The sequence below is a fragment of the Streptomyces sp. NPDC044033 genome (assembly GCF_056434425.1).
The window spans coordinates 57,025-113,594 of sequence record NZ_JBWKFF010000024.1; the positions used below are offsets into that span (position 1 = coordinate 57,025).

At 71.9% G+C, this 56,570-nt stretch carries 44 protein-coding genes, 1 other RNA gene and 4 pseudogenes (1 of these 49 running past the window's edge); 22 read left to right on the plus strand and 27 right to left on the minus strand.

What is annotated here, in order from left to right; all coding sequences use genetic code 11:
• Positions 1-140: 140 nt before the first annotated feature.
• Positions 141-434 carry a DUF3039 domain-containing protein gene (locus AC07AB_RS32945; RefSeq protein ID WP_078643842.1) on the minus strand — a complete coding sequence of 98 codons (294 nt, stop codon included), beginning with the start codon at positions 432-434 and terminating at the stop codon, positions 141-143.
• 30 nt (positions 435-464) lie between these two features.
• On the minus strand, positions 465-1,058 hold the full coding sequence (locus AC07AB_RS32950) for a YqgE/AlgH family protein (protein WP_478574816.1): 594 nt from the start codon (positions 1,056-1,058) through the stop codon (positions 465-467).
• A 308-nt stretch (positions 1,059-1,366) separates the two neighbouring features.
• On the opposite strand from AC07AB_RS32950, the gene murA reads away from it, so the two are divergent.
• On the plus strand, positions 1,367-2,710 hold the full coding sequence (gene murA, locus AC07AB_RS32955) for a UDP-N-acetylglucosamine 1-carboxyvinyltransferase (protein WP_478574819.1): 1,344 nt from the start codon (positions 1,367-1,369) through the stop codon (positions 2,708-2,710).
• Positions 2,711-2,958: 248 nt separating this feature from the next.
• Here the strand turns inward: murA and AC07AB_RS32960 are convergent, their stop codons facing one another.
• From AC07AB_RS32960 to AC07AB_RS32980, 5 genes are all read right to left on the minus strand, one after another.
• Complete coding sequence (locus AC07AB_RS32960; protein WP_069811080.1) at positions 2,959-3,240, minus strand: HU family DNA-binding protein; 282 nt, start codon at positions 3,238-3,240, stop codon at positions 2,959-2,961.
• A gap of 324 nt (positions 3,241-3,564) precedes the next feature.
• Positions 3,565-4,998 carry an NAD-dependent malic enzyme gene (locus AC07AB_RS32965; RefSeq protein ID WP_478574821.1) on the minus strand — a complete coding sequence of 478 codons (1,434 nt, stop codon included), beginning with the start codon at positions 4,996-4,998 and terminating at the stop codon, positions 3,565-3,567.
• 676 nt (positions 4,999-5,674) lie between these two features.
• Complete coding sequence (locus AC07AB_RS32970; RefSeq protein ID WP_478574824.1) at positions 5,675-8,158, minus strand: HelD family protein; 2,484 nt, start codon at positions 8,156-8,158, stop codon at positions 5,675-5,677.
• A gap of 109 nt (positions 8,159-8,267) precedes the next feature.
• The gene (locus tag AC07AB_RS32975) at positions 8,268-8,990 is read right to left on the minus strand and encodes a zf-HC2 domain-containing protein (protein WP_478574826.1); all 723 of its coding nucleotides are present in this window, start codon (positions 8,988-8,990) and stop codon (positions 8,268-8,270) included.
• Positions 8,987-9,496 (minus strand): sigma-70 family RNA polymerase sigma factor, encoded by a 510-nt coding sequence (locus AC07AB_RS32980; RefSeq protein ID WP_478574973.1) that lies wholly within the window; start codon positions 9,494-9,496, stop codon positions 8,987-8,989. Before AC07AB_RS32980 ends, AC07AB_RS32975 begins: the two co-directional genes overlap by 4 nt.
• A 328-nt stretch (positions 9,497-9,824) precedes the next feature.
• Between AC07AB_RS32980 and AC07AB_RS32985 the strand changes: the two genes are divergently transcribed.
• On the plus strand, positions 9,825-10,016 hold the full coding sequence (locus tag AC07AB_RS32985; RefSeq protein ID WP_478574829.1) for a hypothetical protein: 192 nt from the start codon (positions 9,825-9,827) through the stop codon (positions 10,014-10,016).
• Between the two features lie 152 nt (positions 10,017-10,168).
• Here the strand turns inward: AC07AB_RS32985 and AC07AB_RS32990 are convergent, their stop codons facing one another.
• The 3 genes from AC07AB_RS32990 to AC07AB_RS33000 form a co-directional block, all read right to left on the minus strand.
• Positions 10,169-10,771 (minus strand): CGNR zinc finger domain-containing protein, encoded by a 603-nt coding sequence (locus AC07AB_RS32990; RefSeq protein ID WP_478574832.1) that lies wholly within the window; start codon positions 10,769-10,771, stop codon positions 10,169-10,171.
• A gap of 124 nt (positions 10,772-10,895) precedes the next feature.
• On the minus strand, positions 10,896-12,044 hold the full coding sequence (locus AC07AB_RS32995; RefSeq protein WP_478574835.1) for a uroporphyrinogen-III synthase: 1,149 nt from the start codon (positions 12,042-12,044) through the stop codon (positions 10,896-10,898).
• 114 nt (positions 12,045-12,158) lie between these two features.
• Positions 12,159-12,563, minus strand: coding sequence for an ATP-binding protein (locus AC07AB_RS33000; protein WP_478574838.1), 405 nt, complete (start codon positions 12,561-12,563; stop codon positions 12,159-12,161).
• 112 nt (positions 12,564-12,675) lie between these two features.
• Between AC07AB_RS33000 and AC07AB_RS33005 the strand changes: the two genes are divergently transcribed.
• The 4 genes and pseudogenes from AC07AB_RS33005 to AC07AB_RS33020 all read left to right on the plus strand — a co-directional run bounded on the left by AC07AB_RS33005 (position 12,676) and on the right by AC07AB_RS33020 (position 14,814).
• Complete coding sequence (locus tag AC07AB_RS33005) at positions 12,676-13,500, plus strand: helix-turn-helix domain-containing protein (protein ID WP_478574841.1); 825 nt, start codon at positions 12,676-12,678, stop codon at positions 13,498-13,500.
• A pseudogene (locus tag AC07AB_RS33010) lies at positions 13,497-13,739 on the plus strand (DUF397 domain-containing protein); the annotation flags it as partial. The gene AC07AB_RS33005 and the pseudogene AC07AB_RS33010, both read left to right, overlap by 4 nt.
• A gap of 132 nt (positions 13,740-13,871) precedes the next feature.
• A pseudogene (locus AC07AB_RS33015) lies at positions 13,872-13,982 on the plus strand (DUF397 domain-containing protein); the annotation flags it as partial.
• 142 nt (positions 13,983-14,124) lie between these two features.
• Complete coding sequence (locus tag AC07AB_RS33020) at positions 14,125-14,814, plus strand: antibiotic biosynthesis monooxygenase (RefSeq protein WP_478574844.1); 690 nt, start codon at positions 14,125-14,127, stop codon at positions 14,812-14,814.
• Between the two features lie 101 nt (positions 14,815-14,915).
• Here AC07AB_RS33020 and AC07AB_RS33025 read toward each other — a convergent pair whose 3' ends face one another.
• Positions 14,916-15,431, minus strand: coding sequence for a hypothetical protein (locus tag AC07AB_RS33025; protein WP_478574846.1), 516 nt, complete (start codon positions 15,429-15,431; stop codon positions 14,916-14,918).
• A gap of 103 nt (positions 15,432-15,534) precedes the next feature.
• Between AC07AB_RS33025 and AC07AB_RS33030 the strand changes: the two genes are divergently transcribed.
• A complete protein-coding gene (locus AC07AB_RS33030) occupies positions 15,535-16,263 on the plus strand; it encodes a TetR/AcrR family transcriptional regulator (protein WP_478574849.1) in 729 nt (242 codons plus the stop codon).
• 110 nt (positions 16,264-16,373) lie between these two features.
• On the opposite strand, the pseudogene AC07AB_RS33035 reads toward AC07AB_RS33030, so the two are convergent.
• A pseudogene (locus tag AC07AB_RS33035) lies at positions 16,374-16,567 on the minus strand (NF041680 family putative transposase); the annotation flags it as partial.
• A gap of 515 nt (positions 16,568-17,082) precedes the next feature.
• On the opposite strand from AC07AB_RS33035, the gene AC07AB_RS33040 reads away from it, so the two are divergent.
• The 3 genes from AC07AB_RS33040 to AC07AB_RS33050 all read left to right on the plus strand — a co-directional run bounded on the left by AC07AB_RS33040 (position 17,083) and on the right by AC07AB_RS33050 (position 20,460).
• The gene (locus AC07AB_RS33040) at positions 17,083-17,424 is read left to right on the plus strand and encodes a hypothetical protein (protein WP_478574976.1); all 342 of its coding nucleotides are present in this window, start codon (positions 17,083-17,085) and stop codon (positions 17,422-17,424) included.
• Between the two features lie 88 nt (positions 17,425-17,512).
• The gene (locus AC07AB_RS33045) at positions 17,513-18,199 is read left to right on the plus strand and encodes an ABC transporter ATP-binding protein (RefSeq protein WP_478574852.1); all 687 of its coding nucleotides are present in this window, start codon (positions 17,513-17,515) and stop codon (positions 18,197-18,199) included.
• An 89-nt stretch (positions 18,200-18,288) separates the two neighbouring features.
• Positions 18,289-20,460: an ABC transporter permease gene (locus tag AC07AB_RS33050; RefSeq protein WP_478574855.1), complete on the plus strand. Its 2,172-nt coding sequence runs from the start codon at positions 18,289-18,291 to the stop codon at positions 20,458-20,460.
• 144 nt (positions 20,461-20,604) lie between these two features.
• On the opposite strand, the pseudogene AC07AB_RS33055 reads toward AC07AB_RS33050, so the two are convergent.
• Together AC07AB_RS33055 and AC07AB_RS33060 are read right to left on the minus strand one after the other, a co-directional pair.
• Positions 20,605-20,805, minus strand: a pseudogene (locus tag AC07AB_RS33055) (serine--tRNA ligase); the annotation flags it as partial.
• A gap of 58 nt (positions 20,806-20,863) precedes the next feature.
• On the minus strand, positions 20,864-21,817 hold the full coding sequence (locus AC07AB_RS33060; RefSeq protein ID WP_478574858.1) for an NAD-dependent epimerase/dehydratase family protein: 954 nt from the start codon (positions 21,815-21,817) through the stop codon (positions 20,864-20,866).
• A gap of 235 nt (positions 21,818-22,052) precedes the next feature.
• On the opposite strand from AC07AB_RS33060, the gene AC07AB_RS33065 reads away from it, so the two are divergent.
• From AC07AB_RS33065 to AC07AB_RS33080, 4 genes are all read left to right on the plus strand, one after another.
• Positions 22,053-22,784, plus strand: coding sequence for a TetR/AcrR family transcriptional regulator (locus tag AC07AB_RS33065; RefSeq protein ID WP_478574860.1), 732 nt, complete (start codon positions 22,053-22,055; stop codon positions 22,782-22,784).
• 173 nt (positions 22,785-22,957) lie between these two features.
• Positions 22,958-24,010 (plus strand): NAD(P)-dependent alcohol dehydrogenase, encoded by a 1,053-nt coding sequence (locus AC07AB_RS33070; RefSeq protein WP_478574863.1) that lies wholly within the window; start codon positions 22,958-22,960, stop codon positions 24,008-24,010.
• Positions 24,011-24,177: 167 nt separating this feature from the next.
• Positions 24,178-24,630, plus strand: coding sequence for an Rrf2 family transcriptional regulator (locus AC07AB_RS33075; protein WP_478574865.1), 453 nt, complete (start codon positions 24,178-24,180; stop codon positions 24,628-24,630).
• Positions 24,631-24,636: 6 nt separating this feature from the next.
• A complete protein-coding gene (locus AC07AB_RS33080) occupies positions 24,637-25,386 on the plus strand; it encodes an SDR family oxidoreductase (RefSeq protein WP_478574868.1) in 750 nt (249 codons plus the stop codon).
• A gap of 166 nt (positions 25,387-25,552) precedes the next feature.
• Here the strand turns inward: AC07AB_RS33080 and AC07AB_RS33085 are convergent, their stop codons facing one another.
• Positions 25,553-25,987 carry an ankyrin repeat domain-containing protein gene (locus tag AC07AB_RS33085; protein ID WP_478574871.1) on the minus strand — a complete coding sequence of 145 codons (435 nt, stop codon included), beginning with the start codon at positions 25,985-25,987 and terminating at the stop codon, positions 25,553-25,555.
• A 347-nt stretch (positions 25,988-26,334) separates the two neighbouring features.
• On the opposite strand from AC07AB_RS33085, the gene AC07AB_RS33090 reads away from it, so the two are divergent.
• Positions 26,335-26,772: a glutaredoxin domain-containing protein gene (locus AC07AB_RS33090; RefSeq protein WP_478574873.1), complete on the plus strand. Its 438-nt coding sequence runs from the start codon at positions 26,335-26,337 to the stop codon at positions 26,770-26,772.
• Between the two features lie 118 nt (positions 26,773-26,890).
• On the opposite strand, the gene AC07AB_RS33095 is transcribed toward AC07AB_RS33090, so the two are convergent.
• A complete protein-coding gene (locus AC07AB_RS33095) occupies positions 26,891-28,204 on the minus strand; it encodes a hypothetical protein (protein ID WP_478574876.1) in 1,314 nt (437 codons plus the stop codon).
• 289 nt (positions 28,205-28,493) lie between these two features.
• Here AC07AB_RS33095 and AC07AB_RS33100 point away from each other — a divergent pair, with 289 nt between their 5' ends.
• Complete coding sequence (locus AC07AB_RS33100; RefSeq protein WP_478574879.1) at positions 28,494-29,348, plus strand: alpha/beta fold hydrolase; 855 nt, start codon at positions 28,494-28,496, stop codon at positions 29,346-29,348.
• Between the two features lie 198 nt (positions 29,349-29,546).
• Here the strand turns inward: AC07AB_RS33100 and ssrA are convergent.
• The 5 genes from ssrA to ftsE all read right to left on the minus strand — a co-directional run bounded on the left by ssrA (position 29,547) and on the right by ftsE (position 33,477).
• Positions 29,547-29,917: a transfer-messenger RNA gene (gene ssrA, locus AC07AB_RS33105) on the minus strand.
• A 144-nt stretch (positions 29,918-30,061) separates the two neighbouring features.
• Positions 30,062-30,556: an SsrA-binding protein SmpB gene (gene smpB, locus AC07AB_RS33110; protein ID WP_478574882.1), complete on the minus strand. Its 495-nt coding sequence runs from the start codon at positions 30,554-30,556 to the stop codon at positions 30,062-30,064.
• Between the two features lie 18 nt (positions 30,557-30,574).
• Positions 30,575-31,798 (minus strand): S41 family peptidase, encoded by a 1,224-nt coding sequence (locus tag AC07AB_RS33115; RefSeq protein WP_478574884.1) that lies wholly within the window; start codon positions 31,796-31,798, stop codon positions 30,575-30,577.
• A 68-nt stretch (positions 31,799-31,866) separates the two neighbouring features.
• Complete coding sequence (gene ftsX / locus AC07AB_RS33120; protein ID WP_478574887.1) at positions 31,867-32,778, minus strand: permease-like cell division protein FtsX; 912 nt, start codon at positions 32,776-32,778, stop codon at positions 31,867-31,869.
• Positions 32,779-32,787: 9 nt separating this feature from the next.
• A complete protein-coding gene (gene ftsE / locus AC07AB_RS33125; protein ID WP_478574890.1) occupies positions 32,788-33,477 on the minus strand; it encodes a cell division ATP-binding protein FtsE in 690 nt (229 codons plus the stop codon).
• 299 nt (positions 33,478-33,776) lie between these two features.
• Between ftsE and AC07AB_RS33130 the strand changes: the two genes are divergently transcribed.
• Positions 33,777-33,971 carry a hypothetical protein gene (locus AC07AB_RS33130; RefSeq protein WP_478574893.1) on the plus strand — a complete coding sequence of 65 codons (195 nt, stop codon included), beginning with the start codon at positions 33,777-33,779 and terminating at the stop codon, positions 33,969-33,971.
• A gap of 320 nt (positions 33,972-34,291) precedes the next feature.
• Here the strand turns inward: AC07AB_RS33130 and AC07AB_RS33135 are convergent, their stop codons facing one another.
• The 4 genes from AC07AB_RS33135 to AC07AB_RS33150 form a co-directional block, all read right to left on the minus strand.
• Positions 34,292-35,041, minus strand: a complete 750-nt coding sequence (locus AC07AB_RS33135) for a hypothetical protein (protein WP_478574895.1) — start codon at positions 35,039-35,041, stop codon at positions 34,292-34,294.
• Positions 35,042-35,364: 323 nt separating this feature from the next.
• Positions 35,365-36,471, minus strand: coding sequence for a peptide chain release factor 2 (gene prfB / locus AC07AB_RS33140; protein ID WP_478574898.1), 1,107 nt, complete (start codon positions 36,469-36,471; stop codon positions 35,365-35,367).
• A gap of 268 nt (positions 36,472-36,739) precedes the next feature.
• Positions 36,740-37,987 (minus strand): serine/threonine-protein kinase, encoded by a 1,248-nt coding sequence (locus tag AC07AB_RS33145; protein ID WP_478574901.1) that lies wholly within the window; start codon positions 37,985-37,987, stop codon positions 36,740-36,742.
• 205 nt (positions 37,988-38,192) lie between these two features.
• Positions 38,193-39,980, minus strand: coding sequence for a serine/threonine-protein kinase (locus AC07AB_RS33150; protein WP_478574903.1), 1,788 nt, complete (start codon positions 39,978-39,980; stop codon positions 38,193-38,195).
• A 433-nt stretch (positions 39,981-40,413) separates the two neighbouring features.
• Here AC07AB_RS33150 and AC07AB_RS33155 point away from each other — a divergent pair, with 433 nt between their 5' ends.
• The 5 genes from AC07AB_RS33155 to AC07AB_RS33175 all read left to right on the plus strand — a co-directional run bounded on the left by AC07AB_RS33155 (position 40,414) and on the right by AC07AB_RS33175 (position 52,273).
• Entirely contained in the window at positions 40,414-44,472 is a 4,059-nt protein-coding gene (locus AC07AB_RS33155; RefSeq protein ID WP_478574978.1) for an FtsK/SpoIIIE domain-containing protein, read from the plus strand.
• Between the two features lie 187 nt (positions 44,473-44,659).
• Positions 44,660-46,030 (plus strand): ABC transporter substrate-binding protein, encoded by a 1,371-nt coding sequence (locus tag AC07AB_RS33160; protein WP_478574906.1) that lies wholly within the window; start codon positions 44,660-44,662, stop codon positions 46,028-46,030.
• A gap of 18 nt (positions 46,031-46,048) precedes the next feature.
• Complete coding sequence (locus AC07AB_RS33165) at positions 46,049-47,398, plus strand: carbohydrate ABC transporter permease (protein ID WP_478574908.1); 1,350 nt, start codon at positions 46,049-46,051, stop codon at positions 47,396-47,398.
• A complete protein-coding gene (locus tag AC07AB_RS33170) occupies positions 47,395-48,291 on the plus strand; it encodes a carbohydrate ABC transporter permease (protein WP_478574910.1) in 897 nt (298 codons plus the stop codon). Before AC07AB_RS33165 ends, AC07AB_RS33170 begins: the two co-directional genes overlap by 4 nt.
• Positions 48,292-48,562: 271 nt before the next feature.
• Positions 48,563-52,273 (plus strand): bifunctional glycosyltransferase/CDP-glycerol:glycerophosphate glycerophosphotransferase, encoded by a 3,711-nt coding sequence (locus tag AC07AB_RS33175; RefSeq protein WP_478574913.1) that lies wholly within the window; start codon positions 48,563-48,565, stop codon positions 52,271-52,273.
• 77 nt (positions 52,274-52,350) lie between these two features.
• On the opposite strand, the gene AC07AB_RS33180 is transcribed toward AC07AB_RS33175, so the two are convergent.
• Positions 52,351-53,883: a glycosyltransferase family 39 protein gene (locus AC07AB_RS33180; protein ID WP_478574915.1), complete on the minus strand. Its 1,533-nt coding sequence runs from the start codon at positions 53,881-53,883 to the stop codon at positions 52,351-52,353.
• Between the two features lie 115 nt (positions 53,884-53,998).
• On the minus strand, positions 53,999-56,570 hold the 3' portion of the coding sequence (locus AC07AB_RS33185; RefSeq protein WP_478574918.1) for an NAD-glutamate dehydrogenase. 2,423 nt of this gene lie beyond the right edge of the window; 2,572 of the gene's 4,995 nt are visible here — the last part of the coding sequence; its start codon lies off the right edge, out of view; its stop codon occupies positions 53,999-54,001.

Sequence of the window (56,570 nt, forward strand, 5' to 3'; positions counted from 1 at the left end):
ACGCCCCCCCCCCCCCCCCCCCCCCCCCCCCCCCCCCCCCCCCCCCCCCCCCCCCCCATCCCCCCCCCCCCCCCCCCCCCCCCCCCCGGGCCCGCTGAAGCCTTCGACTGTCTCCCGCGGCTGTCTTCCGCGGTCCGCGGCTACTTCTTGTCGCCGCCCTTGCCGTCCTTGCCCTTGTCTCCGCCGGTGTTCATACCTTCGAAGATTTCCTTGCACATCGGGCAGACCGGGTACTTCTTCGGGTCGCGCCCCGGGACCCAGACCTTCCCGCAGAGGGCGACGACCGGTGACCCGGAGAGCGCGCTCTCCATGATCTTGTCCTTCTGGACGTAATGGGCGTAGCGCTCGTGGTCGCCGTCGCCGTTCGACACCTGCGGCGTCGGCTCTACGAGGGTGCCGGTCCCTGCCCCGCGTTCGGGCTCAAGAGTGCTCATGGTTTCCAAGGGTACTCAAGGCGGGCGCGGTCAGTTGAGGCTCGGGTCGTCCGGGTACGTGGCGACCATGGCCAGTTCGTTGCGCTGGCGGCGCAGCACCGACCGCCACAGCCGCTCGGGGTCCGGCGAGGAGACGTCGCCCGGCTCGGACTCCACCACGTACCAGGCCCCCTCGACCAGCTCGTCCTCCAGTTGACCCGGCCCCCAGCCGGCGTAACCCGCGAAGATGCGCAGTGAGCCGAGCGCCGCGGCCAGCAGCTCCGGCGGGGCCTCCAGATCGACCAGGCCGATCGCGCCGTGCACGCGCCGCCACCCGACCGGCCCGTCGCCGAGCACGGCGGCGGTCCCCTTCTCCTGGGCTTCTCCGGGCACCACAGCCACGCCCAGCGCCGAGTCCAGCGAGACCGGCCCGCCCTGGAAGACGACGCCGGGCTCGCCGGCCAGCCCGGCCCAGGGTTCGAGGATGTCGCCGACGCCGACCGGGGTGGGACGGTTCAGGACGACCCCCAGCGAGCCCTCGTCGTCGTGGTCGAGGAGCAGCACCACCGCGCGGTCGAAGTTCGGGTCGGCGAGCGCCGGAGTGGCGACAAGCAGCCGTCCTGTGAGGGAGGACACCTCGGTCATGAGCACATGATCCCGCATTTCCGGGCGCGGCGGGGGGTGGACGGCGAGTCCGGTACGGTCCGGGCCCGACGGCGTGGTCAGGGGCGCCCGGAGCTGCCGGTACGGGGGACGCGGCAGAGCATCGAGAGGGCTGGGAGGACCCCGGTGCAGCGGCCGCGATGTTCATAACCGTTCGTTTCTGTTGGGCAACAGAGCGTGTTGTGACAAAGCCATTACGTCCTGGAAGCCCCCTTGTGCACACTGGCGCCCTCCCGGGTCGCATTACGCTTTCTTCTTGGCCCCCGCCCAACTCCAGGAACGCGAGATCCATGACCGGCACTGACGATGTACTGCTCGTCCACGGCGGCACTCCGCTAGAGGGCGAGATCCGGGTCCGCGGCGCGAAGAACCTCGTGCCGAAGGCCATGGTGGCCGCGCTGCTCGGCAGCGGCCCGAGCCGGCTGCGCAACGTGCCCGACATCCGGGATGTGCGCGTCGTGCGCGGGCTGCTGCAACTGCACGGCGTGACCGTGCTTCCGGGTGACGAGCCGGGCGAGCTGGTGCTCGACCCCTCGCACGTGGAGAGCGCGAACGTCGCGGACATCGACGCCCACGCCGGTTCCTCGCGCATCCCGATCCTCTTCTGCGGCCCCCTGCTGCACCGGTTGGGCCACGCCTTCATCCCCGGTCTGGGCGGCTGCGACATCGGCGGCCGGCCGATCGACTTCCACTTCGAGGTGCTGCGCCAGTTCGGCGCGACGATCGAGAAGCGGGCGGACGGCCAGTACCTGGAGGCGCCGCAGCGGCTGCGCGGCTGCAAGATCCGGCTGCCGTACCCGTCGGTCGGCTCGACCGAGCAGGTGCTGCTGACGGCCGTACTGGCGGAGGGCGTCACCGAGCTGTCGAACGCGGCCGTGGAGCCGGAGATCGAGGACCTCATCTGCGTACTGCAGAAGATGGGCGCGATCATCTCCATGGACACGGACCGCACGATCCGGATCACCGGTGTGGACCAGCTGGGCGGCTACAACCACCGCGCCCTGCCGGACCGCCTGGAGGCGGCCTCCTGGGCGAGCGCGGCGCTGGCGACCGAGGGCAACATCTACGTGCGCGGCGCGAGCCAGCGCGAGATGATGACGTTCCTCAACACGTTCCGCAGGGTCGGCGGCGCCTTCGAGATCGACGACGAGGGCATCCGGTTCTGGCACCCGGGCGGCTCACTCGACGCCATCGCGCTGGAGACGGACGTGCACCCCGGCTTCCAGACCGACTGGCAGCAGCCCCTGGTGGTGGCGCTGACGCAGGCGTCCGGCCTGTCCATCGTGCACGAGACGGTGTACGAGTCCCGGCTGGGCTTCACCTCCGCGCTCAACCAGATGGGCGCGCACATCCAGCTCTACCGCGAGTGCCTGGGCGGCTCGGCCTGCCGGTTCGGGCAGCGCAACTTCCTGCACTCCGCCGTCGTCTCCGGCCCGACCAAGCTGCAGGGCGCGGACCTGGTCATCCCCGACCTGCGCGGCGGCTTCTCGTACCTGATCGCGGCGCTGGCGGCCCAGGGCACGTCCCGGGTGCACGGCATCGACCTGATCAACCGCGGCTACGAGAACTTCATGCACAAGCTGAACAACCTCGGCGCCAACGTCGAGCTGCCCAATGGGGCGCTCCCCGCGTAGCGAGGCCCCCGAGGGCGCGCGTCCACAGGCCCGCAGGCCCGCCTGCGGGCCCGCGGTGCGTGCGGGCCCGGCCCAAAGCGCGCGTCGGCCCACAGCGCCGCCCGGACGCCCGCACAGCCCGCACAGCCCGCACGCCGCCCGGAGGCCCGTAAGCCGCCCGGACGCCCGTACAGCCCGTACGGCCCGTAGAGACGCCAAAAGGGCGGCCACCCTCCCGTGGGAGGTGGCCGCCCTTTTCGCTTGGGGTCTTACTTACCCTTGGCGGCTTCCTTGAGCTTGGAGCCCGCGGAGACCTTCACGCTGTAACCGGCCGGGATCTGGATGGGGTCGCCGGTCTGCGGGTTACGAGCGGTGCGAGCGGCACGGTGGGTGCGCTCGAAGGTCAGGAAGCCGGGGATGGTGACCTTCTCGTCGCCCTTGGCGACGACCTCACCGACGGTCTCGGCGAGTGCGGCCAGAACGGCGTCGGCGTCCTTGCGGGTCACCTCGGCACGCTCGGACAGAGCGGCCACCAGCTCACTGCGGTTCATTTTGTACTCCCGTGTTCTTCTTGCCAATGAGGCGTGAGATCGAAGCCGATGCTGCCAGGGCCCTCGGACAGTCCCCGGACCCGGGTCTGCTGCCAGACCCTCGCGCCCGAATACGCATCCTGCCCCCACCTGTGGCGGGAAAGCCAATCCGGCACCCAGGAGAGTCACACGGATAGCGCCACTGCCTCAAAGTCGTGACGCTCCGTCTGCTCCCGGCAGCGCACCGCAGGGTTCGCGTCAGGGCTTTGACCGTATTTCTGCGGTCAATTCTGCCCGCCACCCTATGGGGGCGTTGCGGGCGGCGCGCCATTCGACGCGCCGAGGTCAGGCGGTCGTGGTGCCTGTCACAGCCACGCCGGCCGCCTTGGCGGCATTGCGGACCGCCCCGGCGACATCTCCGGCGACCCGGTCGTTGAATACCGAGGGGATGATGTAGTTCGGGTTCAGTTCCTGTTCCCCGACGACATCGGCGAGCGCACCGGCGGCCGCCAGCATCATCTCGGTGTTCACGGTGCGGGACTGGGCGTCCAGCAGGCCGCGGAAGACGCCCGGGAAGACCAGCACGTTGTTGATCTGGTTCGGGAAGTCGGAACGGCCGGTGGCGACCACCGCGGCGGTCCGGCGGGCGACGCCCGGGTCCACCTCGGGGTCCGGGTTGGCCAGCGCGAAGACGATGGCGTCGTCCGCCATGGCGGCCACGTCGTCCCCGTTGAGCACGTTGGGGGCGGAGACGCCGATGAAGACGTCCGAGCCGACCACAGCCTCCTTGAGGGTGCCTGTGACGCCCTCCGGGTTGGTGTTGTCGGCGATCCAGCGCAGCGCGGAGTCCGGGTCGGCGTCGACGAGGTCCGTGCGGCCCGCGTGCACGACGCCGTGGATGTCCGCCACGACGGCCCGCTTGACGCCGGCCGCGAGGAGCAGCTTCAGGATGGCGGTGCCGGCCGCGCCCGCGCCCGACATCACGACGCGCACGTCGCCGATGGACTTGCCGACCACCCGCAGCGCGTTGGTGAGGGCGGCGACCACGACGATGGCGGTGCCGTGCTGGTCGTCGTGGAAGACGGGGATGTCGAGGGCCTCGCGCAGCCGGGCCTCGATCTCGAAGCAGCGCGGCGCGGAGATGTCCTCCAGGTTGATGCCCGCGAAGCCGGGGGCGATGGCCTTGACGATCTCGACGATGGCGTCGGTGTCCTGGGTGTCCAGGCACAGCGGCCAGGCGTCGATGCCCGCGAAGGTCTTGAAGAGGGCCGCCTTGCCCTCCATGACCGGCAGGGCGGCCATGGGGCCGATGTTGCCGAGCCCGAGCACGGCGGAGCCGTCCGTGACCACCGCGACGCTGTTGCGCTTGATGGTCAGGCGGCGGGCGTCCTCGGGGTTGTCCGCGATCGCCTGGCAGACGCGGGCGACGCCGGGCGTGTAGACCATCGAGAGGTCGTCGCGGTTGCGGATGGGGTGCTTCGACGACATCTCGATCTTGCCGCCGAGGTGCATCAGGAACGTACGGTCGGAGACCTTGCCGAGCGATACGCCCTCGATGCCGCGCAACTTCTCGACGATCTCGTCCGCGTGCGCGGTGGAGGTCGCGGCGATGGTGACGTCGATACGGAGCTTTTCGTGGCCGGAGGCGGTCACGTCGAGGCCGATCACGGATCCACCGGAGGACTCCACGGCGGTGGTGAGCTGACTGACGGCCGTCCCGCTCGCGGGGACCTCCAGCCGGACCGTCATCGAATACGAGACGCTAGGCGCCGTTGCCATGGCCGACTTCCTCTGCTTTCCCTTATGTCACTTGGTACGTCACCGGGGCTCAGAGCCGGGGCGCGCTGTCCGATCGTCCCACCTACCGGCTGGTATACGGTAACCAGCCTCGGATTTCGGAATCGGCATTTCACGATGCGAGATGGCCCGGAACCGGAGGTTCCCCTGCGGGCCTTCCGTCGCCTCGTCGCACGACGATCCTCCTACCACCCCTCGAACGCAGAACGGGCGCCCCTCCCAGTAGCTGGAAAGGACGCCCGTTCCCGACGTTCAATGACACCGACCCGCCATGCTCGCCTCGCGGCAAGTGGTCGCTCGTAGCGACGATGGTTGGGCCCGGGGGCTTGGATCGGGCCGGTGCCACACCCAGGCTAACAAAGAGTCCCGGGAAGTGATTCCTGTAGCGGAAGTTCGTTTCGAACCAGTCCGCCGACGGGCTGCACCGCGGCCCGGACCGACCCGCCGCACGGGCCTGACCACCCGCCGTACGGGCCGTCCCGGCGTACGAACTGACCCGCCGTCCGGGGCCGTCCCGCCGTACGGACCGACCTGCCGCACAGGCCGACCCGCCGTACGAACTGACCAGCCGTACGGACCGACCCGGCGCACGGGGGCCGACCCGCCGCACAGGCCGGACCACCATCCGCCCCGGACCCCCGCCCCGCCCACCCCGCCGTCAGTCGCGCAGGAGGTCCGGCACCCCCGCCCCGTCCGGCTCGTCCCGCTCGCCCGACAGCACCGTCAGCCGCTGCGTGGCACGGGTCAGCGCCACGTACAGCACCCGCAGCCCGGCCGGCGACTCGTCCGCGATCTCGGCGGGCGAGACCACGACCGTCGCGTCGTACTCCAGCCCCTTCGCCTCCAGGCTGCCCAGCGCCACCACCCGGTCGCCGAGCCCCTTGAGCCAGCGCCGCGCCTGGTCGCGGCGGTTCATCGCCACGACCACGCCCACCGTGCCGTCCACGTCCTCCAGCAGCCGCCGCGCCTCCTCGCGCACCGCCCCGCCGAGTTCGCCCTCCGCCACCGCGAACCGCGGCTCCACCCCCGTGGAGCGGACCGCCGCCGGGGACTCCATGCCGGGCATCGCCAGCGCCAGGACGCGCGCCGCCAGCTCCGCGATCTCCGCCGGGTTGCGGTAGTTGACGGTCAGCTGGAAGCGGCGGCGCGGGCGGCTGCCGAGCGCCTCGTCCCGGGCTGCGGCGGCCTCCTCCGGATCGGACCAGGAGGACTGCGCGGCGTCGCCGACGATCGTCCAGGTGGCGTGCCGGCCGCGGCGGCCGACCATCCGCCACTGCATGGGCGTGAGGTCCTGCGCCTCGTCGACGATGACGTGCGCGTAGTCCGTACGCTCCTGGGCCAGCCGCTCCGCGCGCTCGCGCCGCGACTCGACCCGCTCCGGCATCAGCTCCTCCAGGCCGGTGAGCTGGTCCAACGGGTCCAGCTCGCGCGGCCGCTTGGGCCGGGCCGGGGCGCCGAGCAGGGTGTGCAGCTCGTCCAGGAGCGCCACGTCGTGCACGGACAGCGGGCCCTGCCCGTCGGCGTCCAGCCGCCGCAGCGAGCGGGCCAGGGCGCGGACCTCGCGCGGGTTGAGCACCCGGCGCGAGAAGCGGCCGAGCTGCCGCTCGTCGGCCATGGCCACCAGGACCTGACGCGGGGTCAGTTCTGGCCACCAGCCGGTGAGGAAGCCGGTGAAGTCGTCCTCCGAACTGATGTCCTCGTCGAACGCCTCGCGGGCCTCCGCCGCCAGCTCCGGGTCGGAGTAGCGCCTCGGGCCGCCGGTCTTCGCCCACAGCGCGTCGAGCAGCAGGCGGCGGGCGCGCGGGCGCATCAGGTTCAGGGGCGCGGTGCCGCCGAGGACGCTGCCCCGGATGCGGCGCAGCTCCTCCGCGTCCAGCTCGACGCGCTCGCCGAACGCCACCACCCGCAGCCGCTCGGGCGGCCCCGCCGCGGCACCGCCCGCGCCGTCCCCTCCGTCCACTCCGCCCGCGCCGTCCGCCTCCGATTCGAGCTCCAGGTCCGCCAGCGACAACTGCCCGTCAACGGAAGCGGCAGAAGCAGCGGAAGCGGCAGAAACGGCGGAGACAGCAGAAGCAGCGGGAACGCCCCCGGCCCGCGGCAGGTCCAGCGCCCCCCGGGCCGCCTTGCGGAGGACCTTGAGCATGCGCGAGGAACCCTTGATACGGGCCACCGCCGGCGTGTCGTACGTACCGGCCTCGGCGCCCTCCACGAGCGAGCCCACCGCCCGGATCGCGACCTGCCCCTCCTCGCCGAGCGACGGCAGCACGCCCTCGGTGTAGGCGACCAGGAGCGGCGTCGGGGAGACGACGAGGATGCCGCCCGCGTACCGCCGCCGGTCCTGGTAGAGGAGGTACGCGGCGCGGTGCAGGGCCACGGCGGTCTTGCCGGTGCCCGGCCCGCCCTCGACCTCGGTGACGGAGGCCGCGGGCGCGCGGATGACCATGTCCTGCTCGGCCTGGATGGACGCGACGATGTCGCGCATGGTGTGGCTGCGGGCCTGCCCCAGCGCGGCCATCAGCGCGCCGTCGCCGACCACCGAGAGGTCGGACCCGCCCAGCGTCGCGGTCAGCTCGGGGCGCAGCAGGTCGTCCTCGACGCCGAGGACCCTGCGTCCCTTGGAGCGGATGACGCGGCGCCGTACGACCCGGCCGGGCGCGACCGGCGTCGAGCGGTAGAAGGGCGCGGCGGCGGGCGCGCGCCAGTCGATGACGAGCGGGGCGTAGTCCGCGTCGAGCACACCGATCCGGCCGATGTGCAGCGTCTCGGCGATCTCCGCCCGGTTCTCGCGCACGGCGTCGGCGGCGGGCTCCACGGAGGTGTACGCCCCGTCGGGGCCCTTCTTGCCGTCCTCGCCGAGGAGCAGGTCGATGCGGCCGAAGAGGAAGTCCTCGAACTCGCTGTTGAGCCGATTGAGGTGGACCCCGGCGCGGAACACTTGCGCGTCCCGCTCGGCGAGTGCGCCGGGCGTGCCGACCTGGCCGCGTTTGGCGGCGTCGTCCATCAGGAACTCGGCCTCGTGGATCTTCTCCTCAAGGCGTCGGTACACCCGGTTCAGATGCTGTTGCTCGACACCGATCTCGCGGTCCCGGACTCCGTCCCGCTCCGTCGCTGTCTGCGCGTGCGCGGCGTTCTGCGCGGCCACCCAAGCCCCCTTCTGCTGTGCCTAGGGCAGCCGTCGAGCGTACGCGAACAGAGGTGGTGAGCGCACCTGTCAGGACATGGGCGGTTTCTGCGGACTCGGACGGCGGTGTTCAGATCTTGACGGACGCGAGGCGTTTTCCGTCGAGCGTGCGGACGTCGAAGCGGGCGATCTCGTCGCGGTTCATGGCGGCGCCGCCATGGGTGTAGAGCGGCTCCTTGTTCCACTTGGCCGAGCCGCCGGGCACCCCGTAGCCCCCGTCCGGGACGGACCAGGTGGTGACGGTCTCCTCCTCGCCGCCCTTGCCGACGGCGATCAGGTCGCACTTGAGCGGCCCTTTGACGTTGCCGAGCTTGAGCGCGACATGGGTGCCCCAGGGCTTGGGCTGGAGCGAGACGCTGGCGTCGACCTTGGTGACCGGGTCGACGGCGGAGACCTTCTCCCCGTCGTCGTACATCTGCCGGGCCGCGCTGACCGAGGAGTGGCCGCCGCCGTCCTGCTGGCTGAGGGCCAGGCCGAGCAGCGGGCCGGAGACAATCAGGGCGACGGCCGCGGCGACGAGCCACAGCCGCCGGGTGCGGCTGGTGCGCCGGGCGGCGGTGACCTCGCCGAGCAGCCGGTCGAGGACCTCCGGCCCCGGCCGGGCGGTGAGCACGTCGGGGTCCGGTGTGGATTCCTTGAGGTCGGCGAGGAGCGGCGAGAGCCCCATGAGGTCTTCGAGACCGGCCGCGCAGCGGTCGCAGTCGGCCATGTGCTCCTCGAAGCGGGCCGATTCCGCCTCGTCGAGGACGCCCAGCGCGTAGGCGGCCGCATCGGTGTGCGCCGGCTGGGTCATGCCGTCACCCCTCGTTCCTCCAGGGAGAGCTTCATCGAGCGCAGCGCGTAGAAGACGCGGGATCTGATCGTCCCGGCCGGCACGCCCAGCTCTTCGGCCGCCTCGTTCACCGTGCGTCCCTTGAAATAGGTCTCGATGAGGGCCTCTCGGTGGGCGTCCGTGAGGTCGCCCAGTGCGTCGGAGATGGTCATCAGCCGTAGTGCCCGGTCGATCTCGTCGGCGGCCGGGACCAGTTCCAGCGGTGCGGGGTCCACCTCTTGCGGACGGGACTGCCGGCTGCGGTGCCCGTCGATGACGATGCGCCGCGCGACGGTCACCAGCCAGGGCCGTGCGGAACCCGTGCCGCGCCGCAGTTGGTCGGCGTTGCGCCAGGCCCGTAACAGCGTCTCCTGGACGACGTCCTCCGCGCGTTGGCGGTCACCCGCCACCAGGCGGATGACGAAGGCGAGGAGCGGCCCGGCGTGCTCTTCGTAGAGCGTCCGTATGAGCTCCTCGTCGGGAGACATCCTGTCGGCCACGACGGCATCCTTGCGCACGCCTTCCCCCGGGTCGATAGCGCGAGTGGAAGTTCCTGGACTCCGGTCGTCCACCGGGCCGTTGGCCGTGACCAGCGTCGCCGGTGACCTTGAGTACGGGCGCGGCCGGCGCCTGACTCAACGCCCGGAGAAAAATCTCGAAAGGCATTCCGCATACGTACGGGAATGCGGGCGCGTTCAGCCGGACCCCTGTGATTCAGCCCTCAATCCGCGATTGAACCGAGTGGCGGTCGGGGTCCGTACGACAGCCCGAACAGCCGGTGCGGAAGCAGCGGCTCGGCCGGGGGGGAGGTCCTCGATGAACCGCTTCACCGTCGTAGTGAGCACCGCCGAGGCAGCCGCCGCGACGGCGGTGGAGGCGACCTCCACCGTCGGGGCACCGCGCCCGAACACCCGCGGCGAGGCGTCCCCGGCCGACGCGTGCGACCCGGCGCGGCGCCCCGCGGCCTCGGTGCCGTACCGCGTAGACCGCCTGTTCGCGGGCGAGTAGCCCGCACCCGGAACCGGTCCCTTCGGGGCCCTTCCCGCGCAGCCCCCGGCCCCCCGACCGGGGGCTGCGCCATGTGCGCGACCCCCGTGCCGGAGCGGTCCTCGGCTCCCCTGCTCGGGACGCCCGCGACCCCTCAGGACGCCCGCGACTCCTCAGGACGCCTGCGACGCCACCGCCCGCCGCCGGTGGCGGGCCACCCGCTCGCGGTTGCCGCACACCTCGCTGGAGCACCAGCGCCGCCGCCGCCCGCGCGAGGTGTCGAGGTAGACCAGCGAGCAGGTCTCCCCCTCGCACTGCCGCAGCTGTCCGCGCGCCACGGGATCGGTGAGCAGGTCCACCGCGTCCCGCGCTATCCGGCTGAGCAGCGCCCCGCAGTCGGGCGTGCCGACGCCCGTACGGACGAGGGTGCCGTCGGACGCCCGTACGGCCCGTACGACGGGGGGTCCGGTGGAGGCGAGCGCGTTGAGCCGTTCCAGGTCCGGGTCGGCTGCGCCGCCGCCGACCTCGGCGTGCACGACGCGGTGCAGAAGGGCTCTGGCCGCGTGGAAGCGCCCCAGCCAGCCGGTGTCCACCGCTTCCAGGCCCGTGCCGCCGGGCACCAGACCTGCCCCGGCGAGCCACGCGCACAACCGTTCAGGGGTGTCGAGCCGTTCGACCGGCTCCTCACTGAGCCGCCCGCCGACCGTGGCCACGAGATCCAGGCACAGTCGCCCGGAGTCGAAGCGCAGGTCGTAGGAGGCCGTAACCGCCGCCATGTTCCTGTCACCCTTTCGGTGTGGGGGGATGCACCACCCCAGAGTGCCCCCCGACGCCTGCGCCCGGAACCCCCGGTCACAGGCCGGACCGCCGGGCGGCAGCGCGCCCGGCCACCGGTGGGAACTACTCCCGCCCCTCCTCCACCACCAGCCGGTATCCCCGCGTGGCGACCGTCTGGATCAGGTCCGGCGCACCCAGGGAGGCACGGAGGCCGGCGACCGCCGTTTCGACGGCGTCCCCGGCACCGTCCGCGCCGGGCAGCGCGGCGAGCAGTTCGGCGCGCGGCACGACCCGGCCGGGCCGCCCCGCGAGCACCCGCAGCAGGGACATCCCCGCAGGCGGCACCGGGCGCGCCGCGCCGTCGACCAGCGCTGCCCGCCCGAGAACGGCGAGCCGGTGACCGGCGACGTCCAGCCCCCGGGCCCGGCGCGGCAGTTCATCGGACACGAGCTGTACGAGCGGACCCAGCCGGAAGCGCTCGGGGTGGAGCGAGGGCACCTCGCGCTCGGCCAGCGGCTGCGCGGTGACCGGCCCCACGCACGCCACCAGCGTCTCGGCGCGGAACGCGGCCAGCAGCCCCGCCGTCACACCGCGCCGCTCGGCGCGGTCGAACAGGCCAGCCACGGCGGGCGCGCTGGTGAAGGTGACGGCGTCCACGGTACGGGCGAGAACCGCGTCCAGCAGCCGGTCCACAGGCCCGGTGTCCTCCGGCGGCAGCCAGCGGTAGACCGGCACCGCCACCACCTCCGCACCCGCCGCCCGCAACGCCTCGGTGAAATCGGGCAACGGCGCGCCGTGCAACTGCACGGCCACCCGCCGCCCCGCCACACCCCGCGCCAGCAGCCGTTCGAGGACGCCCGCCATCGACTCGGACGCGGGCGAGAAGTCCTCCCGCAGTCCGGCCGCCCGGATCGCGCCGCACACCTTGGGCCCGCGCGCCAGCAGCTCCGCCCCGCCAATCCGCTCCAGCAGCACCTCGCCCAGCCGCCACCCGTCGGCCGCCTCCAGCCAGCCCCGGAACCCGATGGCGGTGGTGGCGACCACGACATCGGGGCCGCGCTCGATCAACTGCCGTGTCGCCTCGCGCAGTTCGGCGTCATCCGCCAATGGAACCGTACGCATCGCGGGCGCGTGCACGACCTCGGCCCCGCGCCGCCGGAGCAGCGTGATCAACTCCTCGGCCCGCCGCGCGGCGGTCACCGCGACCGTGAACCCGTCGAGCGGCACCCCCTCCCGCGCGCCACCACGTCGCTGCCGCTCGCCGTCATCCATGGATCTTCCCCGCCTCGTCCCGGTACCTCCCCTATCTCTACCGCCAACGACGACCGGAAGCGGAGCCGACCCCCTCAACCACACCCCTCACACCCCTCACATCTCTCACGCCTCTCACACCACGAACTCGCACCACACCACCTTGCCCGGGGTCCGCTCGCCGACGCCCCACTTGTCGGACAGCACCTCGACCAGGAACAGCCCCCGCCCGCTCTCCGACGCCGACGACGCATCCGTACGGGCGCGGGGGTACCCGCCGCCGCTGTCATGGACCTCCAGCCGCAGAACACCATCGGCCGACAGCCGCAGGAACAGCCGAAAGCCACGTCCGGGCGGCACACCGTGCAGCAGGGCGTTGGTCGCCAGCTCACTCACGCACAGCAACAAGTCCTCGGCCCGCTCCCGCACCCCCCAGTCGGCGAGCGCCTGCCACACGAACCCCCTCGCCAACGGCACCGACCGCTTCTCCCGACGGTAGAACCGCTCGCGCTGGACAGAAGGTTGGATGTTTTCGTTCATGCGAAAAAAGTGGCAGCGAGTAATTACTGTGGGACAGTGCGTTATCCCGTACAGATGCGCCGTACGGGCTCACTTCCGCTCAGGTACTACCCCGGACGGGGAGTTGGTCGCCATGCACCCACGCAGGAAGCCGAAGAAGCAATCCACCGCCATGCGGCTCGTCGGCGCGCAAGTCGCACTGTTCCGCGTCAACGCCGGACTCACACAGGCCCGCCTGGCCGACCGCCTGGGCGTCGCCGAGGAGACCATCGCATCAATCGAACAGGGGCGTCGACCCCTACTGCCCGATCTCGCACAGCAGCTGGACGACTTGCTCAACACGGGCGGGGCGCTGTGGGTGGCGGTGGAGAACATGCCGGATCGGGATCGATACCCGGTGTGGGCACAGGAGTTCGTGGATTACGAGCGGGACGCGATCGCCCTGTCCTGGTACGAGAACGTGGTGCTCCCTGGACTACTCCAGACCGAGGCGTACGCCCGCGCTACCTTCCGGAGTAACGTCCCGCAGCTCAGCGAGGAAGAGATCGAACTCCGCGTTGCCGCTCGCCTGGAACGCCAAGCAGTCCTGCACCGCAAGCACCCCGTCACAGCGAGCTTCGTCTTTTCCGAGGCCGTCCTGATGGACCGCCTGGGCGGCCAGAGCGTCACACGGGAACAGCTTCAGCATCTGCGTGCGTGTTCGGCTCTGCCCGGCGTATCGATTCAGATCATGCCGTTCGGCCGCGAGATCCACGCGGGGCTCAACGGCCCCTTCGTCCTGCTGGAGACACCAGACCATCAGCACCTCGGCTACACCGAAGCACAGCGCGGAAGTCAGCTCGTCACCGACCCCGATGAGGTCAGCATCCTCGCGCAGAAATATGGAATGCTGCGTACACAGGCTCTCAACACCGAGGAGACCGGACGCCTGTTGGACCGGCTGCTAGGAGAAACATGATCGACGATCTCATGTGGTTCAAGTCCAGCTACAGCGGCGACGAAGGCGGCGCCTGCCTCGAAGTCGCCTACGAGTGGCGTAAGTCCAGCCATAGCGGCGACGAGGGCGGCAACTGCGTAGAAGTCGGCTACGACTGGAACAAGTCCAGCCACAGCACCGAAGAAGGCGGCAACTGCGTCGAGGTCGCCTACGACTGGAACAAGTCCAGCCACAGCGGCAGCGAAGGCGGCGCCTGCGTCGAGGTCGCTTACGGCTGGAGCAAGTCCACCCACAGCACCGACCAGGGCGGCAACTGCCTCGAAGTGGCCTACGACTGGAACAAGTCCACCCACAGCAGTGACCAGGGCGGTGCCTGCCTCGAAGTCGCCGCCTGCCAGGCAGCCGTCCACGTCCGCGACTCCAAGGTTCCCGACGGCCCGCACCTCACCCTCTCCCCCGGTGCCTGGTCGGCCTTCACCGCCTTCGCGCGGCACGCCGCCTGACGAACCCGGCTTACCTGGAGCGACTTCAAGGATGTGACGCGGGGCCCGAGGCCCGAGGCCCTGGCCGAACGGCGCATAGAGGCGGGCGGCGGGCAAGGGCGGGGCTTGACTTCAACTGTTGTTCAAGTTTGATGCTGGGCGCATGACTTCTTCAAGCACCCCGGCTCCCCGCCCGCAGCGCCCGTTCCCCGACTTCACCCGGACCGACGCCGGTACGGCCCTGGTCAGCGAGTGGCTGACCGGCACCCCCGAGCGCTCCCGCGCCGCCGCCGACGCGGCCCTCGACCAGTGGCAGGGCCTGGATCTGCCCGAGGAACTGCTCTCCCTCACCAACTTCGTCGCCGTCGACGGGGACAGCGTCCTGCACTACGCCCAGTGGACCAGCGACGAGGCGCACCGCGCGTACATGAAGGTGCACCGGCCCGCCATGATCGACCGTATCGACGCGGACATCCCTGGCATCGAGCGCCCCGGCCTCACCCGCTACCGCCACTACCGCAGCGTCGTCGCCGAACGGACGTCGCCGCCCGGCGTGCTGATCGCCGTCCGCCTGGAGGCGGAGAGCGATCAACTGCGGCGGGAATGGGTCGACTCGATCGCCGACACCGCCGGGCAGGAGGCCACGGCGGGCCTGCTGGCCGCGCATTTCCACCTCGCCCAGGATGGCCGCGGCATCCTCAATCTCGCCGAGTGGACGGACGTCGAATCGCACGTCGCGGCGCTTGAGTCACCGACCTGGCGACGCTGGCAGAGCGCACTGGCCCAGTCGGGCGGCGTCCGCTTCGACGGCTTCAAGCGCTACTACCCGTACCGGAGCCTCCCGGTGGGCTGATGGACCCATTCAGCCACTGGCTCCGGCCTCGGCGCGGCATGCCCGGGGGCCGGGGGGGGCGGCGGGCCGGCGGGCCGGGGGCAGCGCCGCTTCGTTCCTGTTCAGGTGAACAGGGTGGCGATGCCCCCGGTGAGCAGTCCCACGACGATGATCAGCGGGCTGCCTTTCAGGGCGGCGGCGAGGTGGAATCGGAGGTCGCGGTACTCGGCCATGCCCTCGGTGCCGGGGAGCGCCAGCAGGCGGGGGCGCAGCCCGGCGAAGATGATCCAGTCGAAGACGACCAGGTCCCAGACCGCCAGCGTGGCGAAGACGAGGGCGGCGCAGACGGCTGCGGGCAGGAACGTCAGGCCGCCACGGAGTGCGCCGTCGAGGCCGATCATCGCCCCGGTCATCAGGGGGAGACCGCAGACGGCCCAGATGAACACGCCGAAGAGCACCGCTACTCGTCGGCCGCGGGCGCTCTTGGGTCTGCCGTACCGGCGCTGGATCGCGGGCGGATAGTCGTTCAGCAGGAAGTCCCGGCTCATGGCCGATCCGGCGAATACCGCCGCGGTGAACAGCACGCTGAGCACCAGCCCGTACCCCAGGCCGTACCCGAGGACCGCCGACCACTGCATGCCAACCTCCGAAGGGTTCCCGAATCTCGGTAAGCGTGACCTAACCTTCTATCGCGCCTAAAGTCAACGCACTGTGAAGTTCAAGGTTGGTTAGGATGCTGCCGTGGCAGAAGCAGACGGCGCCGAGACGCTCGCGGCATCCCCGGGAGAGGATGCGGCCAGGGGCCGGAAGCGCCCGGAGTTCCGTAAGGGCCGGCCGACTCTGACCAGGGAGAGGATCGCTCGGGCCGCCCTGGAGATCTTGGGTGAGTCGGGACCGGCGGAACTGACGATGCGCGCGGTCGGCGCCCGCCTCGACGTGTCGCCGCGGGCCCTCTACAACTACGTGGCCGACCGACGCGACCTGCTCGGGGAGATCGTCGCCGTCTGCCAGAGCGACCGGCCCCAGCCCCAGTTGGACGCCGGCCGCTGGCAGGAGAGCCTGCGGACCTACTGCCGGGATCTGCGCGCCTGGTACCGCGCGCACCCCGGAATGACGGCGCTCGCCCGCGCCGAGGACCTGACCCCGTTCGCCTCCGCCGATCTGCTGCGCCCGGACGACCTCCTCGTAGGGTTCTTCCTCGACCTCGGACTCTCCCCGCGGAACGCCTACCGGGCCTGGTCGATCACCGTCCTCCAGGTCTCCGGGTTCGCGGAGGTCTGGGACGCCTGGCACGACCGGCCGCCGCCCGGCCCGGACCCGGCCGCGTGGACCGGCGTACCGCCGGACCCGGCGGCTGGGGAACTCCCCCACCTGCGCCGCGTCGCGGCCGAAGCCGCCGCCGAGCCCCCGGACGTCCTGTTCGAATCGGTCCTGACCATGCTCATCGCGGGAGTGGAAGCCATGAGGTGACCCCCCTGCACCTGGTCGGCGCGAGGGCCCGTACGAACCCCGAGTACGGACCGCGTACGGGCTCGGCTCCGCTCGCTGAGCGCTCCGGCCGTGGAGTGCGCGTCCGGGTCCGGGTCCGGGCGGGAAGGTTTCGGTGCACCAGCCGGAGAGCGGGTCTTCGTACGTGCGCAGGCTCCTGAACCCTCGACGGGCCCGGGCAGGCGTGAGCTTGTTCGGCGGTACCGGCCTCTCCCAGTGGGTCGGTGGCCGGCGAGCGCACGAGGCGGAGCTCGGCACAGGCGGCGATCAGCAGCCAGGCCCATCGGTGGCCGCCTCCGACAGGCGATGCCGATCGTGGTGCCGAGACTTCGGAATGCGGTCGACCACGCCGCTACGCGTCCGCCGTTCAAGCCAAATGACGAAGGTCGGCCCGCCGGTGTGCGGAGCCGGATACGGCGTGGAATGGCACCGGTTGGCCGTGGTCGGACCAAGGTTCCGAGACCGCAGGTTGAGACGTGCCGCACCTGTTGCGTTGATTGTCCGAGGAGAGTCCGTTTGTGGGTTGGCACAGGTCAAACGGACCATAGCGTTCAGGCATTCGATGTGCCGATGATGTTTTGGCCATCGGTGGTCGACTCTGTTGCCGGTGCCCTCGGTAGCAGGCAACGTTCACGTCTTACGCGGCGGCGCGAGTACCAATTTGCTCGCCGGGCGAACCCCCAAAAAACGTCACGCCGCCCAAAGCCCGGACCTGACGGTGCGTCAAGGGGCCACTCTGTCCCATGGACACCGCTAAGTGGCCAATGCCCCCAAGTGGGTCTACGGAGGGGAATCGTGAGCATGTCCAGGACCAAGATGTTCGCCGTCGCAGCTGTTACTGGTGTGGCGATTCTCGGTGCGACGCCAGCGTTCGCGACCAACATGGACAGGGGTCGGACCGGAGTGTCCGCCTGGAGCCACGGCGCCAACGGGCAGATCGCCGTCAAGGACACCAAGGGCGACAGCCACGAGGTGTACGCGAATTACGACCGGAAGTACAACGAGAACCTTGAGCTGCGTAACAGCAGCGGCAACGGGACCACGTCCTACAGCGCCAACGACACAGGCAACCCTGTCCGGAACCTCCAGGCGTGTGTGGCGATCAACTTCTCGCCGGACGACTGCACCAGCTGGTGGAACTGACCGAGCGTGACGGGGGCGGCGCTCAGGTGCCGCCCCCGTTGGGTCCTGCCGTGACCTGCGGCAGGAAGCGAACGGGGCTTCGGAGAGCATGAACGAACCTGTGTTGCGCGTGAGAGGGCTTGACCACGCCGTGGGCGAGCGACGGCTCTTCGAGTCGCTGGACTTGGAAGTGCAGCCAGGCGAATCTGTGGCGATCATGGGGCCGAGCGGATCCGGGAAGAGCACTCTGCTCTCCTGCGTCCTGGGGTTGATCCGTCCCGGCACTGGTGCGGTCGAGGTCGCCGGCACGGACATCACCGCTCTACGCGGTTCGCCCCTGGCCCGTCATCGCAGCAGGCACATCGGCATGGTCTTCCAGTTCGGTGAACTGCTTCCTGAACTATCGCCCCTCGACAACGTCGCGCTGGCGGCCCTCCTCGCCGGAGTCCCGCGGCGCGACGCCTACCGTCAAGCGGCCGCGCTCCTCGCCGAGTTGGACGTTCCGAACGCGTCCTCAAGTGCGCACATGTCCGGAGGAGAGCGCCAGCGCACTGCGGTGGCTCGCGCCCTCATCAACTCCCCCGCTCTGCTGCTCGCGGACGAGCCGACGGGCGCCCTGGACACCGAAACCCGGGACCGAGTGGCCGACCTCTTGTTCAGCATGCCCGCACGCCACCATTGCGGGCTACTCGTGGTCACCCATGACGGCACCATCGCCCAGCGCGCCGACAGGACGCTCGCCCTGACCGGCGGCGCACTTTCGACGGCGAACGGCACTGGAACGGGTGCCCGGTGAAGGAACGCGGAGTCAGCGGACAGCTGATGCGGGTGGGCAGGGCCGCCGACCGCAGGGCCGAGGCAGGGCGGGTCCGGTTCATCGCGCTCATGGCAGCTACCGCCCTGCTGGCGCTCGGAGTCGCCGCCATGATTACCACCCACGCCAGCTACGAGGGACAGGCGGAACGGGGCATCGCGCGCAACCCGATCACACAGGAGGACCGTCCAGGCATCCCCGCGGCAGCCTTGTGGTCGACGTCCACCGACTCCGTACCCGGCGGCGGGCTCTTCTCCGTCGTGTTCATCGCCCCCCTGGCCCCGGATGCGCCGCTGCCTCCCGGCCTCTCCGCCTGGCCGGCCCCAGGACAAGCCGTCCTGTCCCCCCGGCTGCGCCGGGTCGGAGCCGAAGACGGCATCACCACGCGCTATGGGCACGTCGTCGCACAGATAGGTACCGCAGGTCTCGAATCGCCCGACGAACTGCTGGCCTATATCCATCCGCGGGCCGAGCTGCCGAAGGACCGAACCCTGAACATCGTGGGATACGGCCGTCCCGCGCGTATTACGCCCGTTCGCGTGGGCCAGCTCGACTACGCCAAACCCGAGTGGACCTTCCAGATGATGCCGGCTGTACTGCTGCTGCTCCCCGTTGCGGTCCTTCTGGTTGTCGCCGCGCGCTCCGGTTCCCACAGCCGTGACCGCCGCACAGCGCTGATCGACGCCCTCGGTGGCACGCCCCGCGCACGCGCCCTGATCGTCTTGGGCGAGGTCAGCCTGCCGGTCCTGGCCGGGTCGCTGATCTCCGCAGCGGTAGTGACCGCATTCTGGTCGACTGATGTGCGCGTGCCGACGACCGGCTTCGTCGTCTCGGCGGGTGATGTGCGTGCCTGGTGGTGGGAACTGCTGCTGGGCGTGGTGGCCTCTGCCGCGGTGGTTGTCGCAGCGTCCGTCGCCGCGAGCCGGATCTCTCGCGCTACTGGGGGGAACCGTCCTGCGGGCGCTCGGCGCCCGCCGACCCGCTGGGCGATCCTCTGCCCGGTGTTCTTGCTGATCGCCGTACGCGGGCCGGACTTCTTCGCCGCGGGAACAGCCGCCAACGTACTGGTCAACTGGGTCGGCGCAGCGGCCACCCTGATCACTCTGCCCGCTGCCATCGCCTTCCTGACCGCCCGGCTCGGACGCCTGATGAGCAGCACGGGCCGCCGGTACGGGCTCCCCGGCCTCTTGGTCGCCGGACAACGCGTGACGGCGCACCCGGGTCCCGTGGCCCGTATGACGGCGGCGGTCGTGGTCTCACTCGGTCTGCTCATCCAAGTCGTGGCGTGGCAAGGGCTGTTCGGCGAGACCGCGCGGGACGCACAGGCGACCGTCGACCGGATCGGGAGCAGCGCCCTCTTCGTGCGACCTGGCACGGCCGCCACGCCGCGGCAGATGGGCGACTTCGTCCGCCGCCTGCCTCCCACGGAGCAGGCGGTGCAGCTCATCAGTGACGTCGAGCAGTCGGCCGTCACTCTTCAGGGCACCTGCCAAGGACTGACAGCGCTCCAACTGCCCTGCGACCGAAAGCCCGCCACGCTCAGCGGCATGCCCAAGGACCCGCGCGTCCGCGAGGTCATCGACTGGAGCGCCTCCGGCAGCACCACCGTGATCGTGCGTGAGCTCTCCCGGCTCGGCGGCTCATCGGCATGGGCATGGGCATCGACATCGACATCGGCATGGGCATCGACATCGGCATCGGCATCGGCATCGGCTGAAGTGCCGCCCACCATTCTGGTCTCCGTGGACGGACACAACCTCGATGCATCCGCGCTGAAACAGCTCGCCTACCAGGTGTTTCCCAAGGGTGCCGCCATCAACACGCCCGGCGGGGAGTGGCTTCTGGCTGGTCAGCTCAAGCGATCCCAGGGACAGTGGATCACCTTCTTCGGATTCATTGGCATCCTCGTCCTGGCGGGCGCGTCCGTCATCAGCGGCACCGCCGAATTCCTGCGCAACGGCCGCGCCCTCGCGCCGATCAGCGTTCTGTCGGGAAACCGCCGCATCTACTGGAGTACCGCCGCCTGGAGCCTCCTGGTCCCCTTCGCCCTGGCCGGCAGCGCAGGCTGCCTCGTCGGAACCTGGCTGGCGTACCCCAAGACAGCCGACGGCTCCTCCTTCATCTCCGGGTCATTCCTCGCCGCCTGCGCAATGGGCGTATCGGCGATGGGCCTCCTGGCCGGCGGATGGGGCGCCAAAGTCGCAGCTCGCCAGGCAGCTGCCTGGCGGCCCCGCGGTGACTAGCCGCGGGGGTGTCTGAGGAGTCCCGGCGATCGCCCGCAGCCATCGTTCGATTCCGCCGTATCCGGCGGGTGGAAAGGCGTAGCTACCGGGAAAGCCGCAGACGCCGACGAGCACTCCTGCCTCCGGTGTTCCGTCCGCCGAGATCCGGCGGAAGCCGAGGTACGGGACCCCGTGCAGGACGTAACCGTGGCGGCGCGTGTGGATGTCGAGGAAGAGCGTGGCCAGAGCGCGGCGCTCCAGGGCAGCGCCGGCACCGCGAGAGACCGCGAAACGTGAACCGGAGAGCTTGGTGGCGCGGGCGGAGTCGAGGATGCCGGTGACCTCGCCCAGTACGACGGGCACGTGAGCACGCTCCTCTCCCGGGCCTCAACCCGCCTGGCACAGGGCCGCGTTGCGGCGCACCTCAGTGCTGCGCGCGGGCGAGGAAGGCCCGGTACCAGTCGAGGGTCTCGTCCAGGGTGTCGCCGAGCGGCGTCGGGCGGACGGCGAAGGCGGTCTCGAAGGCCGAGGAGTCGACGATCTGCGGCTCGGTGTGCTGGAAGAAGAGTTCGGCATAGGAGTCCATGAAGGTCTGGTCGAAGGGCCCGAAGGGACGCGGGCCGTCGACTGTGACGATCTTCAAGGGCTCGCCGACGCGCTCCTCGATCATCCCGAGCACTTCGCGGGTGGTGCGCGCGGGCGCCGTGGGCAGATGCCAGGCGCGGCCGTCGCCCTTGAGGTGTTCGCCGAGGGTGGCGAGGCCCGCCGCGACATCGCGGATGGCGGTGTAGCTGTGCTTGAGGTCGATGTCACCCAGCGCGTGGACCTCGGTGCCGGTCAGGGCGCCGGGGAAGACCGCGCCGCCCAGGGTGGACTTGAGGACGCCGGGCCCGGTGAAGTCGGCCGAGCGGCCCAACGCGACACGCGCGCGGCCCCCTTCGTGCGCGGCCAGGTACTCCTCGTCCAGCTTGGCCCGCATACGGCCTTTCCGCGTCGTCGCGCGCCACGGGGTGTCCTCGGTCATGACCTCGCCGCCGGTCTCGCCGTACGGATAGATCGTGTCGAGGACGATCAGGCGCGCCCCCGTGGCCTCCACCGCGCCGAGGATCGCCTTCTGGATGCCGGGCATCAGCTCGACCTGTAGGTGGTAGGCGACGTTCACGCAGTGGTAGACGACATCGGCTCCCTCGATCACCTTCAGGACTCCCTCGACCGTGCCCACGTCGCCCTCGCGGCGCTCGACGCCGTCGATCCGCTCGCCGCTGCCCGAGCGGTTCACGAGCCGGACTCGGTGGCCGCGTCGCGCGAGTTCGCCGGCGAGTGTGGTGCCCGCGGGACCGGCGCCCAGTACGACGTGCAGGTCGGCGGTGGCGTTCATGTGTTCTCCCTTGCCTTTGCCCCGTGGTGGTACGCGGAGCGCCTTTCAAAATGTCGAGGCGCTGCGTCGGACGGCGCTGAGTGTGTCGGTCGGCGCTGCGTGCGGCGCGGGGCGCCGTGGCTGGCCGTATCTGCAACAGACTGTAACTCTTCCGAGAGGCATTCACGCAAGGGATGTCGAGTACGGTTCTGAGGGGTCGCCCCGGAGGCGGCCCCCACAGCTCAGGAGGAACGCCATGGCCGCGCCGGCATCCACCCCCCGGTCCCGCTACCGGGAGAAGACCCGTGCCGAGATCAAGGCCGTGGCCCTGGGACAACTCGCGCAGGGCGGCGCGTCCGCCGTGGCCCTGACCCACGTCGCGAAGGAGCTCGGGCTGTCCAGCCCGGCCCTGTACCGGTACTTCGCCAGCCGCGAGGACCTGTTCCACGCCTTGGTGCGCGACGCCTACGACGACCTCGCGGCAGCCGTCCGGCACACGGCGGACGGCCTGTCCGGCAAACCCGCGGCGGCGGCCCTGCGCCACCTGGCCGACACCTACCTGGACTGGGCCGTCGCCGAGCCCCACCGCTACCTGCTGATCCAGGGCAGCCCCATACCCGGCTACGCGGCGCCCGCCGACACGGTGCACCGGGCCCGTACGGTCATGGGGCCCTTCGTGAAACTCTTCGCGGCCGGGCAGGCCACCGACGCGGTCCAGCCGGTCGTTGACGAAATGGCCGCCTGGGTCCTGAAGGAACCCGCCGCCGCCGAGTGGCTGCACGAGCACACCGGCCTGGCCCCCGACGACACGAAGGCAGGCACAGCCCTGGCCGGCCAGCTCCTCACCTGGTCCCACCTGCACGGCACCGTCAGCCTGGAGGTCTCCGGCCAGTACACCGGCATGGGACACCACGCCAGGACACTCCTCCACAGCCAGATGAGCATGCTGGCGACGGCCTTCCGCCTCCGGGGCGAGGACCTGTCCTGACAGTCACTCAGCAGGGCGCCCGTCGAGACGCCCCGGCGGGCGCCTTGACGCCTCGACGCCTCGGCGCCCCGGCGAAAGGACGGGGCCGGACGTTCGAGCGGACACCGTCCGAACCGACACCATAGGAACGAAGACCGCCTGACCGAACGCCGCCCGACCGTGAGGAGTACGCCATGCCCCACCCCGCCACGGGCAGCCCCGCGCTGCCGGACACCATGCGCGCGATGGTGCTCGCCCCCGACCTGTCCCTGACGATGGAGACGCGCCCCGTCCCCGAACCGGGCGAGGGGGAGGTTCTGGTGCGCCTCGCCTCGATCGGGGTGTGCGGCTCGGACGTGCACTACTACGAGCACGGCAGGATCGCCGACTTCACCGTCGACGAGCCGCTGGTCCTGGGCCACGAGTGCGGCGGCACGATCGTCGCGGTGGGACCCGGAACCGATCCCGCGCGCGTCGGGGAACGCGTCGCCGTCGAGCCGCAGGTCCCCTGCCGCACCTGCCGCGAGTGCACGGAGGGCCGGTACAACCTGTGCCCCCATCTGACCTTCCTCGGCACGCCTCCGGTGGACGGCGCCCTGTGCGACTACCTCGCCCTGCCCGCTGAGTTCGCCTTCACCCTGCCCGACGCACTCAGCGACGACGAGGCCGCGCTGCTGGAGCCGCTGTCCGTCGCCGTCGCGGCATGCCGGAAGGGCGGAATCGCGCCGGGGCACCGGGTCTTCGTGACGGGCGCGGGCCCCGTGGGCGTCCTGACGGCACAGTGCGCCCGCGCCTTCGGCGCCGAGTCCGTGGTGGTCAGTGACCCGGTACCGGAACGCCGTGCCTTCGCCCGGGCCCACGGCGCCACCGACGTCCACGACCCGGCCGCCGAGGACACCGAGGGAGTTCGCGCCGACGTCTTCATCGAGGCATCGGGCGCGGCCCCCGCGCTGCGCTCGGGAATCCGGGCCCTGCGACCCGGGGGCAGTGCCGTCCTGGTGGGGATGGGCGCCGACGAGGTTCCCCTGCCCGTGATGGCGCTCCAGACCCGGGAAGCGAAGATCACCGGCGTGTTCCGTTACGCGCACACCTGGCCACTCGCCCTCTCCTTGGTCTCACGGAACGAGGTGGACCTGAAACCGCTGGTCACAGGCCGCTACCCGCTCGAACACACCGAGCGCGCCCTACGAGAATCCGGCAGCCCCACCAGCATGAAACTGATCATCTCCCCGCTGCTCGACCGATAGCCGGTTCGACAACAGGTTCGACAACAGGCTCGGCAGCCGGTAAATCCGGTCCGGACCCGCGTGCCCCCTGCCGCTCGGACCCTCGGAGCCCGCGCTCGCGCCTCCTGCCGGCGACCTTTGACGACACTCGATGTAACTATTACGGTTACTTCGAAGGAGGTGATCTCGTGGCGGGCAACAGCCAGCTCACCGTGGCAGCGCACGCTCTGACGTGGATCGAACTGCACCACCGAACTGAGGGTGGAGTCGCGACATCCGAGAGGATCGCGGGAAGCGTCAACACCAACCCCGTCGTGATCCGGCGACTGCTCGGCCGGATGCGCGATGCCGGGCTGGTGCACTCTCGACGGGGCACCGAGGCGGGATGGCTACTCGCCAGGCCGCTGGAAGACATGACCCTGCGGGACGTGTACGAGGCGATCGAGCCGGCACCGCTGTTCGCCATGCACCGCTCCGACCCCAATCTCGGCTGCCCGATCGGTTCCGGCATCCGGCCCGTGATGCGTCTCGCGTACGCACGCGTCGAGGAAGCCGTTCGCGCCGAGTTGGAGCACATCACGCTGGCCGACGTGCTCAGGGACGTCTTGGCCGGCCCTGATTCCACAGAACTGGAGCATTGATCCGCCATGGGGCAACTTGACGGAAAGACCGCCATCATCACCGGAGGCAACAGCGGAATCGGATTGGCCAGCGCCAAGCGATTCGCCGCCGAGGGCGCGCATGTGTTCATTACCGGGCGACGGCAGGAGGCTCTTGATACCGCACTGTCCGAGATCGGCCCCAACGCCACCGGCGTCCGGGGGGACGTGTCCGACCTCGCCGACATCGACCGGCTTTACGCTGCCGTCGCCGACCAGGGACGGCGCGTGGACGTGCTCTTCGCCAACGCCGGCGGCGGTGAATTCTCCACCCTGGAGGACGTCACCGAAGAGCACTTCGACACCACCTTCGACACCAACGTGAGGGGCTTGCTCTTCACCGTCCAAAAGGCGCTTCCCCTACTGAATGACGGGGCCTCGGTGATCCTCAGCGGCTCCACCTCGGCGGGTTCCGGTGGCGAAGCGTTCGGCGTCTACGCCGCGTCCAAGGCAGCCATCCGTTCCTTCTCCCGAACCTGGGCCAATGAGCTCAAGCATCGCAAGATCCGCGTCAACACCCTCGTCCCCGGCCCCATCGAGACCCCCGGCAACGCCGGCCTCGCCCCCGATTCGGATGAGGCAGCCAAGCTATGGGAATTCTTCGCGAGCCAGATCCCCCTGGGCCGCATGGGCCGCCCGGACGAGGCAGCCGCCGCGGCGCTCTTCCTCGCCAGCGACCAAAGCAGTTTCGTCACCGGTACCGAACTCTTCGTCGACGGCGGCATCAACCAAGTCTGACCGCCCGCAGGACTGAGACAAGGCCGCACGAGGCATACCTCGCCGATGAGCACCCACGAAATGAGCACTGGAAGGTGGCAGGTCCGGTGTGCGGAATCGGCCTCATCCCGATTCTCGCTGGGCCAACACATCGGAGCGGCGTGTTGGGGCCAAATCAGCGGTGAGGCTACGCAGTTCCTCGTGCCGGGGCGGCTCCCGCGGTGATGAGGAGATCGGCAGTTTCGGCATGGGCGCCGTGGATCGCCCATTGCAGCGGGGACCATCCTGTGCCGTGATCCTCATGAAGGTTCGGATCAGCCCCGTGTGCCAACAGCTCGCGCACCGCATCGGTGTGCCCCCAACACGCCGCCGCGCACAAGGGGCTGCCTTCCGAGCCGAGCCCGCTGCTCTCCGCGTTCGGAGAGGCACCGGCCGCGAGGAGCAGTCGAACGATCTCGGCTTCCCCATTCACGGATGCGACATAGAGGGGTGTCGCGCCCTCACTGTTCGCTCGCTCCGGGTCCGCCCCAGCCCGCAAAAGCGCCTTCGCACGGGTGGCATCGCCCGTCAAGACTGCCTTGAACAGGTGGTGGGAGAGCTTCTTCCGCTGCCGCTGGTTCATGGGTGCCGAGGCTAACGACTGGGCCGTGACGGGGCCACCTATATCCGCTCGGTGATAGCGGAAATAGCGGCGATCAAAACCGTTGCCGCGCAGCGAACGGCCCGCTTGTCGCATCTGGTTGCTACGGCGGATCCGTCGACGTATGCCGTCTGTCAGCTGTCGCCGCGTCCACGTCGGCGGCCGGCCCGGCTTCTTGCCTTGCGGCAGCAACAGTTCAAGTCACGCCGATCAAATGTCCGTCAGGTCTCCGCGCCCCATGGACGCGATCTTCTACGGCCCTGATCGACTTTCCTTCGCAACAGGCCCTGGTTCGCTGCCCATTGCGCCCATCGATAGCCTTCATCTTCATGACGCGCGCCTGGATATTGCCGATGCTGCTGGTGCTCTGCGGCTCAGTCCTCGCGGCTGGGATGATCTTCAGCGGAACCCCCGGCACAGCCGCAGCCCTCCTGCTGGTCTTTGTGCTGCTCGCAGGCGTGAACTCGCCTCTGGTCTTCCCGAAGTCGATCGGCGCGCTGGAGGCGCGGAACCGCAGCGCGGTCGACGGTCGGCCAGTGGTTTTCTGGCGGCCGGGCTGCAAGTACTGTCTGCGGCTGCGCATCCGGCTGGGCCGCAGCGCCCGCCAGGCGCACTGGGTCGACATCTGGCGCGACCCGGCGGGAGCCGCGGCGGTGAGGGCGGCCAACGACGGCGACGAGACCGTGCCGACCGTCATCGTGGCGGGCCGGCCGCACACCAATCCCGATCCTGCGTGGATGCGCGAACAGCTCTCCCGTTCCGCGTGATCGGGAGCGGGGCCACATCACCGAGGCGCCCGCGTGCCCCGCACGACCGTCACCCCGTATGACACCGCCTCGACCTCCGCCCGCGCCGTGCTGCGCAGACGGGGATGAGAAGGCAAGCTCAGTTCGTACGGGCTCGCTGCCGCCGCCGGAAGCCCATCGCGCCCGCCACGGCGGCCAGGGCCGCCACGCCCGTACCGGCGCCCGTCAGCAGCAGGCCATGGTCGGGGCCGCCGCCCGCGCCGTCCGCCTGGGTGACGAGCACGTGCCCGGTCCGCTTCACGCGGCCGTGGTGGCTGACGACGGTGACGGGGTAGCTGCCGGGCGTGACGTCGTTCCTGATGCGGGCGGGGCCGTAGAAGCGCGGGTCGTCGCCGTCTGCGGCCTTGCTGTCGTCGCGCCGGAGCGGTACGGGCGCGGCGAACGCCGCCGAGGTCGCGGTCAGCCGCTCCTCCTCCCCCGCGTCCGGGTCCACGTCGCTCCACAGCACCTTGACGGTGCCTCCCGCCTCGACCTGGAAGCGGCCGGTGGTGGCGGCTTCCGGGCGGCTGGTCCGGTCGAAGAAGGCGGGGCCGTGGCCCTTGCCCACAAAGTCGCCGTCGCCGGGGCGGGCCGCCTGGACCACGAACCGCTCCGCGGCGATGCGCCGGCCGTCGGGGCCGGTCAGCTCGGCCTCGTACGTGCCGTCCTTGACGTCCAGGGGCAGTTGCGGGGCCGCGGTGAACATGCGCGGGTTGTTCCAGTCCAGGCCGCCCGTGTCGTGCCGCAGCGCGACCGGAGCGCCGAACGCCCGCGACCGTACGGTGAAGGAGGTCCCCTTCTCGCCCGGGTAGAGGTCGTCGAAGGAGAGGCCGACGCGCTCGCCGGGGCGGGTGCCGGCCCTGTCCGCGGCGACCCTGAACTCGGGGCGCTTGGCGGCCACGGTCCTGACGCGGCCGTGGCCCGCGCTCCGGCCGTCGACCTCGACGCGCACGAGGTGGCGGCCGGGCTTCGCCGTGAGGGACACGGCTTCGTGCGCGACGTAGCGCGACTGCCCGCCCTCGACGCCGAGCGAGAGCCGGACCGGGTGCGCGAAGACCGCGGAGGTGACGACGACGGCGCGTACCGCTGCCGTGCCCCCGGCCGCGCCCGGTCCGGTGGCCCTGAGTCCGGTCACGACGATGTCGACGATCTCGCCCGGCCGCGCGTCGAAGGAGCCGTTCACCTCGACCCGTACGGCCTGCCTGGAGGTCTTGGCGTGCCGGGGAGGCTGGGCTGCGTGCCCGGAGGGTTTGGAGTGCCCGACGGGTTTGGAGTGTTGGGAGGGTTTGGTGCGTCCGGGGGGTTTGGTGTGTCCGGAGAAGGTGGCGTGTCCGGAGGGCGTGCCGCCACCGGTGTGGTGCTCGGCGCGGAGCCCGAGGTGGTGCCGGGCGGTGGCTTCCGCGGTTCCGCTCACGGCGCCCCATCCCAGAACTCCCGCGCACACCACGGCCACCGCCGCTCGCGCTCGCTTCGTCTGACCCATGCGATCCATCCGACTCACAGCGTCACCCCACTCCTATAGGAAGAGGGCGAGAACCCACGGCTGGTTCCCGATGTCCTGTCTCTGCGATGCGGGGGCAGTCCCGTTCTTCTGTAGGCATGTCGACCGGCTCCCGGTCATGTGCAAGCAAGTCCTGAAGCGTATCGAAGCCCTCTTGAACCCCTGCTCTTGCTCAGAAGATCGTTCTGCTGGAGGCTGAGGCATGCAGAATCTGCCGACATTCGTTTTTGTTCACGGGGCCTTCGCGAATTCGTTCTCGTTCGCGCCACTACAGGCCGAACTCGCCCTGCTCGGGCATCGCTCGGCCGCGGTCGACCTTCCCGGGCACGGATTCGAGGCGACCTTCCCCGCGGCCTACCAGGCTCCCCAGATTCTCGACGCCCTCGCCGCAGAACCGGGGAGCATCAAGGGAGTCACGCTCGCCGACAACGCCGCCCGCGTGATCGAAGTCCTCGAACGGGCCGAGCGGAACGGGCCCACCGTCCTCGTCGCCCACAGCAGGGGTGGCATCACGGCTACCGCCGTCGCCAACGCCCGGCCCGAGCTGATCGACCGGATCGTCTACGTCTCCGCCTGGTGCCTCGTCGATCTGGACGTGAGCGACTACTACGCCCAACCGGAGATGGCGGACGTCGACGCGGGGGCCTTCGCTGCCACGCTCGTCGGAAACCCGGCCGAACTCGGTCTGCTCCGCACCAACTTCCGTACCGCCGAGCCGGCGGCGCTCGCCACGTTCAGGCGAGCGTTCGCCGCCGACCTCACCGATGACGAGTTCCGGGCCTTCCTGAACACCTTCCAGCCCGATGAGAACCTCGACGCCGGTACGTCCGCCGACCGGGCGCAGGCCACGACCTGGGGCCGGATTCCCAAGACCTATGTGCGCCTGGCCGCCGATGCCAGCATTCCGCTCGCCGTGCAGGACCGCATGATTCGCGCGGCCGACGCGCTCACACCCGACAACCCCTTCGACGTCCGGACCCTTGAGGGGAGCCATCTGCGCTGGCTCGTCCATCCGAAACCCGCCGCCGAGCTGCTCGCAAACCTCGCGGCGCGCTGACGCGCCCCCAGCGGCGGCTGCCTGCGGTTGAGCGGGGCAGGAGGAGCCCGCTCGTCCCACTCGACCGTAAGCACCGCAGGTCAGAGCCCCACCATGCCCACAGACAGCCGGGACAGGACACGGTGCCCGGCAGCCGGACGGCCGACGACAAAGGCCCCACCGCCGCTGGGGCAGTGGGGCCTGAGCCGCACATGGGATGAGTGGAGATGGCGGGAATCGAACCCGCGTCCAACGGTGCGGAAACAGGGCTTCTCCGAGCGCAGTCCGCTGCGATTTTCTCGGCCCCGGAGATCACACGGACAAGTCTCCGACGGGCTCAGTCACTGTTTGATTTCCCACTAGGCCCCGTGACCGGCCCTAGTGGTTTAGTTCCCTAGCTGATGCCAGGATCCGGGTCGGGAACAACCCCCGGGCTGACACTTCACAAGTCGCTACTTAGGCAGCGAGGGTGAAGGAATCGCGCTTGGTGTTGGCGATTATTGTTTGCGACATATGGTTAACGAGATCATTGCCGCTTCCTCGACTCGCTTCCCCTGCCTCGACATCCGCTGTCGAAACCGATCATCCCCATGTTGATTTATCAATTTTCCGCACATCCACCGGGTATCCCCTGGGATGCACAGCCATCATACGTGACCAACGTACGACGGGGCCAGCGTATTCCTGACCGCTGAGGCCACCGGAGCGACCGGGGCCGCTCGGGCGGGCCGCCCTCAGGCCCGCTGCCGCCTGCGCACCGCCGAGATGGCGCGGTCCGACTCGCGCCGGTCCTGCTTCTCGCGCAGCGTCTGCCGCTTGTCGTACTCCTTCTTGCCCTTGGCGAGCGCGATCTCGACCTTGGCCCGGCCGTCCTTGAAGTACAGGGCCAGCGGTACGAGCGTGTGTCCGCTCTCCTGCGTCTTGTGCTCCAGCTTCTCGATCTCGATGCGGTGCAGCAGCAGCTTGCGCTTCCTGCGCGCGCTGTGGTTCGTCCACGTCCCCTGCGCGTACTCCGGGATGTGCACGTTGTGCAGCCACGCCTCGCCGCCGTCGAGCTGCGCGAAGCCGTCGACCAGCGACGCGCGGCCCTGGCGGAGCGATTTCACCTCGGTGCCGGTCAGCACCAGGCCGCATTCGTACGTGTCCAGGATCAGGTAGTCGTGCCGCGCCTTCTTGTTCTGCGCGATGAGTTTGCGACCGCTCTTGTCTTTAGCCTTGTCTTTAGCCATAACGCCGCCATTCTCGCATCAGACCCCACCCCCGAGGCCACCCAATACTGTGCGGGCCCGCTGCTCGGCGTCGCCGCGGGCGGCCAGGTCCGGGGTGATGCCGGCGCCGTCCACGGCCCGGCCGGCGGGGGTGCGGTAGTGGCCCACGGTCAGCTCGGCGACCGAGCCGTCCGGCAGCTCGCTGGGCAGCTGGACCGAGCCCTTGCCGAAGGTGCGCGAGCCGACGACGACCGCCCGGCCTCGGTCCTGGAGCGCGCCGGTCAGCAGCTCAGCGGCGCTCATGGTGCCGCCGTCGACGAGGACGGCGAGCGGGCGCGCGGTGTCGCCGCCGGGGGCGGCGGACAGGGCGCGCTGGGCGCCGTGCACGTCGTACGTGGCGACGAGGCCGCCGTCGAGGAAGGCGGCGGAGGCGGTGACGGCCTCGGCCACCAGGCCGCCGGAGTTGGCGCGCAGGTCGAGCAGGATGCCGTCGCCCTTGGGCGCGTCGCGCACGGCCCGGCGCACCTGCTCGCCGGTGCCCTTGGTGAAGGAGACGACCTTGATGCGGGTGATGGCGGTGGGGCCGTCGTGGAGCCGGTCCACGGTGACGTTCTCGGTGGCGAGCCGCGCCCGGTGCAGGGTCAGCTCCCAGGCGCGCGCGCCGCGCTGTATGCCCAGCCGTACGGGCGTACCGGGGGCGGCGCCCGCGGCGCGGCCCCCGCCCGTACCGCCCTCGCCGCCCGCGCCCCGCAGCCGGGCGACGACCTCGGTCACGGGGTGGCCCGCGATGGGCGTGCCGTCGACGGCGGTGAGCCGGTCGCCGGAGCGCAGCCCGGCGCGCGCGGCGGGGCTGCCCGGCTGCACCCGGTCGGCCTCGATCCGGCCGCCCGTACCGGTGCGGACCCAGAGCCCGACGCCGACGTACCGGCCGTCGAGCGTCTGCTGAAGGCCCTCGTACTCGCGGGCGCTGTAGACGGCGGCCCAGCGGTCGCCGCTGCGGCTCGCCACGGCCCCGGCCGCGTCCGCGCCGGACTTGCCGTCCTCGGCCGCCTTGGCGGCGGCGTCGGCGAGCTGTTCGCGGTCGACGGGGCGGGCGGCCCGGCCGACGGAGGGCGGGGCGTAGGCGGTATTCCGGACGTTCTGGCTGTCGTCGGCCCACGAACCAGCGGCGGCACCCGCCGCCAGCACGCTCGCGAAGACCAATGTCAGGGCGGCCGCTCGGCGGTGGCGGTGGAGCCTGACGGGCATCAACGGGCCGGACATACGCGTGAGTCTAGGACACCAAGAAGGCGCCGTACGGAGACTCGTCCGTACGGCGCCCTGTCCCTGTGTCACACCTTGAGGTACTTCCGCAGGGCCACGAAGGCCGCTATGGCGGGCATCAGCAGACCGATGGCGAGCACCAGCGGCAGCTTCGCCAGCACCGCGTCCCAGCCGATGAACTGAATCACCGTGACATGGTGCACGAGCCAGTTGTTGACGAGGAAGTACTGCCCGCCGACGAGCAGTACGCACGCGAAGCCCGCGCCGAGCAGCCCCGCGAAGGCGGCTTCCATGATGAACGGCATCTGGATGTAGAAACTGGACGCGCCGACCAGCCGCATGATGCCGGTCTCGCGTCTGCGGCTGAACGCGGAGACGCGGACCGTGTTCACGATCAGCATCAGCGCCACGATGAGCATCAGCAGCATCACGCCGAGCGCCGCGTAGTTCATGCCGTTGAGGAGGTTGAAGAGACCTTCCAGGGTCGACCGTTGGTCCTGGACCGACTGCACACCGGGGCGGTCGGCGAAGGCGCTGGAGATCACCTTGTACTTGGTGGGGTCCTTGAGCTTGATGCGGAAGGACTCCTGCATCTGGTCCGCGGTCACGGACCCGGCGACCGGGGTGCCGCCGAACTGCTGCTTGTAGTGCTTGTACGCCTCATCTGCCGTCTCGAACTGAACCACCTGGACGATGTCCATCTTGCTCAGGTCGGACTTGATCTGCTTCTTCTGGTCCTCGGTGGCCGCGCCTTTGACACAGGCGGGGTCGGAGCCCACGTCGTTCTTCCCGCAGAGGAAGATCGAGACGTTGACCTTGTCGTACCAGTAGCCCTTCATCGTGCTGACCTGCTGACGCATGAGCAGCGACCCGCCGAAGAGGGCGAGCGACAGAGCGACCGAGACGATCACCGCGAAAGTCATCGTCAGATTTCGACGGAGACCCACGCCGATCTCCGACAGGACGAACTGGGCGCGCATGGCGTCCTTTCAGTGCTGGTAGCCGTACACGCCGCGCGACTGGTCGCGTACGAGACGGCCCTTCTCTAGTTCGATGACGCGCTTGCGCATCTGGTCGACGATCTGCTGATCGTGGGTGGCCATGATCACTGTGGTCCCGGTCCGGTTGATCCGGTCCAGCAGCTTCATGATGCCGACCGAGGTCTGCGGGTCGAGGTTGCCGGTCGGCTCGTCCGCGATCAGCAGCATCGGGCGGTTGACGAACGCGCGGGCGATCGCGACACGCTGCTGTTCACCGCCGGACAGCTCGCCGGGCATGCGCTCTTCCTTGCCGCCGAGGCCGACCAGGTCGAGGACCTGCGGCACGCCCTTGCGGATCTCGCCGCGGGGCTTGCCGATGACCTCCAGTGCGAAGGCGACGTTCTCCCCGACCGTCTTGCTGGGGAGGAGGCGGAAGTCCTGGAAGATGGTGCCCAACTGGCGACGCATCTGCGGGATCTTCCAGTTGGAGAGCCGGGCGAGGTCCTTGCCCAGCACGTGCACCTGGCCGTGGCTGGCACGCTCCTCGCGCAGCAGCAGCCGCAGGAAGGTGGACTTGCCGGAACCCGAAGAGCCGACCAGGAAGACGAACTCGCCTTTCTCGATCTCAAGCGAGACGTCCCGCAGGGCCGGACTGTTCTGCTTCGGGTAGGACTTGGAGACGTTGTCGAATCGGATCACGAATGCACCACGCGTCGACCTGGATAGGGATACGGGACGCTGCGGTTGCGGCTCCCGTCGGTGTGCGTGACCATACGCGAACCACAAGCACGCGCGCAGTCGGCGTCCGTTCTTGGGACCCTCTTGGGCCACCCTTGGGCGTTTGGCCGCGGCATCACCGGGGACACCTCCAGTCAAATTCGCATCAATCCGGCCCAACGACCCTCGGTTGCGCCGGACGCGGCGGAAGCTGGCACAGTAGTGGTAGGGGGAACGGCAGAGCGACCCCGCTCGTTGGACGTACCTGAGGAGGAAATCGCATGACATGCGACCGACTGGTGTGCGCCAACTGCGCGGCCCCCGTGAGCGAGGGCCGCTGCTCCGTGTGCCGGGCGAGCCGGGAGCGCCTCCAGAACCAGGACGGCCCCTTCGCCGGGCTGACGCCCGCCGCGCTCGTCGCGCTGCTGGTGGCCCTGATAGCCGTGGCGCTGCTCGCGCACGGCTTCGCCGCGTGACGGCTGCCCGACGTGACCTGATCTGATCTGAACTGACATCTGCTTGACCCGGCCAAGGGGCGCGTGGAGCGCTCCGGCCGCGCGGATACGCGAGAGGGGTCCGGAGCGCTGGCGTGCGCTCCGGACCCCTCTCGCCGTTCATGCCGTGCTGCTCGTGCCGTGCCTCATGCTGCCGCTCATGCCGTCCCGCCGTGGCCGGGCCCCGGCCCCACACGCCCCCGTACGGGCGCGTGGGAGCGGGGTGCGGGCCGCGGAGGTGCGGGAACGCCCGTGAAGGCGCTGTCGGAGCCGACGGGCCCGGCCCGCGCCGCCGCCGTGGCTCAGGCGGCCGTGTTGCGGTTGCCGGCCAGGCGCGGCAGCATGCGGAAGCCGATGCCGCCGGCGATCATCGTGGCGGCGCCGACCAGCAGGAAGGTGGTCTGACCGGCTCCGGTCTCGGCCAGCTCTTCCTTGGGCTTCGACTGCGCGACCGGCTTGGAGCCGGCGCTGTCCGGGTTGGTGTTGTCGACGCAGTCCGCGCTGTCGACATCGACCGGGCAGGTGTTGGCCTTGTCGCCGGCCTGGCCGCCGTTGTCCCCGCCCTGGCCGCTGTGGTCGCCGCCGCCCGGGGTGGTGGGGCGGTCGGAGGGGCCGGTGGTCGGCTCGTGCGTCGGCTGCCCGGTGGGCTCGTGCGTCGGCTCGCCGGTGGGCTCGTGCGTGGGCTCGCCGGTGGGGTCACCGGTCGGCTCGTGCGTCGGCTCACCGGTCGGCTCGTGCGTGGGCTCGCCGGTGGGCTCGTGCGTGGGCTCGCCGGTGGGGTCACCGGTCGGCTCGTGCGTCGGTTCCCCGGTGGGGATCGTGGTCGGGTTGTCCGTGGGGCCGGTCGTCGGGTCGCCCGACGGGTCGTCGTCACCGAGGCCGAGGCCCGTGTGAACGCCCTCGCTGTCCACGCCCGCCTGGACGCCGACACCGCCGATGTTCACGTCGATGCCTGCGGCCGAGGCGGCGCCCGCGGCGGTCAGGGAAGCACCGGCGGCAATCACCGCGCCGGCGGCTATCCGTGCAACGCGCAGCCGCGTCTTCTTGGTCATCTGCCTGCTACCCCCAGTAGCTGTTCTCGTGTGTGGAGCAGCTATGCACGGGGCCGCGGCGGTATCGGGGTCGCGTTCCGCGGGACCGGCTTCACCAGCCTGCCCGCTTCCCCCCGTTCACACGCGCCCCAGTGATACGCATGCCGCGCGTCAGCTTGTCCAGTTTTAAGGACAACGTCAAGGGAGTTACGGGAGGGATGTCCGAAATATCGCAACTTGACTGGCGTATGGACACAGAGCTGTGACCCCGTCACATCCCGCGCTACGCCCGGCGCCTCATATTCCGCGCGATCGGCCCATACGCCCGCAAGGCCCCAACGGACCTACTTCTCCTGCTGCTTGCGCCAGCGGATGCCGGCCTCCAGGAAGCCGTCGATGTCACCGTCGAGCACGGCGGAGGGGTTGCCGACCTCGAACTCGGTCCGCAGGTCCTTGACCATCTGGTAGGGGTGCAGGACGTACGAACGCATCTGGTTGCCCCAGGAGTTGCCGCCGTCGCCCTTGAGCGCGTTCATCTTCTCCTGCTCCTCCTGGCGGCGGCGCTCAAGAAGCTTGGCCTGGAGGACGTTCATCGCGGTCGCCTTGTTCTGGATCTGCGAGCGCTCGTTCTGGCAGGAGACGACGATGCCGGTCGGAATGTGCGTCAGCCGGACCGCCGAGTCGGTGGTGTTGACGCCCTGGCCGCCGGGGCCGGACGAGCGGTAGACGTCCACGCGCAGCTCGGACTCGTCGATCTCGATGTGGTCGGTCTGCTCGACCACAGGCAGCACCTCGACGCCCGCGAAGGACGTCTGGCGGCGGCCCTGGTTGTCGAACGGCGAGATCCGCACCAGCCGGTGGGTGCCCTGCTCGACGGAGAGCGTGCCGTAGGCGTACGGGATCTGGACGGCGAAGGTGGTCGACTTGATGCCGGCCTCTTCCGCGTACGACGTCTCGTAGACCTCGGTCTTGTAACCGTGCCGCTCGGCCCAGCGCATATACATCCGCTGAAGCTGCTCCGCGAAGTCGGCGGCGTCCACGCCGCCCGCCTCCGCGCGGATGTTGACGAGCGCCTCGCGGGAGTCGTACTCACCCGACAGGAGCGTACGGACCTCCATCTCGTCGAGCGCCTTGCGCACCGCGCCGAGCTCCGTCTCGGCCTCGGCCAGCGTGTCCGCGTCGTCCTCGGCCTCGGCAAGCTCGAACAGCACCCCGAGGTCGTCGATACGGCTTCGCAGCGCCTCCGCCTTGCGGAGCTCCGCCTGGAGGTGGGACAGCTTGCTGGTGATCTTCTGCGCCGCCTCCGGGTCGTCCCAGAGTGACGGCGCCGCCGCCTGCTCTTCGAGGACGGCGACATCGGCCCTCATCTTGTCGAGGTCCAGGACGGCCTCGATCGACCCCATGGTCGAGGAGAGGGACTTCAGCTCTTCGGATACATCGACGACTGCCACGCCACCAGCCTAACGGCTATACGGGCCGGCGTTGCCGCGCGCCCGCACCGGCCTTGGGAACGCCTGGATTCCGGGCCGGCGGGCTGTGGATAACTCTGTTCACGGCAGTCGGGGCGGCGGCTCGCGGGAGGCGGTCAGCGGTGCGGCAGCCGGGCGGCGACTTGCGGCCGTCCAGGCAGCGGCTCACCGCAGTCGGGCAGCGACTCGCGGCCATCGAGCAGTGCGGCTCACCGCCGTCAGGCAGCGGCTCGCGGCCATCGAGCGGCGGCTACGGGGTGGGGGACGTGTCGTGGACGCCCGGTTTCGCGTCGCCGCCGTCGTCCCCGCCCACCGCGAACCAGCCGCCCACCCCCGCCGCGACCGCCGCCGCCAGCGCCGCGGCGCCCAGCTTGAGGCGGCGGGCGCGTATGTCGGCGGCGGAGCGGTGGCGGGCGGAGCCGGCGCGGCGCTCGCCCGCCGCGCGGGGAGAGCGGGCCGTGCCGTGGGCGCCGCCCGCGAGCTCGTCCGGGCCGGGCACCCGCATGCTGGTGTGCGTCTCGCGGTTGGAGTCGGCGACGGTCCCCGGGACCAGCGGGACCGCGCCGCGCCGCCGCGCCGGTTCCCGCGGCGGCTCCGCCTGCCGCGGCTGGGCCGGGCCCTCGGCGGCGCGCTCGGGCGTGGCCTCGGGCTCGTCGATGTCCAGCGGCGGGTGGCCCGCCAGGGACGGGAGCAGTTCGCGCAGCCGGGCGGCGACCTCCGGTGCGCGCAGCCGGGAGGCGGGCCCCTTGGCGAGGCACTGCACGATGAGCTGCCACAGCTCGTCGGGGATGCCGGGCAGCGGCGCCACGGTCTCGGTGACGTGCCGCCGCAGGATGGCCCCGGGGTGCCCGCCGCCGAACGGCGTGAAGCCCGCCAGCAGCTCGTACAGGACCGTGGCCAGGGCGTAGACGTCGACGCTGGCGCGCGGCGGCAGCCCCTCGATGATCTCGGGCGCGAGGTAGTCGGGGGTGCCGATCACGCGCGTCGCGCGCGCGTGCCGGGGCGCGTCCACGAGGCGGGCGACGCCGAAGTCGGTGAGCAGCGCGGGGTGCGCGCCGCCGGGGCCCAGCTCGCCCTGCATGTCGAGCAGGACGTTCTCCGGCTTGACGTCGCGGTGCACGATCCCGGCGGCGTGCGCCGCGGAGAGGCCGTCGGCGACGTCGGCGACGATGGCGACGGCGGCCTCCGGCGCGAGGCGGCGCTCGCGGTCGAGCCGGGTGCGCAGGTCCGTGCCGCGGATGAGGTCCATGACCAGGGCCAGGTCGTTGCCGTCGACGACGAGGTCGCGCACGCCGACCACGTGCGGGTGGTCGAGGCTGAGCAGCGCGGCGCGCTCCTGTACGAACCGGCCGACGAGCTCCTGATCGGAGGCCAGCTCCTCGCGCAGGAGCTTGATGGCCACCGGGCCCTCGGGCCCCTCGCCGAGCCACACCGTGCCGGCGCTGCCGCGCCCGAGGACCTGGTTCGCGGTGTACCGGCTGCCGATCTTCCGTGCCAAGACCACTCCGACTTCTCCGACATCCGACAGGGCGCGTTGGCGACAACGCTACGCGGCTGAGGGGATGGTAAGGCTGCCGGTCTACGCCGACCGTCACTTCCGCGGCAGAAAACACCCGTCAGATGTCGACTTGTCGCCAGAGTGAGCCCGCTGGGGCCACTCCCGCCGGGGCGCGGCTCGGCCGGCCCAGGGTGGGATCAGGGGCTCAGGTGCTGGAGATCAGCCCCGAGATCCAGTCCTTCGCGTCGGTGATCCAGCTCCAGGCGGCGTCCCAGAAGTTCCTGCCGTCGGCCACCCAGTCCTTGAGCGGGGTCAGCTCCCAGACCAGCCAGGAGCCGATGACGAGGATGACGATCACGAACAGGCAGCCCTTGAGGCAGCCGAGTCCGGGGATCTTCATCGGGTTCGCGCCGCGCTGCCGGGGCTGGCGCGGCTCGCGGCGCGGCTCCGGCTCGGGCGGCGGCGCGTACCGCTGGGGCTGCTGGGGCTGCTGGGGCTCCTGGTAGCGCGGCTGCTGCTGGGGCTGGTGCTGCGGCTGCTGGTACGCCGGGGCCGGGCCGGGGCGCTGCTGGGGACGCTGCTGCTGAGGGCGCTGGGGCGGCCCCTGCTGCCCGTACCCCTGCTGCTGCCCGTAACCGGCCTGCTGCCCGTACGGACCCTGCTGGCCGTATCCCTGCTGCTGGCCCTGGCCCTGACCCGGGCCGTAGCCCTGCTGCCCGTAGCCCTGCTGCTGCGGGGCGGGACGGTGGGGGCGGCGGCGCAGCGGGTCCTCGCTGGGGTCGAGGTACTGGACCTGGGTCTGGTCGTTGCGGTCGCGGGCCGCGCGGAGCTGGCTCTCCCAGGGGTGCGGCCCGTCGGGCTCGTCCGGTACGGGCGGCATGGCGCGGGTCGGGTCCGCGCCGACGGGGCCGCCGGAGTTCAGCACCTGGGTCGGGTCGGCGTTCGGCCCGGCGGGGTTCTGGCCGGTGCTCTGCATGACGCTGGTGGCGGCGGTGGGGTCGTACGAACCGGCGTTGGTCGGCAGGACCTGGGTGGGGTCCGCGGCGCCGGTGCCGGGCACGGCGGCCGGGTCCCGCTCGGGGCCGAGCAGCGCGGCGACGCCCAGCGCGGCCTCGGCCTGCGCCGCGGTGGCGTGCACGCCGACGCCCGAGGCCACGACGCGCAGCGCGCGGGCCAGGTTCTCCGCGCTGGGCCGCTCCTCCGGCTGCTTGCGCAGGCAGCGTTCGATGACCGTCCACAGCGGCTCGGGGACGGTGGTGGGGCGGCGCGGCTCCTCGCTGAGGTGGCGGTGCAGCACCTCAAGGGCGGTGGCGCCGGCGAACGGGGGGCGGCCGGTGACCAGTTCGTAGAGCAGGATTCCCGCGCCGTAGATGTCCACGGCGGAGGTCTGCGGCCGGCCCTCGGCGGACTCCGGCGCGACGTAGGCGGGGGTGCCGACGAACTCGTGGGTGCGGGTCAGGCCCGGCGAGTCGGCGAGCCGCGCGATGCCGAAGTCGGTGAGCATCGGGTGCATCTGGCCGTCGGCCTGGCCGCCGACGCCCGCGAGCAGCACGTTGGCGGGCTTCAGGTCGCGGTGCACGACGCCGTCGGCGTGGCTGGCGGCGAGGGCGTCGGCGATCTGGGCGGTGAGCAGGGCCGCGCCGACGGGGGTGAAGGGGCCGTTGTCGCGCAGGTAGCGGTGCAGGTCCGGGCCGTCCACCAGGTCCATGACGAGGGCGAGGAGATCGCCCTCGACGACGAGGTCGCGGGTGCGGACGATGTTGGGGTGCGTGAGCCGCAGCAGCACGGAGCGCTCGCGCAGGAAGCGCATGACGACGTCCGCGTCGTTGGCGAGCTCCTCCTTGAGCACCTTGATGGCGACGGTCTCGCCCGGCTGCCCGGCCACAGCTGCCTCGGCGCCCGCCGTCTCGCGCTGGCTGGCCCGCCAGACGGTGCCTGTGGCGCCGCGTCCGAGCGGCTCCTCAAGCAGGTACTTGCTGCCTACCGGCCGCACGTCTGCGCTCCCTGGTCGATCCTGATCCAAGCTGGTCGTGGCCTGTGGATACCCGGCCTTCGGCCCTACTCTAGTGCCGACTCGGAGGCCGACGGCCGGTGAAATCCGGTGGGGCTCCAGGGGAAGACGCGTGTTCCGGACAGATGGTTGCCATCCGTCGTCCTTTGGCCGGTCCGTGACGAGAAGAAGGCCGTCAACGGCGGTCCCAAGCAGGCATTTTTACCCCCGTAGCCGACCAATCAAGATCACTAAGCGGCGGTCGCCGGGCGTGTTGTCGGCGGCAGGTGCGAGGATGCTCACAAGCACGGATGCGGCTGGGGAGCGGGGGCTCCGCGCGAACGTGGTGACCTGTACGTGCCGACGCGCCCGTGCACGGTGGGGGGAGGGAGCCCCCGTCGGGCATCCCGGGGGCAGGAAAGGACCGTTGACGGCGATGCAGATCCGGCTGACCGTCCTCGGGCCGCGCAGCGGCCACACCGCACACGCCACGCACGCCTGCGACGTCCTGGTGACCGCCCCCGCCGGAACCGCGCTCGCCGCCGTGACCAGCGGGCTCGCGACGGCGGTCGCCGCCGCCGGCTCCGACGTCGGCAGCGGGGCCGTGGTCGTCTACGCGGGCGCCGAGCGGCTCGACGCCCAGCGCTGCGCGCTGGGCGAGCCACCGCTGGTGGACGGCGCGGTGCTCGCGCTCCAGGGCCCGGCCGACCCGGACCGGGACGTCGGCGTGCTCCCCGCCGGGTCGCCGGACGCCAGCGCCCGGCTCCATGTCGTCGCCGGACCGGACGCCGGCGGTGTGCATCTGCTGCACGGCGGCCGCATCGGCATCGGCCGGTCCGCGAGCGCGGATGTGCCGCTCGACGACCCGGACGTCTCCCGGCTGCACTGCGCGGTCACAGTCACCGACGAGGGCCGCGTCACCGTGGCCGACCTGGGCTCCACCAACGGCACGACGCTCGACGGCGAAGACGTCCCCGACCACCCCGTGCCGTTCCCCTCCGGGGGCCTGCTGCGGGTGGGCGAGTCCACCCTGAGCCTGCGCGTACCCGTCGCGGGCGCCCCCGCCGACCTGTCCAGCGGCACCCTGCCGGCCATGCCGGACGGGGAGGGCCACCTGCGGGTGACGACGGCCGCCTCCGGCCGGGGCGCGGAGCCCGGATCCAGTGATCATTGGCCGGATAACGCCGGTGCCGAGGGCGGCGGCCACGGCACGCCCGCCCGCGGCACACCGGTGCCGCCCGGCATCACCGCCGCGCCGACGGGCGCGACGACCGCGCACGGTACGGGCTTCGGGCCCGCGGTCGGCGCCGTCCCGCCGGGCGGGTACGGACCAGGCCCCGCCGCGGGAGGGCCGCGCGACGGCGCGGACTCACCGGCCGGGCCCGGCCAGGGCTTCGGTCCGGGCGGTCCGCTGCCCGCGTACGGGACCGGGTTCGGCCCGCCGCCCGGTTACGGGCCGGGCGGCGGCGCCGACGCGCCCGGCGGCCAGCACGGCGGCTTCGGCCCCGGCACCACCGGCCCGGCGGTCCCCGGCCAGGGCTTCGGGCCGGGTCCCGCGCTGCCCGGATACGGCCAGGTCTCCGGCGGGCCGGGCACCGGGCCCGGAGCGCAGGGGACGGGAGAGTACGGGCAGCGGACGGGAGAGTACGGGCAGGGGCCCGGCGGAGCCCATGACGGGCCCGGAGCACCGGCGGGCGCGTACGGGCAGGGCGCGGCCGGCGCGTACGGACAGGATCTCGGCGCAGGGACCGGTTTCGGCCAGAGTCCCAGCGGAGGCGGGGCAGCCGGTTTCGGCCAGAGTCCCCACGGGGATGGGGCAGCCGGTTTCGGCCAAGGCCCCGGCAGCACCCCCGGGCCGCACACGACGGCCGGATACGGCCAGGCTTCCGGCGGAGGCCCGGCGCTCGTCCACGGCCAGGGCCCCGGCGGAGCCGCCGACGCCCCCGGTCCGCAGGCAGCGGCCGGATACGCCGGGCCCCCCAACGGAGGCACGGCGCACGCCTACGGCCGGAACCCCGACGGAAGCGCGGCATCCGCCTACGGCCAGGGCCCCGGCGGAGCCAATGGCGGACCCGGCCCCGGTCCCTCCGACGGTAAGCGGCGCGGTCGCGGGATCAGCGCCTGGGCCCGGCGGCTCGCCGGGGGGCGGGGCGCCGGGGAGCGCGGGGCCGGTGCGGAGGACTGGCCGGTGGAGGCCGAGGAGTCGGCCCGCGCCGAGGCGGCGACCGTCGCGCTGCGAGAACGCTGGCCGGACGCCGCCGGGGTGCTGATGACCGCGCTCGGGCCCGGCCCCCGGCTGTGGGAGCGCGGCCCCGAACACCCGGATCTGCTGACCGTACGGCTGGGAACCGCCGACCGCACCGCGCCCGACGGCAGCGGCCCGATGCCGTCCGTGCCCGTCACGGTCGGACTGCGGGAGGCCGGTGCGCTGGGCCTGGCCGGACCGCGGCCCCGGCTGGCCGGGCTCGCCCGGTCCGTGCTGGCGCAGCTGGCCGCGCTGCACGCGCCCGGGATGCTGGAGACCGTGCTGATCAGCGCGGACCGTTCGCGCCCCGCCGAGGACCGGCTCGCCGAGTGGTCCTGGTTCGGGTGGCTGCCGCAGGCGCGCCCGGCACACGGGCAGGACTGCCGGCTGCTGGTCGCCTACGACCGCGAGCAGGCCGAGGCCCGCACCGCCGAGCTGGCGCGGCGGTGCGACGACGGTCCGCTGGGCCCCGGCTGGGCGAGCGCTCCCCCGGCCGCGGTGGCCGCGGCGGCCGGCCGGTACCGCGGCCCGTACACCGTCCTGGTCGTCGACGGCGACCCCGGCACGGCCGCGCTCCGCGAGACGGTGGCACGGCTCGCTCTCGGCGGCCCCGCCGTGGGCATTCACCTGATCTGCCTCGCCGAGGCCCCCGCGGCCTCCCCCGCCTCGCCCGTCTCGGCGACCTGCGACGCGGCGCGCGCGGTCTCCCCGGTGTTCGCCGAGTGCGGCACGGTGGCACTGCTGAGCGGCGATGTGGCCACGGCGGTCCAGGTCATCCACCGGGGCGCGGGCGGCACCGGCTCCGCGTCCGGCGGCCGGCCCGATGCCGCGGTGCGGGGCGGTGCGTCCGCCGCCCCGGCCGTGCGCAGCCCGGCCACCCATGTCGGCGCGCTGGCGGGCATCGACTCGCGCGGCACGAGCCGTACGGCCGCCGCCGGCACCGGGACCACCGTCGTCGCCACGCTCGACGCCGTCTCCCCCGCCTGGGCCGAGCACTTCGCCCGCGCCCTGGCCCCACTGCGCCCCTCGGACGCCGCCCTCGGGGCGGGACCCGCGCCGGTGGCCGCCACCCTGCCCCGTACGGCCCGGCTCCTCGACGAGCTGGGCCTGGCCCGCGCGACGCCCGCCTCGCTCACCGCCCGCTGGGCCGCGTCCGCCGACGCGCCGGGCCCGGGGGCGCCGGCCGGCGGCCGGGTCCTGGCCGTCCTCGGCACCGGGCCGCGCGGCCCGCTGACGGTGGACCTGGCCGCCGACGGGCCGCATCTGCTCGTCGAGGGCGGCCCCGGCACCGGCAAGACGGAGCTGCTGCGCTCGCTCGCCGCCTCGCTCGCCGCGGCCGAGCGGCCCGACCGGCTCTCCCTCGTGCTGGTCGACGGCGCGGGCGCGGAGCGCGGCGAGGGGCTGCGGGTCTGTACGGACCTGCCGCAGGTGTCGACGTATCTGGCGGCGGCCGATCCGGTGCGCATGCGCGAGTTCGCGCAGGCGCTCAGCTCTGAGCTCAAGCGCCGGGCCGAACTGCTGGGCCGGCTGGACTTCGCCGGCTGGCACGCGCAGCACGCCGCCGCCCCGCGCGTCATCTCCCCGCGCCGCGCAAGCGATCTTCCGCTGCCGGGCGCGTCCGGCACCGGGGACCTCGATCCCTCGATGAGCGGCACGCTCAAGCTCCGTACGCAGCGGGGCGGTTCGGAGCGCACGGCGCTGACCGCGCTGCCGCGGCTGGTGGTCCTCGTCGACGACTTCGACGCGCTGGTGGCCCCGGCGCTGGGCAGTACGGGCCGCCCGTCGGCGGGTTCGGTCGTACGGGCCCTGGAGGCCGTGGCGCGCGACGGCGAGCGGCTCGGGGTCCACCTGGTGGCGTCGTCCGGCCGCCCGGACCGCACCGCGGACACGGCCGCGGTGGAGCGGGCCGGGCTGCGAATAGCCCTGGAGATACTGCCCCCGGTGGCCGAGGGCCCCGCGACGGCGGACGCCACCTCGGGCGAACCGGCCCCGGGCCGCGGCCGGTTGCAGCGTCCGGACGACGGCGCGGTGACGCCGTTCCAGGCCGGCCGGGTCACCGGGCGCATCCCGCGCACGGCGACGCTGCGCCCGACCGTCGTGCCGCTGGACTGGCAGCGGATGGGCGACCCGCCGACCCGCCGGCCGCTGCGCGAGCTCGGCAACGGCCCCACCGACCTGGCGCTGCTCGCGAGCGCCCTGCAACGCGCCGCCCAGTCGGCCGGCGCGGAGACCGCTCCGCCGCTGCTCTGACCCGTCCGAAAGCCTGCGAGCAGGCTCCGCCCCCTCATCACAGCCCGGTCACGATCGGCTACTTGACGTCGCGGGCGGTATTGCGGCCGACCGTGACCGGGCGTAGGACTGTCGCACGAGACATGGGCGCGCGCCGGGACGACGTGCGGTGCGGCTGTCCGCGGGGTCCGCACGGGGAGGGACGGCAATGCGTTCATCGCTGCGTACGACACGCGTGTCGCGCGGTGCTCTGGCGGTGTTCGCGGCGGGGGCGCTGGCCCTGGCCGCCTCGGGGTGCAGCGACAGCGGGCAGGACGGCGGCGCTCCGGCGCAGGGCTCGTCGAACGGCGCCGAGTCCGTCCGGCTGCCCCGGCTCGACGGGCAGAAGCTCAAGGTGACGGCCGTGTGGACGGGCACGGAGCAGAAGAACTTCACCAAGGTCCTGGCCGAGTTCACCCGGCGGACCGGTGTCCGTACGGAGTTCGTGCCGAGCGGCGACGACATGGCCTCCTTCATCGGGTCGAAGATGGCGGGCGGCGATCCCCCCGACGTGGCGATGCTCCCGCAGGTCGGAGTGCTCCACGAATTCGCGAAGAAGGGGTGGGTCAAGCCGCTGTCCGCCGAGGCCGAGGGGCAGTTGACCAAGAACTACTCGAAGGGCTGGCAGGAGCTCGGCTCGTACGAGGGCAAGCGGTACGGCGTCTACTACAAAGTCAGCAACAAGTCGCTGATCTGGTACAACACCAAGCTCTTCGACGACGCGGGCGCCAAGGAGCCCAAGACGTGGAACGACTTCCTCGCCCAGGCACAGCTGATAGCCGACTGGGGCGTCACACCGGTCTCGGTGGGCGGCGCGGACGGCTGGACGCTGACCGACTGGTTCGAGAACGTCTACCTCTCCCAGGCGGGCCCGGAGAAGTACGACCAGCTGGCCCAGCACAAGATCAAGTGGACGGACCCGTCCGTGCGGGACGCGCTGACGACGCTCGGCAAGCTCTTCGGCAAGCAGGAACTGCTGGCCGGGGGGAGCGGCGGGGCGCTGCACACGGCGTTCCCGGACTCGGTGGCCCGGGCCTTCGCGGGCGGCGCCAAGGCGGAGGCGGCGATGGTCTTCGAGGGGGACTTCGCCGCGGCCAACGTCGCCGACGCCAGGGCCGAACTGGGCACGGACGCCAAGGTCTTCCCGTTCCCGGCGGTGGGCGCCAAGCCCCCGGTGGTGACCGGCGGCGACGTGGGGGTCGCGCTCAAGAGCAGCCGCGCGGCGCAGGCGCTGCTGACCTTCCTCGCCTCCACGGACGCCTCCAGGATCTGGGCGCAGCAGGGCGGTTACGTCTCCGCGAACAAGAACCTCGATCTCGCCGCCTATCCCAACGCGGTGCTGCGCAAGATCGCCTCGGCGCTCATCGCGGCGGGCGACGACTTCCGCTTCGACATGTCCGACCAGGCCCCGGCGTCCTTCGGCGGCAAGCCGGGGCAGGGCGAGTGGAAGGACCTCCAGGACTTTCTGATCAACCCGAAGGACGTGGCGGGCGCCCAGCGGAAGCTGGAGGCCGACGCGGCCAAGGCATACCGGAGCTGACGGACGGAGGCTCGCACGATGTCGACCGCGACAGCGGGCGGCGCGGCGGCCCCTGGCCCCGTACCGCCCGCGAAGAAGAGCAGGAGCGTGCTCGGCACCCGGCCGTGGGTGGCGGCCTGCTTCCTGCTGCCGGCGCTGGCGCTGCTCGGCGCCCTCGTCGTCTACCCCATCGGCTATTCGGTCTACCGCAGCCTGTTCGACTCGTCGGGCAACGGCTTCGTGGGCGTCGACAACTACCAGGAGGTCTTCACCGACGAGCGCATCCGCACGGCGCTGAAGAACAACGTCATCTGGGTGGTGGTGGCGCCCTCGGTGGCCACCGCCCTCGGGCTGATCTTCGCGGTGCTCACCGAACGGGTGCGCTGGGGAACGGCGTTCAAGCTGGTGGTCTTCATGCCGATGGCCATCTCGATGCTGGCCGCGGGCATCATCTTCCGGCTGGTGTACGAGCAGGACCCGGACCGCGGCGTCGCCAACGCGGCGTGGGTGGCGGTGCACGACACCTTCGCCGGGACGTCGGCGTTCCCGGGCGCGCATCCACGCCCGGACGCCGGGCTGACAGCGTCATCGAAAGGCTCGTACACGACCGGGGCGACGGTGCGGGCGGGCAGCCCGGTCGCGCTGCCGCTGGTCGCGGTCAAACCGTCGGACGTGAGCGGCGCGCGGCAGGCGGTCGCGGCCCGCGCGGTGCCGGGGAAGGTCACCGGCACGGTCTGGCGGGACGTCGTGCGGGGCGGCAGCGGTACGGACGGCACCATCGATCCGAGTGAGAACGCGCTCAAGGGCATCACGGTCGAGGCCGTCAAGGACGGGCGGACCGTCGCCTCGGCGAAGACCTCGGCGGACGGTACGTTCACGCTGCCGGCGTCCGCCGACGGAGCGCGGCTCCGGCTGCCGGGCGACAACTTCGCCGCTCCGTACAACGGCATCGACTGGCTCGGCCCGTCCCTGGTCACCCCGGCCATCATCGGCAGCTATGTGTGGATGTGGGCGGGGTTCGCGATGGTGCTGATCGCGGCGGGGCTGGCGAGCGTGCCGCGGGAGCTGATGGAGGCGGCCCGGGTCGACGGGGCGAACGAGTGGCAGGTCTTCCGCCGGGTGACGGTGCCGCTGCTGGCTCCGGTGCTGGCGGTCGTCATGGTCACGCTCATGATCAACGTGCTGAAGATCTTCGACCTCGTCTACATCATCGCGCCCGGCAACAGCCTCGACAACGCCAATGTGCTCGCGCTCCAGCTCTACCAGTCGTCCTTCGGCACCGACGTCAACCAGGGCATCGGCAGCGCCATCGCCGTCTTCCTGCTGCTGCTCGTGCTGCCGGTGATGCTGATCAACATCCGGCGGATGCGAAGGGAGCGCAGGCGATGACCGGCGTGAACACGGCCGTGGTGAACACCGCCGTACGGGCGAAGCGGTCGCTGCCGTCGCGGATCGCGGCGCGGGCGAGCGGCGGTGTGATGCGGGTCGTGCTGATCCTCGTCGGCCTCTTCTGGCTGATGCCGACGGTCGGCCTGCTGATCTCCTCGCTGCGCGACCGCTCCGACATCGCGGCCACCGGCTGGTGGAAGGTCTTCAGCCACCCGGCGCAGCTGACCTTCGACAGCTACAGCAGTCTGCTGAGCAACGACAAGGTGACGCACTCGCTGCTGACCACGGCGCTGATCACCGTCCCCGCGACGCTGCTGGTCGTGGTGGTCGGCTCGCTCGCCGGGTACGCCTTCGCCTGGCTCGAATTCCCGGGCCGCGACTGGTGGTTCATGGTCGTGGTCGGGCTGCTCGTGGTGCCCGTACAGGTCGCGCTCGTACCGGTGGCGAAGCTCTTCAACGCCGTGGGGATCTTCGAGACGACGCCGGGGGTGGTGCTCTTCCACACGGCCTTCGGGCTGCCCTTCGCGATCTTCCTGCTGCGGAACTTCTTCGCGGAGATCCCCCGCGAACTGCTGGAGGCGGCCCGGCTCGACGGCGCGGGCGAGGTGCGGCTGTTCACGCGGGTCGTGCTGCCGCTCGGCGGCCCGGCCATCGCCTCGCTCGGCATCTTCCAGTTCCTGTGGGTCTGGAACGACATGCTGATCGCCCTGATCTTCGCGGACAGCGGCAACCCGCCGATCACGGTCGCCCTCCAGCAGCAGGTCCGGCAGTTCGGCAGCAATATCGACGTCCTCGCGCCCGGCGCGTTCCTGTCGATGATCGTTCCGCTGGCCGTCTTCTTCGCCTTCCAGCGGCAGTTCGTGAGCGGGGTGATGGCGGGCGCGGTGAAGTGAGGGCGGGGCACGGAGGTATGCGGGGCGGGCTCGGCGAAGTGGGGGCGGCAGACGTACGGAGGTACGCGGGGCGGGCGCGGCGAAGTGGGGCGGCAGGCGTACGGGACGGGGCGGCAACCGGGTGTTCACCCCTGGGTCACCGGCCGATCACCCAGCGCCGCCACGACGGCTCACCCGATCGGCCCAGGCGAGGGTGACCGTAACGCCGATGGGGAGTTGAACCGTTCGCCCCGTACCTCATCGTCCGCCCGGAAAGAGTTGAATTGCCGCCATGTCGCCCCGGCTCACGGTCGTCGTCCCCGTGCACAACGGCGCGGAGCACCTGTGGGAGTGCCTGGCGTCGGTGGCCGCGCAGACCATGCGCGAGCTGGACGTGGTGGTGGTCGACGACGGGTCGACGGACGCGGGACCGAACATCGCGGCGGCGTTCGCGGAGCGGGACGGGCGCTTCCGTCTCGTGCGCCAGCACAGGGGCGGCACCGGCCACGCGCGCAACACGGGGACCCGGCACGCCGCGCCGGGCACGGAGTACCTGGCGTTCGTGGACAGCGCCGACGTACTGCCGCGGCGCGCGTACGAGCGGCTGGTCGGCCTCCTCGACGGGTCCGGCTCCGACTTCGCGACCGGCAACGTCTACCGGCTCACGGCGGCGGGCCGCAGCCAGGCGTGGCAGCACCGACATCTGAAGCGCACCCGGACCGCCACGCACATCACCGAGGACCTCGGCCTGCTGTCCGACCACACCGCCTGGAACAAGGTGTTCCGCCGCACCTTCTGGGACCGCCACCGCCTCGCCTTCCCCGAGGGCGTGCTGTACGAGGACACCCCGCTGACCATCCCGGCCCACTTCCTCGCCGAGGCCGTGGACGTACTGCACGAACACGTCTACTACTGGCGCGTCCGCGAGGGCGCCGGCCCCCGGCGGCGCACCGACCCCAGGGGGGTGCGCGACCGCCTCGCCTCCGTCGACTACGTCTCGCGCTTCCTCGCCGACCCCGCCAACACCCGCTGGTGGGCGCATAAGCGGGACTACGACCGCTCCGTGCTCACCGAGGACCTGACGCACTTCGTCGACCGGCTGCCGACGGCGGGCGACGACTACCGCGCCACCTTCATGGACCTGGCCCGGGACTGGGCGAGCCGCGTCGACCCGGAGCTCTTCAAGGAGCTGCCCGTCGATCTGCGCGTCAAGTGGCAGCTGATCCGGGAACGGCGGCTCGCGGAGCTGGTCGCCGTCCTCGAATACGAGCGGCGCAACGCCTCCGGCTTCCTCGTCCACGGCCTGCCGCTGCGCAAACGCGCCGTGCTCCCCGGCGCCGACGGCACGCCCGTACCGCTGCCGGCCTCCGTCACCCGGCTCGCTTCCGAGGACTTCCCGGTACGGGCCGGGGTGCGGGAAATCCTGTGGCGCGACGGCAAGTTGGTGGTGCGGGGCTACGCGTACATCCGCAACCTCGGCGCCCCCTCCCGGCTGCGGACCCTCAAGACGGCCCTGGTGACGTCCGGCCGGCACCGGCTGCTGGTGCCGCTGCGGACGGTGCACATGCCGGAGGCGACCCACAACTCCCGGCAGGAGCAGCACTGCTACGACTGGTCCGGCTTCGAGATCACCGTCGACCCCGAGCGGCTCGCGGACGACGAGCGGTGGCGGCCCGGCCGGTGGCAGGTCGACGTGGTCGTCGCCGCGTCCGGTGTGGTCCGCAGGGCCCCGCTGCGCTCGCTGGGCACCGGCTCCGGGGCGTGGCCGCCGCCGGGCGAACTCGGCGACGGCACCCGGCTGGTGCCCTGGTTCAGGAACGGCCGCCTGCTGCTGTCGGTGGAGTGGGCCGAGCGGCGGCTGACGGGCCACCGGGCGGTCGGCGGCGGGGAGATCGAGCTGGACATCACGGACGAGTCGGCCCGTGAGCCGGTCGCGCTCCGGCTCACCCACCGCGGCTCCGAAGCGGTGCTCGAATACCCGGTGGCCTGCCGTCTCGACGACTACGAGGGCGTACGGGCCACCGCCCGGCTCCGCCTCGCCGACCTCGCCGCGGCCCGGCCCGCGCCCGGCGAGCACCCCAAGGAGGTGCGGCTGCGGGACACCTCGTCCTGGGACCCGGTGCTCGTGCTCGCCGACTCCCGCACCGCCCGTATCGCCACCGCCGCGGCCCCGCGGCCCGGTCGCTACCCGCTGGCCGACGGCCGGGAGCTGATCGTCGCCGCCACCGCCGACGAGAACCTCGTCCTGCACGACCGCACCCCGCAGCCCATCGCGGACCGCGTCACCTGGCAGAACGACGGCACCCTGACCGTCGAGGGCGAACTGCCCGCCTCGGCCCCCGCCGAGCTGGAACTGGTGCTCCGGCACAGCACCCACGCGGCTGAAGTGACGTTCCCTTGCGAGCGCCGCGACGCGGACGGCGGCGCGCGGGACGGCAAGGGCACGGCTTCGGACGAGGCGACGGGCCCGGCCGAGCGGCCTCCAGCACCGGCGCGCGTCGCCGCCGCCGCGGGCTGCGGCGGCTGCTGCGAGTGCGGGGGCCGCGCCCCCGAGGGCGCGCCCGCCCGTTCGGGCCACCGCTTCGCCGCCGAGCTGAGGCCGGGGGCGGTGCCCACGCCGAGCGGGACGGTGCCGCTGCGGGAGGGCCGCTGGTATCTGTTCCTGCGGGCGCGCGCGGGGGGCGCGGCGGGGGCGCGGGACTCGGGTGAGGGGGTGCCCGTACGGCTCGCGCCGGGGCTGTTCGCGGGGCTGCCGGAGGCCCGTACGGTCGGCGGCAAGACCGTCACCGTCGACCGGCGCTTCCACGACCGGGTGTTCGTCGAGGCGGGGTCCGCCGTACCGCTCGCGGACCGGGGCCCGTACCGGCAGCGGCTGCTGCGGGAGCGGACGTACCCGGCGCGCGGCGCGCAGCCGCTGCGGGAGGCGGTGCTCTACTCCAGTTTCGGGGGCCGCCGGTACTCCGACTCGCCGCGCGCCGTCCATGAGGAGCTGGTGCGGCGCGGCACGGACGTCGAGCATCTGTGGGTGGTGCGCGACCTCCAGTTCGAAGTGCCGCCCACGGCCCGGGCGCTGGTCCTCGGCAGCGCCGAGTGGTACGAGGCGCTGGCCCGCAGCCGATGGGTCGTCACCAACACCGAGCTGCCGCCGTGGTTCCGCCGCCGGGAGGGCCAGTACGTCCTCCAGACCTGGCACGGCACCCCGCTCAAGCGCATCGGCGCGGACCTCGCCGGGACGCTCTGCGCCGAGCTCGCCCGCCCCGGACCGCGGCCGGACCCGGGAGCGCAGTGGAGCACGCTGCTGTCGCCCAACCCGCACAGCACCCGGGTGTTCCGGCGGGCCCTCGGCTACCAGGGCGAGATCGCCGAGACCGGGCTGCCCCGCACCGACGCCTTCTTCGCCGCCGACCGCGCCGAGCGGGCCGCGGCGCTGCGCCGGCGGCTGGGGATTCCGCGCGGCAAGCGCGTCGTGCTGTACGCGCCGACGCAGCGCGACGAGCGCGCGTACGACGCCGATCACTACCGGCTGCACCTGCCCCTGGACGTGGCGCGCGCCGAGGCCGCGCTGGGCGCGGACCATGTGCTGCTCGTACGGAGCCACCCGCTGGTCGCCGACGAGGTGCCGGCGCGCCGGGGGCCGTTCCTGCGGGACGTGTCGGCGCACCCCGACGCGGCCGGGGTGCTGCTGGCCGCCGACGTGCTGGTGACCGACTACTCCTCGCTGGCCGTCGACTTCGCCAACACGGGCCGCCCGCTGCTCTACCTCACCCCCGACCTGGCGCGCTTCCGGGACGCCGTGCGCGGCTTCGCCGTCGACTTCGAGGCGGAGGCCCCCGGGCCGCGGCTGTCCGGCACGGACGAACTCATCGACGCGCTGCGCGACGTGGACGGCGTGACCCGCCGGTACGCGGCCGCGTACCGGCGCTTCCGTGCCGCGTACTGCCCGCTGGACGACGGCGGGGCGAGCGCGCGGGCCGTGGACGGCCTGCTGTCGGCCGCTCCCTGAGCGGGCCGACGGGGCGGCAGTGGCGTGCGGGAACCGGGCGGCCTGGGCGGCCCGGCGGCCGTCCCCCGGACAGGACGTCAGCGGCGTACGTACAGCGCGACGGAGCCGCCGGGCGCGTACACCACCGATTTCCGGGTGAAGAGGCTGTCGAGCACGGCGGTGCGGCCCCCCTCGGCGCGGTCGGCGGCCCCGCTGTCCGAGACCACCCACACCCGGTCGAGCCCGGTCAGCCGGGTGCGCAGCTCGGCCGCGTCGGCGTCGGTGCCGTAGAGGGTGCCGGAGGCCGCGCCGGAGCGCAGCAGCGTCGCGTCGCGCACCCCGGCGAAGTCGCGCGGGTAGGCGAGGGCGGCCCGGCGCTCGTACGACGGGAAGAAGAGGGCCGTGTCGCCGGGCTTCGCGGCGCGCGCGAACGCGGACGCGACGGCCCCGAGGTCGTCCGCCCGGCTCGCGGGCAGGCGTTCGCGCTGCTGGATCGGCAGCTGCCACCACAGGGACGCCGCGATGGCGGCGGCGCCCGCCGCCGCGACGGTCCGCCGCCGGGGCAGCCGCCCGGCCAGGCGCTGCGCGCCGGCCGCGGCGAGCAGCGGCAGCCCGGCGAGGGAGTAGAGCAGATAGCGGTCGAGGAAGACCGGCTGCCACTGGGCGGCGGCGAAGAGCAGGGCGGGCGGTACGAGCACGAGGGGCAGGGCCACGGCGGCCAGGTCCAGGCGTCCGGGGCGGGGCAGCGGGCGGGCCAGGGCGACGGCGGCGAGCAGCAGGTTGACGGCGAGGACGAGGGAGCTGGGGCCCGCGAACTCGCGCAGCAGCGCCCCGGCGTCGGCGAGGTGCGGTGTCCGTATCCAGGAGATCTGGCCGCTCTGCCGCAGCGAGAGCAAGGCCGGCGGCGCGAGCACCGCCACCGCGGCGGCGGCCGCGCGGAGCCAGCCGCGCCAGATCCGGGCGGGCGCGCGGGAGAGCAGCAGGGTCGTGGCGTGCGCGGCGAGGAGCAGCACCGCGAACTCGTGCAGGCAGAACGTCACCGCGCACACGGCGCCGTAGCCGGCCCAGCGGCGCCGCGTTCCCGGGCCTCCCCCGCCGGGGCGCTGCCCGGCGGCGCGGACCAGCAGCCAGGTGGCGAGCGCCGCGCCGACGGCGACGAGCGCGTACGAGCGGCCCTCCTGCGCGTAGTGGCCGGCCAACGGCGTCACGGCGTACAGCAGCCCGGCCCAGAGGCCGACCCGGGGGCGGGCCAGGCGGCAGCCGATGGCGGCGACGAGTCCGGCGGTGCACGCGGCGGCGAGCACGGAGGGGAGCCGCAGCGCGACCTCGTCGGCGCGGACGGCGAGGACGGCGTGCATCAGCAGGTAGTAGAGGCCGTGCACGGCGTCGACGTGGCCGAGCGCGTGCCACAGTTCGGGCAGCGAGCGCCGGGCCAGCTGGAAGGTCGCGCCCTCGTCCCGCCACATCGCGCGCCGGTCCAGGCCCCACAGGCCGAGGCCGAGCATGACGGCGGCGGGCAGCAGGACGGCGGTGGCGGCGGCCCGCCGGGAGGGCACGGCGGCGGTGCGGTCGGTGCGGAGGGGCCGTACACGCCCGGCGGTCGTCGCCGCCGGTGCGGTGGATCCGTACATGGAACGATTCTGCGTGCCCAGTCGCACTATCTGCTCATACGACAGGCACGGGCCGCCCGGGGAAACCGGGCGGCCCGTAGCTCTCATGCGGCGGCTACCGCGAGGACATCGCGTGTTAGCTGTGCGTACGCAGCATCGTCCGCATCGTCCGCATCGCGACCGACAGGTTCGCGAGGTCGAAGGCGTCCGAACCCTGGATCTCGTCCAGCGTCGTCCGCGCCCGGCCCAGGATCGCCGCGTTCTTCTCCTCCCACGCCTTGAAGCGCTGCTCGGGCGTCGAGGTCCCGTTGCCCACCGACAGCACATCGGAGGTGAGCGCCGCGTGCGCCGCGTACAGGTCCTCGCGGATGGAGGCGCGGGCCATCGACTGCCACCGGTCGGTGCGCGGCAGCTCGATGATCCGGTCCATCAGCTTGGTGATCGCCAGCCGGTCGCCCACGTCGTAGTAGACCTCCGCGACGTCCAGCGCCTCCTTGCCCGTACGGTCCGCGATCGCGACGACGTCCAGCGCCGGGAAGACGGAGGAGAACCCCGCGACGCGCTCCGCGAGCTCCGCCGGCACCCCGGTCTCGACGAGCTCGTCGCGGATGGACTGCCACCAGTCCTGGTCGGCGCCGCGCAGCAGCTTGGGCAGCTCGGCCCAGACGCCCCGCACCCCGTCCCGGAAGAACTCGATGGTCTCGGCGAGCTGCACCGGCTGCGGCCGGTTGTTGAGCAGCCACCGGGTGCCGCGCTCCACGAGGCGGCGCGAGTGCAGCCGGATGCGGGTCTGGACGCCGGCGGGCACCTTGTTGTCGAGCGCCTCGACCTCGTCCCAGACCGAGCCGAGCCCGAAGATCTCCCGGGCCGCGGTCTGCGCCCGCACGATCTCCTCCAGCGAGGCCCCGGTCTCCTCCCGCAGCCGGTGCAGGAAGGTCGAGCCGCCGCTGTTGACGGTGTCGTTGACCAGCACCGTCGTGACGATCTCGCGGCGCAGCGCGTGCTTGTCGATGCGCTCGCCGAACGCGTCGCGCAGCTCCTGCGGGAAGTAGGCGTGCAGCAGCCGCTGGAGGTACTCGTCGTCGGGCAGCTCGGTGGCCAGCAGCTCCCTGGACGCCGTGATCTTGATGTAGGCGAGCAGCACCGCCAGTTCCGGCTGGGTCAGCCCGCGCCCGGAGCTGACCCGCTCGCGGATCTGCCGGTCGGTGGGCAGGAACTCCAGCGCGCGGTCCAGGTTCCCGTCGCGCACCAGGCGGCGCATGATCCGCTGGTGGGCGTGGAGCAGGCTGGGCGCCTGGGCGGCCGCGTTGGACAGGGCCACGTTCTGCGCGTAGTTGTTGCGCAGCACCAGGGCGCCGACCTCGTCGGTCATCTGCGCGAGGGTCTTGTTGCGCTGCTTGACCGTGAGGTCGCCGTCGGCGACGGCCGTGTTGAGCAGGATCTTGATGTTCACCTCGTGGTCCGAGGTGTCCACGCCCGCGCTGTTGTCGATCGCGTCCGTGTTGATCCTGCCGCCGGTGGACTCCGGGCCGCCGCTCAGCGCGAACTCGACGCGGCCGAGCTGGGTCAGCCCCAGGTTCCCGCCCTCGCCGACGACGTGCACCCGCAGGTCCGCGCCGTCCACCCGGATCGCGTCGTTGGCCTTGTCGCCGACGTCCGCGTGCGACTCGGTGGACGCCTTGACGTACGTGCCGATGCCGCCGTTCCACAACAGGTCGACCTGCGCCTTGAGGATCGCCTTCATCAGCTCGGCGGGGGTCATCTTGGAGACGCCCGCCGCGATGCCGAGGGCCTCCCGCACCTGCGCGTTGATGGGAATGGACTTCGCCGAGCGGGGGTGGATGCCACCGCCCTTGGAGAGCAGTTCGGTGTTGTAGTCCGCCCAGGACGAGCGGGGCAGCTCGAAGAGGCGGCGGCGCTCGGCGTACGAGGTGGCCGCCGTCGGCTTCGGGTCGAGGAAGATGTGCCGGTGGTCGAAGGCGGCCACCAGGCGGATGTGCTCGGAGAGCAGCATGCCGTTGCCGAACACGTCGCCGGACATGTCGCCGACGCCGACGACCGTGAAGTCCTCGCGCTGCGTGTCGTGGCCCAGCTCCCCGAAGTGCCGCTTGACGGACTCCCAGGCGCCGCGGGCGGTGATGCCCATGCCCTTGTGGTCGTAGCCCGCCGAGCCGCCGGAGGCGAAGGCGTCGCCGAGCCAGAAGCCGTACGACTCGGCGACCTCGTTGGCGATGTCGGAGAAGGTCGCGGTGCCCTTGTCGGCGGCGACGACGAGATATGTGTCGTCCTCGTCGTGGCGGACGACGCCCTTGGGGTGCACGACCTCGCCGCCGACCAGGTTGTCGGTGATGTCGAGCAGGCCGGAGATGAACGTCTTGTAGCTGGCGACGCCCTCGGCCAGCCACGCGTCGCGGTCCACCGACGGGTCGGGCAGCCGCTTGCCGACGAAGCCGCCCTTCGCGCCGACCGGCACGATGACGGTGTTCTTCACCATCTGCGCCTTGACCAGGCCGAGCACCTCGGTACGGAAGTCCTCGCGCCGGTCGGACCAGCGCAGCCCGCCGCGCGCGACCTTGCCGAAGCGCAGGTGCACGCCCTCGACGCGGGGCGAGTACACCCAGATCTCGTACGCGGGGCGCGGCGCCGGCAGGTCCGGGATGGCCTGCGGGTCGAGCTTGATGGACAGATAGCCGTGCGGCCGGCCGTCC

Excerpts from the sequence above, each read along its gene's own strand:
- AC07AB_RS32945 (WP_078643842.1), bottom strand. The coding sequence starts at position 434 with ATGAGCACTCTTGAGCCCGAACGCGGGGCAGGGACCGGCACCCTCGTA.
- AC07AB_RS32950 (WP_478574816.1), bottom strand. The coding sequence starts at position 1,058 with ATGACCGAGGTGTCCTCCCTCACAGGACGGCTGCTTGTCGCCACTCCG.
- murA (WP_478574819.1), top strand. The coding sequence starts at position 1,367 with ATGACCGGCACTGACGATGTACTGCTCGTCCACGGCGGCACTCCGCTA.
- AC07AB_RS32960 (WP_069811080.1), bottom strand. The coding sequence starts at position 3,240 with ATGAACCGCAGTGAGCTGGTGGCCGCTCTGTCCGAGCGTGCCGAGGTG.
- AC07AB_RS32965 (WP_478574821.1), bottom strand. The coding sequence starts at position 4,998 with ATGGCAACGGCGCCTAGCGTCTCGTATTCGATGACGGTCCGGCTGGAG.
- AC07AB_RS32975 (WP_478574826.1), bottom strand. The coding sequence starts at position 8,990 with ATGACCCAGCCGGCGCACACCGATGCGGCCGCCTACGCGCTGGGCGTC.
- AC07AB_RS32980 (WP_478574973.1), bottom strand. The coding sequence starts at position 9,496 with ATGTCTCCCGACGAGGAGCTCATACGGACGCTCTACGAAGAGCACGCC.
- AC07AB_RS32985 (WP_478574829.1), top strand. The coding sequence starts at position 9,825 with ATGAACCGCTTCACCGTCGTAGTGAGCACCGCCGAGGCAGCCGCCGCG.
- AC07AB_RS32990 (WP_478574832.1), bottom strand. The coding sequence starts at position 10,771 with ATGGCGGCGGTTACGGCCTCCTACGACCTGCGCTTCGACTCCGGGCGA.
- AC07AB_RS32995 (WP_478574835.1), bottom strand. The coding sequence starts at position 12,044 with ATGGATGACGGCGAGCGGCAGCGACGTGGTGGCGCGCGGGAGGGGGTG.
- AC07AB_RS33000 (WP_478574838.1), bottom strand. The coding sequence starts at position 12,563 with ATGAACGAAAACATCCAACCTTCTGTCCAGCGCGAGCGGTTCTACCGT.
- AC07AB_RS33005 (WP_478574841.1), top strand. The coding sequence starts at position 12,676 with ATGCACCCACGCAGGAAGCCGAAGAAGCAATCCACCGCCATGCGGCTC.
- AC07AB_RS33020 (WP_478574844.1), top strand. The coding sequence starts at position 14,125 with ATGACTTCTTCAAGCACCCCGGCTCCCCGCCCGCAGCGCCCGTTCCCC.
- AC07AB_RS33025 (WP_478574846.1), bottom strand. The coding sequence starts at position 15,431 with ATGCAGTGGTCGGCGGTCCTCGGGTACGGCCTGGGGTACGGGCTGGTG.
- AC07AB_RS33040 (WP_478574976.1), top strand. The coding sequence starts at position 17,083 with ATGTCCAGGACCAAGATGTTCGCCGTCGCAGCTGTTACTGGTGTGGCG.
- AC07AB_RS33045 (WP_478574852.1), top strand. The coding sequence starts at position 17,513 with ATGAACGAACCTGTGTTGCGCGTGAGAGGGCTTGACCACGCCGTGGGC.
- AC07AB_RS33050 (WP_478574855.1), top strand. The coding sequence starts at position 18,289 with ATGGCAGCTACCGCCCTGCTGGCGCTCGGAGTCGCCGCCATGATTACC.
- AC07AB_RS33060 (WP_478574858.1), bottom strand. The coding sequence starts at position 21,817 with ATGAACGCCACCGCCGACCTGCACGTCGTACTGGGCGCCGGTCCCGCG.
- AC07AB_RS33065 (WP_478574860.1), top strand. The coding sequence starts at position 22,053 with ATGGCCGCGCCGGCATCCACCCCCCGGTCCCGCTACCGGGAGAAGACC.
- AC07AB_RS33070 (WP_478574863.1), top strand. The coding sequence starts at position 22,958 with ATGCCCCACCCCGCCACGGGCAGCCCCGCGCTGCCGGACACCATGCGC.
- AC07AB_RS33080 (WP_478574868.1), top strand. The coding sequence starts at position 24,637 with ATGGGGCAACTTGACGGAAAGACCGCCATCATCACCGGAGGCAACAGC.
- AC07AB_RS33085 (WP_478574871.1), bottom strand. The coding sequence starts at position 25,987 with ATGAACCAGCGGCAGCGGAAGAAGCTCTCCCACCACCTGTTCAAGGCA.
- AC07AB_RS33090 (WP_478574873.1), top strand. The coding sequence starts at position 26,335 with ATGACGCGCGCCTGGATATTGCCGATGCTGCTGGTGCTCTGCGGCTCA.
- AC07AB_RS33100 (WP_478574879.1), top strand. The coding sequence starts at position 28,494 with ATGCAGAATCTGCCGACATTCGTTTTTGTTCACGGGGCCTTCGCGAAT.
- smpB (WP_478574882.1), bottom strand. The coding sequence starts at position 30,556 with ATGGCTAAAGACAAGGCTAAAGACAAGAGCGGTCGCAAACTCATCGCG.
- AC07AB_RS33115 (WP_478574884.1), bottom strand. The coding sequence starts at position 31,798 with ATGTCCGGCCCGTTGATGCCCGTCAGGCTCCACCGCCACCGCCGAGCG.
- ftsX (WP_478574887.1), bottom strand. The coding sequence starts at position 32,778 with ATGCGCGCCCAGTTCGTCCTGTCGGAGATCGGCGTGGGTCTCCGTCGA.
- AC07AB_RS33130 (WP_478574893.1), top strand. The coding sequence starts at position 33,777 with ATGACATGCGACCGACTGGTGTGCGCCAACTGCGCGGCCCCCGTGAGC.
- AC07AB_RS33135 (WP_478574895.1), bottom strand. The coding sequence starts at position 35,041 with ATGACCAAGAAGACGCGGCTGCGCGTTGCACGGATAGCCGCCGGCGCG.
- AC07AB_RS33155 (WP_478574978.1), top strand. The coding sequence starts at position 40,414 with ATGCAGATCCGGCTGACCGTCCTCGGGCCGCGCAGCGGCCACACCGCA.
- AC07AB_RS33160 (WP_478574906.1), top strand. The coding sequence starts at position 44,660 with ATGCGTTCATCGCTGCGTACGACACGCGTGTCGCGCGGTGCTCTGGCG.
- AC07AB_RS33165 (WP_478574908.1), top strand. The coding sequence starts at position 46,049 with ATGTCGACCGCGACAGCGGGCGGCGCGGCGGCCCCTGGCCCCGTACCG.
- AC07AB_RS33170 (WP_478574910.1), top strand. The coding sequence starts at position 47,395 with ATGACCGGCGTGAACACGGCCGTGGTGAACACCGCCGTACGGGCGAAG.
- AC07AB_RS33175 (WP_478574913.1), top strand. The coding sequence starts at position 48,563 with ATGTCGCCCCGGCTCACGGTCGTCGTCCCCGTGCACAACGGCGCGGAG.
- AC07AB_RS33180 (WP_478574915.1), bottom strand. The coding sequence starts at position 53,883 with ATGTACGGATCCACCGCACCGGCGGCGACGACCGCCGGGCGTGTACGG.